This window comes from Microcoleus sp. A2-C3 (assembly GCF_036706065.1).
Lineage (GTDB): Bacteria > Cyanobacteriota > Cyanobacteriia > Cyanobacteriales > Microcoleaceae > Microcoleus.
Genome location: NZ_JAUBVX010000008.1, coordinates 99674 through 145863 on the forward strand (window position 1 = coordinate 99674; position 46190 = coordinate 145863).

Below are 46190 nucleotides of genomic sequence, written 5' to 3' on the forward strand. Positions count from 1 at the left end.
GACTCCAACTCCGACGGCTGCGAGGATTCCGACTGCGCCGACTGTTACCGCGCCTGATTCAATGGTGTCAATTAGTTCGATCGCCCAGACGCCTACTCCCGGACTCTTGCCGATGCCCGGCCAGATGCCGGTATTTCCTGCGATGCTGCCGAGTCCGATACCTGTACCTCCTACACCTTTCGGGTTCTAGGTGTGATTCGCTTTTGTTACCAGGTGCCAGTTGCGAGTGATTTAAACTCGCAACTGAAAACTCACGCACTCAGCCACTCACAACTCACAACTCATAACTATTTAAGGTCTTGCTCAGTCCCGGCCGAGTCATGCTCAGACTTGGCCGGATCATCTTCTAGGGGAGATAATTGTTGGGCGTACCCCAAGAGCGATCGAAGTTTCATACGCTGGATGTAAGGCCAGCCGCCATTGGCTTCAATATTCCTGAGCAGTTTGTAAACTGCTTGGCGGTTGTCGGGAAAAGATGCTTGGAACAAACCGTCCCGAATTTCCTGGTGCGAAGCTTCCAGCGCCCGCAGCAGGGTCAAAAGCAGCACACTGTCTCCCTGACAACTTTCGGCTAAAGTCCGAATCGCCTCAGTCAGCGATTGCAGTTGAGACTGCAACTTTTCTGACTCTAAATTTTTGCCGTTGTCCATACCGCTGCTTCCTTTGAAATCTACAAGGCCTTTGTGCCGGGCCGCTGGTGTCAGCTAATCGAGCTAGTGGCGATCGGCATTCGGGGCCAATAAGCAACGTAACTTAAGTGGGTTGACTTAAGCAATATTAATTTGCAGTCCAAGTCAGGAAAAGAGCACAACCCGTCGTACCATGTGTATTGGGCTGCGATCCGAACATTTTGAGAAATCATCAGTTCTTGCTTATTTTCACTGCACTAGCTCAATTTTTTGAGTAAAAGCCGGTGTCGGTGAAGCGAGCGATCTGGATCTAAATGCTGCTATGGCGCTGGCCTAGCCCGCCGGCGGGCAATTATATTTTGCTCGAATTAGGGCTTTTTCTTAATATAATCCGATGTTGGAGATTGATGTTGGCAATGAAATATCGTGCTTTAATTGTTGCACTTTTAGCATTTTGCATGAGTGCACTGGTTGCTTGTTCTTCGGCTCCTGATACAACGGTGGCGACTACCGAGTTACTCACCTACGACCAGATCAGAGGTACTGGATTGGCAAATAACTGCCCTAGTTTGGCAGAAACTTCTCGTGGCTCGATCCCTATTGAAGCGGGCGCAACCTATAAACTGACTGGTATGTGTTTGCAGCCCACAACTTATTTTGTGAAGGAAGAACCAGCAAACAAACGCCAAGAGGCAGAATTTGTGCCTGGTAAAGTGCTGACTCGGTTCACGTCGAGCATTGACCAAGTTCAAGGTAAGCTTGAGGTTGGTAATGATGGGACTCTGACTTTTACAGAAGAGGATGGCTTGGACTTTCAAGCAATTACGATTCTGTTACCGGGCGGAGAGCAAGTACCTTTCTTGTTCACTATTAAAGAGCTGGTAGCCAGTTCCGAGCCTGGAGTGGTTGCTATCAATACTTCCACCGATTTGCGAGGAGAATTTAACGTTCCTTCTTACCGCAGCGCTAGCTTTTTAGACCCTAAAGCTCGCGGGGTAGCCACGGGCTACGACCATGCTGTAGCGCTTCCGGCTACAGACAATTCCAAACTCAAACGCTCTAATGTGAAGCTGGCTGACACCAGCACCAAGGCGGGCAAAATTTCTTTGCAAGTTGCTAAAGTCAACAGCGCCACTGGCGAAATAGGCGGGATTTTTGAAAGCAGACAGACTTCTGATACTGATTTGGGAGCTAGACCTGCTTTGGATGTGAAAATTCGCGGTTTGTTTTACGCTCGCATTGAGCCTTCTGTGTCGTAAAATTGGCTTTCTGGATCGATCCTCTGCGAGGGCTTCGCCAACGAACTTGAGCAGTTTTTTGCCCTAAAGCTACTGCTCGCCCTTCATTAGCCAACAGTCTTTGGCAAGATAACTTAAGACTGTTGACTAATGACTAAATTTATGATTTAAGGCGTTATGAGTTATAAGATTTTTAATTAATAAGAGTATTGCGTTTAAACAGATTTTAGATTATAATGTGGTGTCAAAAAAGAATGTCCGTAAATTTAATGATTTTGCTAAATATTTTTGGATGAATTCGCCAAATCGCTTAGCAGTAAAAAGATTCAACTGCTGTGTCCGCGATCACGGCTATTCAATGCTAGGATTACACCACATCAAGATATATTTTTTTAGACTAGATTGGAAACTAGATATAAAGCAACATCAGTCCTCTGCTCTACCAACCCTTATGCCACCATGTCTACCACAATCCCCAACGAGCTAAAAAGCGAAAATTTGCAATTGTTGCGCGAGTACCAAGATTCTGGCTCGAATGAAGTCCGCAATCAGTTAGTTCAACTGAATATTGGACTGGTGAGAAAAGAAGTTTACCACTGGATGAACCAGTGCGGTGAAAGCTACGACGATTTGCAGCAAGTTGGGTGTATTGGGTTGATTAGGGCGATCGAGCGATTCGAGCTGTCGAGGGGACACGCTTTTAGTTCCTTTGCAATTCCCTACATTCGGGGCGAAATTCAACACTACTTGCGAGACAAAAGCCCTTCGGTGCGAGTTCCGCGCCACTGGCTGGCCCTGGAACGTAAGTCTGTCGCAGCAATCAAGGATTTGCAGGTGCAGTTCAACCGCAAACCTACGGATGCAGAAGTAGCAGCAGTGCTTGAGGTTTCTGTTGAAGAATGGCGAGAAATTAAGTTGGCCCACCTCAACCGATCGCCTTTGAGTTTGGACGCGCCGGTGCAAGATGAAGATGAGGGGGCGACTTGTCTGGGAGAATTGGTGCCCGATAGCAAGTATCGGAGTTTTCAGTTGGCGCAAGAGGATCAAATTCGGGTACAGCAAGCTTTGGCGATGTTGGAAAAACGGACTCGCGAGATATTGGAGTTTGTTTTTCTCTACGATTTGACGCAGAAAGAAACAGCCGAACGCTTGGGTATCAGCGCGGTGACTGTTTCTCGGCGAGTTAAGAAGGGGCTGGATTTGCTGAAGGAAATTATGACGAAACAGCTTTAGTCAGCAGTCATTAGTCATTAGTCATTAGTCAGCAGTCATTAGTCATTAGTGAGTTGCTACCAATGATCAATGCCCAATCCCTCCGCTTCGCTTCGCCCAATCCCTCCGCTTCGCTTCGCCCAATCCCTCCGCTTCGCTTCGCCCAATCCCTCCGCTTCGCTTCGCCCAATCCCTCCGCTTCGCTTCGCCCAATGACCAATGACTAATGACTAATTTTTAGATGCTGCGGACAAATTTATCGAGCCTTTCTACGGCTTTTTTAATTGTGCCTAAATCGGTGGCGTAAGACAAGCGAATGTGGTCGTCTGCGCCAAAAGCAATGCCGGGAATGACTGCTACTTGCTGCTGTTCTAAGAAAGCATCGGAAAATTCCAGAGAATTCATTCCTGTTTTGCTGATGTTGACAAACATATAGAAAGCGCCGTCTGGTTTGATGCAGCTAATGCCGGGGATAGCATCGAGTAATTCAAATATTACTTCACGCCGATCGGCAAAAGCTAGTCGCATGGTTTCGACAGACTCTTGGCTGCTTTCCAAAGCTGCGATCGCGCCGTACTGTGCAAAAGTACACACGTTTGAGGTACTGTGACCTTGAATGGTGCTGGTGGCTTTAATTATTTCGAGCGGCCCGGCTAAATAGCCAATGCGCCAGCCTGTCATGGAATAACCTTTGGCAAAACCGCTGCTGATCAGGGTGCGATCAAAGATTTCCTTACCCAGGGAACCGATGCTGACGTGTTGCGCGCCGTCATATATGATTTTTTCGTAAATCTCGTCCGAAACGACTAAAATATCTCGATCGACTATCACCTCGGCCAGCGCTTTGATTTCCGCTGGAGTGTAAACCATTCCCGTCGGGTTAGAAGGCGAATTCAGCACAAATAACTTGGTTTTGGGAGTAATCGCTCGATTCAGTTGATCCGGTGTAATTTTATATCCTGTAGAAGCATCTGTCCGTACAATTACGGGCTTACCGCTGGCGAGTTTGACCATTTCTGGGTAGCTCACCCAGTAGGGAGCCGGAATAATTACTTCATCTCCAGGCTCGATCAGAGCCATCATCAGATTGTAAAGCGAATGCTTGCCGCCGTTGGTGACAATGATATTTTCCGGTTGATAGTTAAGATTGTTGTCGTCGCGGAGTTTGCGGGCGATCGCAGCCTTTAACAGCGGTTCCCCAGCCACAGGGCCATACTTAGTCTTCCCCGCATCCAAAGCTTGCTTTGCCGCCGCTTTAATGTGTTCGGGGGTATCAAAGTCGGGTTCTCCCGTACTCAAACTACAGACATCAATCCCTTCTGCCCTCATGGCTTTAGCCTTAGCTGCGATCGCCAAGGTTATGGAAGGAGGAACCTCGCCCACTCGTGCTGCCAACTTGATCATTGGATTTTAGATATTATATTTTTGACTTTAGATCATAGGTTGACAAATGGTGATATTCAACCCTGTTGTTAAGGAATTATGACATTTGTTTACATAGTACGTAAAGCATTAAGCAATTAAAGAATAAAAATTTAAGAAGCTCTTAGTTTGAATTTTAGTTTTAAATTGAAAAATTTGAGGTTATCATTGTACCATTTTTGATGCCTGATTACCCTCAACTCCGATCTGCAAGCTTTATGGATCTCAAATCTCTGATTCGCGACATTCCTGATTTCCCCAAACCGGGAATTATGTTTCGAGACATTACAACCTTGCTCCGCAACCCCCAAGGGCTGAGGTATACCATTGACAGTTTAGCTGAAAAATGCTCTGCAATGTCTGCTGACTATGTGGTGGGCATGGAATCCCGCGGCTTCATCTTTGGCGCGCCTTTGGCTTATAAAATGGGAGTGGGCTTTATTCCTGTCCGCAAACCGGGAAAACTGCCTGGAGAAGTTTATTCTGCTGAGTACGAGTTGGAGTATGGTGTCGATCGACTGGAGATGCACAAAGATGCGATGACAACCGGCAGCCGGGTGCTGATTGTGGACGATTTAATCGCCACTGGCGGAACAGCGGCGGCGACGGCTCAGTTGTTGCAGCAAGCGGGCTGCGAGCTTGTCGGTTTTGCTTTTGTGATCGAATTGCAGGCTTTGGGCGGCAGGCAGAAATTGCCGGATGTGCCGATCGTCACGCTAGTGGAGTATTAGTTATACCAAATCCGGGTTAAATATCCCCTTGATCACTCGGCGGTTGAAACCGCGTCTATACAAACAAAGTCGGCCTACGCCGACTTAAAGAATAAAGGGGGTATGATACTCGGTTTTGATATTTGTTGACTGTTGACTGTTAACTGTTGACTGCTGAATAAAAACTACTGACAAATAATATCCTTGACCTTTGCATCGGAATTATTCATCTATCTCTTCTCTTTCTCTGCGATCTCTGCGTTCTCTGTGGTTAAATCATTCCGATGCAATCGGCATTAATATCATGCACAAATCTAAAATCTAAAATCTAAAAGAGTATGACTTCTATTAAATCTAATCGAAATTGGCGAATGTTAAATTCTCTGTTTGGTGGCGAGACATTTACCTATGTTGTCAAGCGACTGTTGCAAGCACTTTTAACCCTATTTTTAGCATCGGCTCTTTGTTTTGCAATTATCGAGCTTGCACCGGGAAATTACTTAGATACCTTGAGCCAAAATCCCAAGATTTCGCCTGAGACACTCAAGCAACTCGAACAGCAGTTCGGCTTAGATAAACCAGCGATTGTGCAGTACGGGCTGTGGTTGCAACAAATTGTGACGCGGGGAAATTTTGGCACGAGTTTTGTGTATCAGCGATCGGTAGCGTCGCTGCTGTGGGAACGGGTGCCGGCGACGTTGTTGATGGCAGGAGCCTCTTTGATTGTAACTTGGGCGATAGCGCTTCCTTTGGGAATAGTCGCCGCCGTCAATCAGAATAAAACTGTCGATCGAGTTTTGCAAGTAGTCAGCTACACCGCACAGGGATTTCCCAGCTTTATCACAGCCTTGCTGCTGCTATTTTTTGCTCAAAATACTTCCCCTCTTTTCCCCGTCGGAGGAATGACCAGCATCGACCATGCAGACTTACCTTGGTGGGGTCAAATCCTCGATTACTGCTGGCACTTAATCTTGCCAACAGTCGCCCTCAGCGTTACTGGTTTTGCAGGCTTGCAAAGATTGATGCGCGGACAATTATTGGACGTGCTGCGTCAAGATTACATCCGCACCGCCAAGGCAAAAGGTTTACCCGACAATCGAGTAATTTACGTTCACGCTCTGCGGAATGCGATTAATCCGTTGATTACGCTATTGGGTTTTGAGTTTGCTAGTTTGTTGAGCGGTGCGTTTATTGCTGAATTTTTCTTTAATTGGCCTGGTTTGGGAAAGCTGACTTTGGAAGCCGTGACAAATCAAGATTTGTACTTAGTCATGGCAAGTTTGATGATGGGCGCTACCATGTTGATTGTTGGTAATTTGTTGGCGGATTTGTTGCTGAAGGCGATCGATCCTCGGATTAAGCTGGAAGATTTGAAATAGAAGAATTATTCGCACGCGGGGTGAAAAACCCTAGCTTATAACTTGTGTTATAATTTGATAGTACCTCGATTTAACATGATAAATTGCTTTGGATTATAATTTTGATTGGAATCCAGCCAAAGAAAAGCAAAATATTCGCAAACATCAATTAAATTTTCGTTTGGCATCAACTGTTTTCCGCGATCGTTCTCAATTAACAATCTATGATGAAGAACACAGTCAAGATGAAGATAGATGGATTACCATAGGCTTAGATGAAACAGGAATTTTAAGGGTTGTTGTCCATACCTTTGAACAAACCGATCGCACCTCCTGTATAATTCGGATTATTTCAGCCCGCAAAGCTAATTTCACAGAAACCCAACCTTATCAAGAGAGGAAATTATGAAATCAGAGTATGATTTTTCTTCATCAGAGCAAGGCAAGTTTTACCATCCTGATGCTAGGTTTCATTATCCCATTTATCTCGAACCCGATGTCGAGGACTTTGTGACTAAAATTGCCGAGCATAAAAAGATTGAGGTTCAAGCTTTGGTCAATGAATGGCTGAGAAATAACATTAAACTAATTCAAAGTGTTGAGTAGGTGAAAAACCTAATTTTTTTTCTCAAGTGGCTTGGCTGATAGTACCGATCGCGATCGACCGCAAAAGGAGAAATGACATCGATTTGCAAGTAGCAGCAGGCGAAGTCAAAAGTTAACGATATTCTCATGCCCTGTTTGCCCGATGCCCCATTACCCATCTCGGAGTGTTTTGTGTCAGAAAAACAACCAAACGAGCCAATGAGTTTTAGCAGCTTTGCTGACTGGTGCAGGGATATTGACAGCCTTTCAGCAGAGGCAAGGCGCACAGTTAAAGTGTTGTTAAAAAAGGCTGGCACTGATGACCCTGAAGCAGCGGAGCAGATACTTTCAAGCATGACAGAACTGGATCTCCGCAGCAATCGAATTACCGACATCAGCTCTCTCGGTTCGCTCACCAATTTGACAACACTCAATCTGGGCAGAAATAGAATTACCGACATTAGTTCCCTCGGCTCGCTCACCAAAAAACGAGCGAGAAGCCCCTGGCTTTAGACATGGGGAGGAAAGCGGCAGCGACGACCGTCACCTAACATCTGTGTGCTCAATTAATTCTTTCATAGCAGAAGATAGGCTACGACAGATTTTACCCGTGCTGTATATCGAGCTATAGTACGGGTAAAATCATGAATAAAAACAGAATTATAATGTTTATTGTTGATAGAATATAATTCTATTATTCTAGTATACTGTAACAAGGAGGAAAAAGAATATGTTTGGATGTCAACAGAATTTAATCAGCCCAACTAAAGACTTAAAAGCAATTTTAGAATTCCTGTGCAGCGAGTCATCGAAGTTGACTAACTGCGGAATATATTATGCTCATCAAATGTACTTTAAAACAGGCAAAATACCGAGTAGGGCCAAGTTGCACAAAGTGCTTGGAACAGAAAATCATAACTTGCATTACAAAGCATTTTATTCCGATACCGCGCAACAGATTTTAACTACCGTCGCTGAGTCTTTTAAATCCTACATTGGACTACTGAAAAAAATTGGTAAAGGCACTGTAACCCAAAGACCTAGATTGCCAAATTATCGACAAGGCGGTCTAGCTTTAGTGACTTATACAGGTCGCTCTGTCCGGCTTAAGGATGGATTACTGAGATTCCCATTGGGCAGCAAAGTTAAAACTTGGTTCGGCTTGGATGCTTTCTATCTCCCTATGCCTACCAACCTAGACTACAAAGCAATCAGAGAATATAGGATTATACCTCGAAACGGTTCCTTCTATTTAGAGTTGATTTACAAATCGAAAGATGTCCAAGTAGAGGTAGATCAATCCAATGCTTTGATGATAGACCACGGGATGAACAATTGGTTGACTTGTATCAGCAATGTGGGGACTAGCTTGATAATTGACGGACTACATCTGAAGTCCATCAATCAAGGATATAACAAGCGTGTTGCGTTTTTGATGAAAGGGAAAGCGAATGGTTACTGGTCAAAGCGATTGGAGTGTTTAACTGAGAATCGCAATCGCACCATGCGAGATGCTGTCAACAAAGCAGCTCGAAAAGTAATAAATCATTGCTTGCTAAATAAAATTGGCACTGTAGTATTCGGCTGGAATGCTGGAATGAAAAATGGTATTAATTTGGGATCTAAAACTAATCAAAATTTTGTTCAGATTCCAACTGGCAGGCTAAAATCTCGTATTTCTCAGTTATGCGAACAGTATGGGATTCGGTTTATCGAAACGGAAGAATCGTATAGGTCGAAGGCTTCCTTTGTCGATCTTGATTTGCTACCTAAATTCTGCGAAAAACCAGAAGGGTGGCAACCAAGCGGTCAAAGAGTTAAGCGCGGATTGTATCGCACTCTTGAAGGTTTGTTGATTAATGCAGATTGCAATGGGGCAGGCAATATCGGTAGAAAAGTAGCGGCAACTTTGGGGATTTGTCTCAAAGAAGTCAGTAGAGGCACATTGATAACGCCTTTGAAAGTCCCTTTGTGGTCTTAGTCAAGAATCCCCCTGATTCATCAGTGGGGAGTATCAACAATCTGACAACACTGATTCTATACGACAATCAAATTACCACAGTTATTATTTGCAACAGTCTCCGCGACGCTTATCCCCAAATCTTCAACTTGCTCAAACGCTACCATAATAGATTGGGGATAAATCTAGACCAGAAATGGATGTCCCCTGTGGGAGAATTTGCAAGTCCGGGCCTGTGGAACTATGAGCTCTATAGCATGACTATCGAGTCCGAAGCAGACACCACACTGAGTTTGCTAATGTACGAATTGGTTGAAAGCTATGTGCAATCAGAACGAACGAGGGGGAATGTTTTTCCCAATAATTTATTATCCCTTAAATCCCCTAAAACCCCCACGACTTTGTTTAAGGAAATCTATTTAGCGCACTGGTATATCTCTTCATTAGGCGTCAATATTTCCCAAAAGGTACAAGAAATACTTCGCTCCCAAAAGCTGCTTTTCGAGTATTGCGGTTGGATATTTCCCTTTGAAAAAATTTGCGTAGTGTGCGATCGCCCCCGCCACCTGCGCTTTGACAGCCAAAACCGCCTGCACGCGGAAGGAGAACCTGCGATCGAGTTTGCAGATGGATGGAATTTTTACTATTATCACGGTGTCAAATTGCCTGAAGAATACGGCAAAGTCCACCCAAATCAATGGCAATCGCAATGGCTTTTAACAGAAGACAATGCCGAACTGAGGCGAGTGTTAATTCAAGGGATTGGTTACGATCGCATAATTCAAGAGTTGTCAGCAAAACAAATAGATAGTTGGCAGGAATATGCACTATTACAAATAGATAACGCCGATGTGGAGCCGATTTGTTTGTTAAAAATGACTTGTCCGAGTACGGGATTCATTCACGCTTTGAGAGTGCCGCCTAACCTGACATCAGCTAGGGAGGCAATTCGCTGGGTAAATTGGGATATTGATGCAGAGGAATTTTCCGTGCAGACTTGATCTAGTTGCGGCGGCAGTATATAATTAAATCAAGTTTGATTAGCAGTCGCAATGTGTGCTTGCCTGAGTCCTGCGTAAGTCCTGAGCAAGAAGGAAGAAAGAAGAAGCGAAAAAACTGCTTTTTTGGGTTCCCAGGCAAAACTAATTGGTGTCAACTTAATGTGAAACCCCGATTGTGGCATGGGGTTTAAACCCTTGCAGGAAACCTTAACTCCTTTTCAGACGACTGTTCCACTTATTATGCCAATTCCGCATTTATAATCCACTTTATATTGAGCGATGGTTGTCGCCACTACACACAAAAAGCCCGCCTTCGGAGGCTTTAAGATTAAAGTTTAAAAATAATTTTTGACTTTACAGATCCAAAATTAGAGATTCAGCGTATATTACTAATGAACGCAGTACAAAATTTCATAAGTTCGCACCGCTAAAAATTTCAGCTTGCCTGTTTGCAGTTGAGCTGCGATCGCCCTTGGCTACACAGCCAACTATAAAATACGGTTAAGTGAGCGGTATTTAGGAGTGGGTTTATTTGAATCGGGGGGAGGGTTTATGTATCATTTTAGCTGCGTGTAATACTTTTATGGCAACCAACCCCTACAGCCGAAAATAAGAAAAACTATCCTAAAAGTGCGAATTTGTGATGTTTTGACTGAGAATACCACCGCCGTTAGGCAACGGAAGTATCAAAATTAGAGGGTGATTAGAGCATGGCAGAAATAAGAGACAACGCACAAGCAAACTTGCTAGCCGGAACTCCAGAAGATGACCTGATTTTTGGTTTAATGGGCAATGACACCATTGCCGGAAACTCTGGTAATGACAGCATTTATGGAGGAAAGCAAAGCGATTTAATTGAGGGAAACTTAGGTCAAGATTCGATTTTTGGAGATTTAGATAACGACACTATTAACGGCGGAGAAGGTAACGATTTTTTAGTTGGCGGAAAAGGCAGCGATTCCATATCCGGTAACTCCGGGAATGATGTTTTGTCGGGCGATCGAGATACTGATGTCCTCATAGGCGGAGACGGGGCAGACGTATTTGTTTTGAGGCGCTACGCTGAGGCTGAACCTTTCCGTACCAGCGGCGGTGTTAATTTGGGAAACGCGGACGCGATCGCCGATTTTGTACCAGGTACAGATTTAATCGGTTTGGGCGAAGGTGTCAGTTTTAGCGACTTGAATATTTTGGAAGCTGGAAACGATACTGTTATTCAAGACCGGGTGACTGGAGAATTTTTCGCGACTCTCAAAGGGGTGAGACAAAGTTCGATCGGTCCGGCCAATTTCACTAATAATATTAACAGCATTGTTCCCAACCCCCCGCCTCCACCGCGGACAACGGCTTATGCTTTAACTCCTGCTAATCGGATTGTCGGTTTTAGTCTTTCCAATCCGGGAAGTGTGATCTCAGATTTTCCTGTGACTGGATTGCAAGCGGGAGAAAGTTTGCTGGGAATTGATTATCGCCCCGCTAACGGTGTGCTTTACGGTGTGGGTTCTAGCAATCGCTTGTATACTGTCAATCCGATGACTGGGGAAGCAAGTCCAGTGGGTAACGGGCAGTTTGCTGTTCCTCTAACTCCGGGGGCTGCGGGTTTTGATTTCAATCCGACAGTCGATCGCATTCGGTTTGTCAATCAAGCCGGTCAAAACGCCCGCCTCAACCCAGATAACGGGGGAGTTGTCGATTTTGACACGCTGGCGGGGGGAATTCAACTCGACGGGAATTTGGCTTACCGGGCGGGCGATCGCAATTTTGGGTCAAGTCCAGGGGCTGCGGCTGCTGCGTATACTAACAATTTTGCCGGGTCAACTTCGACAACGCTGTTTGCAATTGACAGCGATTTGGATGTTTTGGTGCGACAAGATCCGCCGAATAATGGAGTGTTGAATACGATCGGATCTTTGGGAGTTGATGCTTCTAGCGTTCTCGGCTTTGATATTAGGAGTATTGGCGGCCGCGATGTCGCAGTGGCGGCGCTGGCAGTTGGGGGCATTTCCGGCTTGTACAATATCAATTTAAGTAGCGGTCAAGCTTCCTTTGTCGGTCAAATTGCCGACGGGAGACAGATTAACGGTTTGGCTTTGCCTTTGCCTACAGCTTACGCTTTAACTGTCAGAAATGGCGCCGAAACAATTGTCGGTTTTAATGAGGCGGCACCGCGGGCTATTCTCAGCGACGTGGCAGTTACAGGGTTGCAGCCGGGAGAAAGTTTGCTGGGAATTGATTTTCGCCCCGCTAACGGTTTGCTTTACGGTGTGGGTTCTAGCAATCGCTTGTACGCGATCGATCCCGTGACTGGGGCTGCAAGTCAAGTCGGTAGCGGGCAATTTCCTGTTGGTGTGACTCCGGGGGCTGCGGGTTTTGATTTCAATCCGACGGTGGATCGCATTCGGTTTGTCAATCAAGCTGGTCAAAACGCCCGCCTGAACCCGGATACAGCGGCAGTTGTGGATACTGACACGCTGACGGGGGGAATTCAACTCGACGGGAATTTGGCTTATGCTGCGGGCGATCGCAATTTTGGAAATTCTCCGGGGGTGGCGGCTGCTGCGTATACTAACAATTTGCCTGGGGTAAATTCGACAACTTTGTTTGCCATCGACAGCAATTTAGACGTTTTGGTGCGGCAAGATCCGCCGAATAATGGAGTGTTGAATACGATCGGATCTTTGGGAGTCGATGCTGGTACCGTTATCGGCTTTGATGTCAGGAGTGTGGGCGGTAACGAGAGGGCTTTGGCTGCGATCGAGGTTGGCGGAGTTTCGAGCCTGTACAATATCAATTTGACGACCGGTCAAGCTTCGATTGTAGGTCAAATTGGCGATGGCAGGGGATTTAAAGGCTTAGCACTGACTTTGATTTAAATAGGGGAAGGAAGAAGGAAGAAGGAAGAAGGAAGAAGGAAGAAGGAAGAGAATTCCCGATTCCCAATTCCCGATTCCCGATTCCCAATTCCCAATTCCCAATTTGAGTTAATCTATTATTTTGACAACAAAGATAAGATGTTATCTCAAGTTTTCTACTTGCTCCGCTCTCGTGCTGACGGCAAATATATCAGCGCTTGTCCCAATCCAGATTCGGCGGTGAGTTACCTGCTGATGTTTCGCGAAGACTATGACGCTTTGAGCTATCTGAATGCCCACGCAGCGGATGTTGCCGATCGATTCGGAGTAGAATCGATTTCTGGTTCTCAGGTCAAAAAGCTACTCGAACGTTGGGGATTTAACGGTGTGGGGGTTGTTCAAGACCCGCTGCTGCCGAATATTGAGTTTTTATTGACAAAGAATTGACAATTAACAACATTTGTGATTAACCCGGTTTCTGGAAGGAATCGGGTTTTTTGGTGAAGTTTTTGGGCGATCGCGCGATCGAGCTTGTCAACTTCCGTGCCCCATATCTAGTGCAAATTGTCAAATATATTAACCTTTTACCCTAAATCTGAATCCTGTTGTATATTCGTAGTTTGATATATTCCGACACGTCAGTACACAACCTATGGTTCGAGAATTAGAGCGATCGAGTGCCCGCGAGAAACGCAACCTGTCCGATTTTCCCGAAACAGCACCCGCAGCCAATCCAGTATTTTTTAGGACGTACAGCCGCCGTACCGAGACAGGGCGGGAGACTTGGGCCGAAGTGTGCGATCGAACAGTCAAGGGGCTCCAAAAGCTCGGAAACCTCACCCCCGAAGAAACACAACTGCTGCACCGGATGCAAAACGAGCTCAAAACCCTCGCTTCAGGCCGCTGGCTGTGGGTAGGTGGCAGCAAATGGATCGAACAGCCAGAGAACTTTTCCGGCGCATATAACTGTTCGTCAACAAATATTATCGACTGGCGGGCCTTTGGTTTATTGATGGATTTGGCAATGATGGGCTGCGGCACAGGTGCAGTCTTGGAACCAAAATACATCAACCAACTGCCACCGATCCGCAACCGCTTAACCGTGACAGTCCAAGGTGCGATCGGCTCTACACCCGCTCAATCCCGCCGCCAAGAAACCGAAGTAAAAATAGACGAAAAAACTGCCACAATTTATGTCGGAGATTCCCGCCAAGGTTGGGTAAAATCCTATCAAGCTTTGCTGGAATTATCCACAGATGAAAGATTTGCTGGATCAGTTCAAATCTTCATCGATTTGAGCGACGTTCGCCCGGTTGGAGAACCTTTAAAAGGTTTTGGCGGAGTAGCAAATCCGGTGAAATTGCCCGACCTTTATCAGCGGTGCGCGGCAATTTTGAATAAAGCTCAAGGGCGGCAGTTAAATTCAGTTGAATGCTGCGTATTGATTGACGAAGCTGCGGTCACTATCGTCGCTGGAAATATTAGAAGGAGCGCGGGAATTCGTCAGTTTGATTCTAGTGATCAACTGGGGGCAAATGCTAAAAACAATCTGTGGCAACAAGATGCAAACGGCAACTGGAAAATTGACCCAGATCGAGATGCTTTGAGAATGGCAAATCACTCTCGTGTTTTTCATCATAAACCAACGCGGGAAGAATGTATTGATGCCGTTCGCCAACAGTATTATAGCGGAGAAGGTGCGATTCAGTGGGCGGGCGAAGCTGTAGCTAGAGCTAACGTTGACTTACTTTCAACGCCGAGTCTTAAACTTGAGTTTTTGAAAGCTTACGACGAAGGAAAATCTAAACAGTGGTTGCAAGAACGTCATCCTAATATGACGGATAAAGAACTAGATCATCGGTCAGTTCGTTTGGGTTTAAACCCGTGTGGTAAGTAATTTTGCCTCACGTTAAAAACCTCGCAAAATCGGAGAAGACTGAGATGTTAACTCCGAGGTAAGTAGGGGAATTAAAAATCCTTTACCACCGTAGAGCGTACCAGGTGAACCTTCTTTATTGAAGAACATAATCCTGGCAAGAGTGCGGGGCATCTACAACTAAAGTAGATGAAAAAGTACGCCGAGCTACAGGGAACATGGAATCTGTAGAACTAGAGGATAAAAAGCCTTTAGGGTAACATAACTGGAAATCATCGGCTCTAACTTCCACTGTAATCTTTCTGAGGTTCACCTCAATCAAATTGACCCTTACAATTTCAAAGAACAAGAGGAAGCTTTCACCGCCGCAGCTATATCTGTCGCGGTACTTCTCAATCACAAATTTCTTGAACCGCGCTATCAATACAGCCGCGAATTAGACCCGATCGTCGGTGTATCTTTTACTGGATTGTTCGATTTCTTCGTTCATGCTTTCGGCGTTGAGTGGCTGCGCTGGTGGGTGGAAGGCCGCCCGCAAACTCCGCAAGGAATCGCGTTTAAACAGCGGGAAGAAGAGTATTTGACTGGTTGGCGGGAGATTGTGAATCGGGTAGTTTGGGATTATTGCGATCGCCATTCCTTAAAACGCCCCAATCGCTGCACAACCGTGCAACCATCGGGTACTAAATCTCTGCTGACAGGCGCTTCTCCGGGGTGGCATCCGCCCAAAGCCCAGCGTTTCATTCGCCGAATCACTTTCGGCAAAAACGACCCTGTAGCCCTCGCCTGCATCGACTACGGATACAACGTGATTCCGTCTCAATCTGACAAAGATGAAAACGGCAATTTGCTGAACAATCCCTTCGATGAACGCTGCACGGAATGGCTGGTAGAAATACCTGTTGCGGTAAGTTGGGCTGATTTACCCGGTGCTGATGAAATTGACATTAACAAGTTCTCGGCTGCCGCACAAATGGACTTTTATATGCAGGTACAAAAGTTCTATGTCAGACACAACACTTCGGCCACCATTGAGCTGCGGGAAAATGAAGTTGAAAGTTTGGGTACTCGGATTTACGAAGCGATTCGCGATGATGAAGGCTACATTTCGGCAGCACTTTTGGCTCGGTTTGATGCTCTGGAAACTTTCCCGCGTTTGCCCTTTGAACCGATTGAAAAGGAGACTTACGAGACAATGTTGAAAGACGTTTTAGTGCGTCGTCAAATTGATATTTTCCAGGTGGCACTGAGTCGTTATGACTTGGGTGAAATGATGGATTCGGGGCCTGCGGGCTGCGATTCTGATAAGTGTTTGATGCCTGAGACTAAGTAGATTTAGCTTTGGCTTAAATATGAGAAATCCCCTGGTTTTGGGGATTTCTTTTTTTGAGAATTACCGATCTGATGTTATGTAGCAAGTGTCAGGTTGCTGGGACTCTAGAAGGTCGGGGTTAAATATCACCACGAATTTCGCACCAGGAACCAAGCGACGGAGAATCTCCAGATGACCGTCCGCATCCGATCGAGTGCGAAACTGACCAACTGTCACACGCTGCATTTTGGGCAGCAAACGAACCATAATCCAAGGATAAAGTCGTTCTTTGTAAGGCATAATTAACTTGTCGACCTACGTATGGGAGCCAGAGCCAGTGCTGATAGGTTGGTAGCCGGGATGCACTGGCTTTCTGACGAACGCGATGTTCTCCTCTCATACTACGGACAAATTTGGGTTAAGTCAAGTTAACCATAGAAATTCTGAAATCGGTACAGTGAATGAGTAGTGTGGGTGAAAAACTCAAACAGCGACGGCAATCGCTGTCTTTGACACAGCAGCAAGTTGCCGATCGATTGGGCGTGACTGTAACCACTGTAAAAAATTGGGAAGCGGGCAGACATATTCCAAAGCTGTATCTAGAACAGACGAAAGCATTGTGCGACCTTCTGAAGCTTTCCTTAGATGAACTGGTAGATTAAGTATTTGTAGGGTGCGTCGCTGCGAAATTTTCAAGCCTATCGACAGATTATCGACAGCGACGCACCCTACGGTATTTGTTGCGTGCAATAGCGGTATTGTATAATTGGATTAGCCTTTTTTTAGAGTTTGTAACTAATATCAACATGATCAGAGGTGCAATTCCAGATGATATTCCCACCAATTTACAAGAACAAATACTGCTGCAAGACGCTAAGGCTCAACCTGCCATCATGATTCAAGGTGGCTCCAGGAGACCACTAGGAGATGCTCCCAGATTGGTTGCCCACTATGGCGGTCAGCCTGAAGATTGGTATAAAATGGCTAGTAACCAAACCGCTATTATCGAGGGATATGTCGTTGAAATTCATTGGTATAGAAATACCTCCACACTGCAAAATGTGGAGTACAAAATTAAACGTACATACCCTAAAATAGCACCTAAAAACCAGTGAGGTTAATATATGAAAATTCGCTGCATTGCCAACAAAGGAGCAGACCTGCCGGAAAATTACCTAAATCCACCGCTAGATATCACCAAAGAAACTGAATTTAAATTGATAGTCGGTAAAGAGTATACTGTCTATGGTATCTCCCAATGGCAAGGAAATTTAGGGTACTATATTTGCGATGAGCGCTATACTTATTATCCTATAGAGAATCCAGCCCCGTTATTTGAGATAATTGATGGCAGATATTCTAGATATTGGCAAGTGCAATTAGCAACTAATGGTTTGTTAGAAATTACTTTTGAGCATTGGTTTTCGATACCTTATTTTTATGAAAAACTAACTGACGGAGAAGCAGAAGCAGTTTTGATTTTTGAGAAAATAAGAGAACTCATGGACGCTGAAGCTGCAATTCCTCAACCTGAACCTTTCTCTATTGAAGAATTGCTGGCGTTGTCACCCCGTGAAATAATTGCCTTGACGGGGTGACAACCCTGTGAAGGAAACGCCTGTATCGACTCTAACGGTTTGTTTCCTCAACTATTTCGTAAGGTGCGTCGCTGTAAGATTGTCGATTTTTATGCAAGGGATTGTCGATGGCGACGCACCCTACAATTACTTCCCAGTACGAGTTCTTCAACCGTTCACATAATAATCCCGCGTTCCCTTCGCATTCATCGCTTCTCCCAGTCGATTTAACCCGTACACATAAGCAGCAGTTCTCATGGAAACTGACAATTCCTGAGATTTTTTCCAAATTGCCTCAGTTTCTTCGACCATTTTATGCTGCAACCGCTGGTTCACTTCCTCCAGCGTCCAATAAAGTCCGCTGCGATTTTGCACCCACTCAAAATAACTAACCGTTACGCCACCAGCATTGACTAAAATATCAGGAATTACCTGAATTCCTCTCGCTTCCAAAATCAAATCAGCAGCAGAATCGATCGGCCCGTTAGCTACTTCAAAAATAAACTTAGCCTTAACATCATTAACATTTGCTTCCGTTATTTGATTTTCCAAAGCTGCTGGAACCAGCACGTCTACATCTAAGGCCAAAAGTTGCTCGTTTGTCAATATTTCGTGTTCGACAATATTGCAAACAGAACCTTCGCAGTAAATAGCTTTGATACCTTTGTTCGACTCTTTAAAGCGGCGGAGGCTGGGGATATCCAGCCCTTGTTTGGCATAAATTCCCCCTTGGGAATCGCTGACTGCGACAACTTTGTAACCTGCTTTCCACAGCAATTCTGCTATTTCTGCACCGGCATTACCAAAACCTTGTACTGCTACGGTTGTATCTTGAGGATTTAGTTCAAATTTGGGTAGAATGGTTTCTATTACAAAAAAAGCGCCCATTGCTGTTGCCGTATCTCTGCCCAAACTGCCGCCAATTGTTACCGGTTTACCTGTCACTACCGCTGGACAAAGCTGCCGCTTAATTATATTGTACTGATCCATCATCCAACCCATAATCATGGGATTGGTGTAGACATCCGGTGCGGGAATGTCGATATCTGGGCCGATGAAATCTGCGATCGCATCAACGTAACCCCGGCTCAACCTTTCCAATTCAAATTTGGACAATTCTTTGGGATTGACAGTAATTCCGCCCTTGGCTCCTCCAAAGGGCAAGTTGAGAACCGCACATTTAAATGTCATCCAAAATGCCAAGGATTGCACTTCATCGAGGGATACATTTGGATGGTAGCGTACTCCTCCTTTAGACGGGCCTCTGGTATTGTCGTAGCGTACTCGATAACCTTGGAAAATTCGCAGGGAACCGTCGTCCATCCGCACGGGAATTGATACTATTAAGCTGGATTTGGGATATTTGAGCCGCTCGATCGTATCCTCGGAAAGGGATACATATTTTAAGGCTCTTTCTAGTCGGCGACTGGCATCAGCAAATAATGATTCAGACATAAGATGAAGGAAGAAGGAAGAAGGAAGAGGGAAGAAGGAAGAGGGAAGGCGGAAGAGGAAAGAGGGAAGGCGGAAGAGGGGAGACAGGAGAAGAATTTGCCGGAAAGCTCTTGGTTAGCTGGCGTCTTAAATTTAATTGTTTTGGCTTAGCTGCTGGTTTTTCGATACTTTATAATTTAATCACAATTTCAGTCTAATTCTGCATAAGTGCCTTCTACATAAGCGCTGTCTACTTTGTGTCGATCGACAATCTGGGACTCCCAAGCAGCTATTAAGCAAATACACTTACAATAGAGGGTGATATTTAAGCTCAACTAGCAATTTGAGTTCGATCGCTCAAATCACAGCCAGTCACCAGGGGAATTAAATTCTGAAATAGATCGAGGCTGTAGCAAACGTTATGAACTGAATTATTCTTATGGTTGGACTCCTAGCCGCGCTCTCTGCGTCTGCGGCGGGGGGTATGAGAATTGCCCTGCCCCTGCTGTTAATTGGTTTGTTGCGAATTGACAAACTTTGGTCGGAAATACCTTTATTGTCTGGGCTTCACCCCCAAGTGGTGATATCCATCTTGGTGAGTTGGTCGCTATTAGAGTTATTTGCTTCTAAAACTTTTGTGGGACAGCGGGTGCTGCAAGTTGTGCAAATTATTTTCAGTCCCATTGTAGGAGCAATTATGGGAGTTGCGATCGCTCAGGTAAGTGCGATCGACGAAATTACTGCTCATCCTTGGATGCTGTGGATTATTGGTATTGTCGGAGGTTTGTTGGCTTTGGTTCTGCAACTGGTACAAGCAGGATGGCTTTACCGACTACAAATTTTACCGATTTGGGTGATTTTTCTGCAAGATGTTCTGTGTATTTCCTTGGTTTTGTTTGCTTTTGATGCTCCGAGAGAGGGTGCATTAATTGCTATGCTGCTGCTGTGGCTGGCAATTCGCAGTTCTAAAGAGTGGTACCACTGGTACAGAAGTCAGGGAATACCGGGCGATGGGGGAAATCCCCGCCGCCGCAAGCGCGATCCAGATTAATTTAGTCTCTATACAAAAACCGCCCTCTTGCGGTTTTTAGACGCGCGGGGCGGGTTTTGTATGGAGATTGTTTGTCTGCTGTTGATGTCAAGAATCGCCTGTAACCTTTTGTATTTCTCGTTTGTTGCCTCTTGCCATATCCCCCTAAATTCCCCTTAAGAAGGGAGACTTTGAGAATGCTCCTGTCCCCACCGACCTAAGGGGGGCTAGGGGGGATCTAGACTTAGATACAAACCAGAGATATCAAGGATTTCAGACTCAAGTTAACACCACTGATTGCGGACTGAAACCGGCTCTAAAGATCGATCGCACAACCGATTATTATTTAAAGCAAGCCGATCGAGTGTAACGGGCCTTGACCCGAAATTAACTCGATTACTAATGCGATAAAACCAATCATTGCTACACGACCGTTCCAGACTTCCGCCCCCGTCGTCAAACCCCACTCCCACTGCTCTTGAGGGTACATTTTGACTGTCTTGGAAGGGCGTATCACATCAGAGAATTTAACGCTGGGAGATTCTATAGATTCGATGACTAAATCGGCCAAGGCCTCAATAAACACCGGATGAGTATTTAGGGCTGGGACTCGGTAGAAATTTTCAATCCCCGATTCTTCAGCCAATTCTCGATACTCCATGTCAATTTCTTGCAGAGTCTCGATGTGTTCGGAAACAAAACTAATCGGAACTACCAACAAATCTTGGACTCCACTTTCTGCCAATTCGGTAATGGCGTCTTCGGTGTAAGGCTTGAGCCATTCCACCGGGCCAACCCGACTTTGGTAAGCGAGAGTGTGTTCGTTAGGTCGATTCAAATGTTCCATAATCAGACGAGTGCAATCTTGAATCTCTCGCTGATAGGGGTCTCCAGCCTCTTCTACATAGCTGAGGGGGACGCCGTGGGCGCTGAAAAAGATGTGAACTCGATCGGGATTTGGATTGTGGTCTAATTGTTGGGCGATCAATTCCGACATTGCCTGAATGTAGCCAGGCCGTTGATACCAAGAAGGAATAGCGGTATATTCAATCTCGTTGAGGGCTGGATCTTTGCCCCACATTTCTTCGAGCTGTCGGAAGCTAGAACCGCTGGTGCTGATCGAAAATTGAGGATACAGCGGTAAGATTGTCAAGTGTTCGATGCGATCGCGCTTAATTTTGGCGATCGCCTCTTCGGTAAAAGGATGCCAGTAGCGCATCCCCACATACACTCTGGCATCCTGTCCCTTGGACTGCAAAAGTTCTTGCAGGGAAGCGGCTTGTTCTTCGGTAATTCTGCGCAAAGGAGACCCGCCCCCGATTTGGCGGTAATTTTCCTGGGATTTCTGAAACCGCAGGGTCGAAATCAACCACGCGAGGGGTTTTTGCATCCACGGAAACGGAATGCGAATGATTTCCGGGTCAGCAAACAAGTTGAACAGGAAAGGACGGACATCCTCGATTTGATCTGGCCCGCCCAAGTTTAATAGCAATACTCCCACACGACCCATAGCGGTTACAGTTCTCCCATTGTCTTAGTTCTGTTAATTCTCTTTATCATATATCTTAATAATATCTTAAGTCGATAGCAAGGTATACATAATTTTGACTATGGCAACAATTTTTAGAGATTTAAGTTATCGGTATCAGTGGCTCTACGATGCGATCGCGCGTTTGGCTGCTTTAAGCGTAGGTGGCGAGGCTCGTTTTCGCCAGCTAGCCTTGGAAAATTTGACCCTGGGCGCGGAAACTAAAATTTTAGACCTTTGTTGCGGTAGCGGTCAAACTACGCAGTTTCTGGTGCAATATTCCCAGGATGTCACAGGACTTGACGCTTCGCCATTATCGCTACAACGGGCCAGGAAAAATGTGCCATCAGCCAATTATGTAGAAGCTTTTGCCGAATCGATGCCTTTTGGCGACAATCATTTTGATTTGGTACACAGCAGCGTCGCCATGCACGAAATGCAGCCTGTACAGTTGAGGCAAATTTTTCAAGAAGTATACCGCGTACTCAAGCCGGGTGGTGTATTCACTTTGGTAGATTTTCATCGGCCCACAAATCTGCTATTTTGGCCAGGGTTAGCTGTGTTTTTGTGGTTGTTTGAGACTGAAACTGCTTGGGAGTTGATCGAAACTGACTTGGGGAGTTTGTTGGCCCAAGTGGGATTTCAGCCTGACAATTCCGAAGCAAGTCAACAACCAAAACTTTATGCTGGCGGCAGTATTCAAGTAATTCAAGTTCAAAAGTCAGTTGACAGTGGACAGTTGACAGTGGACAGTTGTCAGTTGTTAGTTGATCGTTGATAGTTGTCAGTTGATATTAGTGAGTGCGTGGGGAGGAAACCGGGTTTCTACGAATTTTGGTTTTAGTAACGATAAATATCGGCAGAAACCCGGTTTTTGAACTCGGCGCGGGTGAGTAAGAAACCGGGTTTCTACGAATTTTTGAGTTTAGTAACGAGAAATATCGCAAGAAACCCGGTTTCTGAGGTCGTGAGTGCACCTTATTCTACTTGTCAACTGTCAACTGTCAACTGTCAACTGTCAACTGTCAACTGTCAACTGTCAACTGTCCACTGTCAACTGTCAACTGTCAACTGTCAACTCTCAACTATCAACTGTCAACTATCAACTGTCAACTGACTAAATAAACTTTTTCGCTTCAGCCAAAGCCGCCTCAAACTTAAGCAATACATCCTTTTCTGTATGAATAACTTTCTCCTGTTCCAGCAGCGGGCGGCCAAAGCGAAAAATGCCATCCTGTTCTACGTGGTCTACATAAGGTAGCGTTTCTGGATGGGGCAAAAATTTGCGGCCGATGGTGTAAGGTGTGTGGAAAGAAAAGCTAAAATCGGGAAACTTGTCGCTCTTGATTTCGAGATAGTAAAGCGAGTAATAATCTTTGGTTTCGGAGTACACGCATTCGCGGCATCTATTTACCTGTTTGCGGTTTTGATTGAAAAACTCCCACTTGTCCCAATAGTAGTCATCTTTCATCATATCCTGGTGGTCTTCGCACAGTTCCAGATATAATTTGTCAGCACCGGGAGGACGATAGAAGTAAAGCATCGCATAGGGCATTTCAATCAGTGACTTGACTGCTTGATTTTTGCGCTCGTACCATTCTTGCTGGCGAGTTTCGTCGTAGATTTCGTTAGATTTAATTGCTTTAAAGCTGTTTAGCTGATGTTCTTTTGCCCACCGCGATGCCCAAACAGTCCAGTAAGCTAACTGGAAAGTTGCTGAAATTTCCGCCGAACCTTGTTCTTTCCAGTCGGCAATAATTTTTTCCCATGCTACACTAAAAGCTAATCGCGATTGTTCGTTTTGGGCGGAATTTTCTGTATTGATTGGGTCGGCTTTTGGGAGATTATTTTGAATCAGCCCTTTGGGTTCTTTGCGCCAGTTACCTATGTCGGTTGGTGTGAGATTTAAGATGATTCTTCTGTCGTGAACGGGATATTCTAAATGAATTCCAGATTTGCGGAAAGAGCGGTATTCTAAGATCGGGAGCTTGCCTTGCTCGATCCACTGCTGGCGTTCTGCTGCCGAACACTTGAGCATTGCTTCTAATTCTACCGGATCGACGGCTAATTCACTTTTGAAGGTCTCCCAAAATCTTTCTTGTTCGGCTGCATTTGCTTCCAGCACTGATACAATTGTGCTGACGATGCGATCTGTTTGGTCTTGGCAATTGTCGGGAAGTCCTAAGAAGTCGAGGAGTTGGGCTTTGAGTATTCGTCTGGCAGAGATTAGCTCGGCTAACATGAGAAGCTCCAGTAGAGTCATGACTTGCGCCCTTGAATTGGCAAGATTTACGCAAGTCTTATCTATCTTAATGGATTCTCTTGAGTTGTCGGCAAGGGAAATGCCGATCGCCCGCCAGATACCCCATTTCTAAGCAAAAATACTCAAATCCAGGTTGCAAGGTCGATTCACGCGCGGGATAGCTACGCTTCACGACGGGGTGGCGAAACCGGCTAAAATCGATAATTGCGATCGCGCACCCACAAACTCACAGGCACAGCATGGCCTGTTTTGTCAACCTTCACTTCTACGACAAAAGACTGCCGCTGGTTCCTTTGAGCTTCGCTAATCTCCTGATTGACTTTTTCCCTTTCGCTCTCTGGCATATAATAAGTTTCTAAGCCGTATTCCATCCGCCAACTGTTATATTTGCCCTTAATTGCGATTTGGTTGGCGGGCAAATTGGTGGGATTTTCTAGACTGACGCGGACGGGTTTCCAAGCTTGGGGGCGGCCGGGATTAGTCGCCGCTTTTGGGGCTTCTAAGATTACATAAAAACTGATTTGTGGCTTGACATTGTGCGTTTTTTCTGCACAAACAACTCCGGGCGGACAATGTACTTTTTCCGCAGGTAAATCTTTCCAGCCGGGGAGTTTTTCGAGATTTGTGCGATCGGAAATATCATAGCTTAAAACTTGGTAATATCCGCGCAAAAAGTCGTAAGGGTCTACTGGTACAGTTTGTAGGACAACAGTTTTGCCAGTAACAAAAGTGTAAACTGCGGTGGCGGGTACTGCGGCAATTAGTCCAATTTGCAGGAGCAAAGGAACCCACAGCCGCCACGCGGGAAGGCGTTTTGCTTCCGGGGGAAGCTGAAACACATTTGGTGTATCTGGATTTTCAACTAATAAGTCAATGTTGTTTATGTTCATATTAGGTATGGGTTATATTGTTTACGGTTGTTTCGGAATGATTAAACCACAGAGAACGCAGAGGGCGCCGAGGAAGAGAGGAGAGAGATGAATATTTTCTATTCATCGTTGATTTTTGCGAAGTGGCGCTCGAACCACAAACCCGCAGCAATTACTCCAATTCCGCACAAAACAAATACAAAAGATTTCAGCAACAATTCTGTGTTATATTCAAAGACTCGGCTGATAATTTGCAGGGTGATTAATACCATGCCTCCCCAAAAAGTCTGGCGGTTTCCTAATGCTAAACCTTCTCGGATTAAGCCAACTGCGAGTAAAAATGATAAAACATTGAACAGAAAAGTTGCTACTTGAGGAATGGGAGTAAAACTGAGGTGAAAAAGCGGTATTAAGGCGCTGGCGAGGATTAAAATGCCGATCGCACCTGCCGTAAAATCCCCTCCTTTTTGTTTCGGACGGCGGAACTCAGAACGTCCCAAATGCAGCCACTCAAACACCGCTAAAGCACCCAAAACAGCCACATTTGCTAACAAAACCCAATCAGGCCCGGTTTGCCTAGGAGTCGGCGAATCTTGCCAAAGCCCGTAGAAAGAAAGAAGATAAAACAAACCGGCGAGAAACAGCAGTGCTAAACTGCGCGCGGTAGGTTGAAACAGTCTGCTGTGTACCTTCGGCCACATCGCATCGTCATATCCCCACAGCAAAGCGGGCGGTAGGGCGCAAAAAATCGCTGCACCCCAGCCGACATCTGCTCCTTGGGCAATTGAAACTTGTAATGAGAAAATTATCGCGATCGCACCTATGGCAAAAATAGCACGCGATCGACACCAATAAGCCAGCGGCACAAACATTATACTGGCTGCGATCGGCATTTGTCGCACCAAAACTTCCAGCCAAGAAAACTCGACTTTGGAAGACCAATCTAACACGGCAAGCCAATAGCCCAAACCGATTAAAAGTGCGGACAAAACACCCAAAGAAGTCAACCGCAAACTGTAAGCCATTCCGAGCACGCCGATTCCCCAAGCCAGGAAAAGTCCGTAGGAAGAACCGCCAATGTGGAACATTTGCGCCATCAATGCCATATTTGCTCCTAAAATCAGAGCTCCTAACAGCAACAATCCTTCACCTAGGAGTTTGTTTCGCCCTTTTGTTGCGGGCATATTTGGATTTGAGCTTTGGCTTCGGGATGGGGGAATTCGCCACAGATAGAAACCTGCTGCATTGACTGCTACGAAAAGACTTAGCAGCAGCGCAACTCTCACTTCTCGCGACCAAACTTGCCAGTTTGCGGCTACAAAGGTGATGACTCCTATACCGAGGAGAATGCCGCCGAGACTGATCAGAATGCTGAGGAAACGGTTGCGGGAGGCGGTTTCGAGTGTGTTGAATTGGTAGCGATCGGCAAGTTGTTGGTACAATGAAGTATCGATGAGTCCTTCTGCTTGCCAGAGTTTAGCTTGTTCTCGTAACTCGCGCCGAAATTTATCTGAAATCATTTTTAATATTCCAGAGGATTTGAACTCAATACGGTTCAGTTAAGCCCGATCCCCCCTAGCCAAGGGCGGGCACGGGGGCACCGCCCCTACTAAGGGGGGGGATAAGAACTTACTCAAAGTCCCCCTTCTTAAGGGGGATTTAGGGGGATCTCCGAGGAATAAACAGTTTTAACTGAACCGTATTTGATTTTAACTGTGATTGTTTTTAATATGTCACTTGTGGGGCGATTGTCGATGGAGGCTGGGACACCTGCTGAACTTGCACAGCAGATTTGATTGAGATCGTTGGGCAGTTGAAACCGTTTCTACATAAACAAACTCCCAGCAGAAAGGGACGAAGAAATTAAGGAATGTAACTTTATGGTACAAGCTCAATCTAAAAAATTAACTTTTGATGAGTACCTTAATTACTCAAATGAGACGGATCTACGCTATGAGTTAATTGATGGGGAGTTAATCGCTTTGCCACCTGAATCTGAACCTAATAATTTCATTGCTAACTATCTATTTTTCTATCTGGCTAGCAGCGGGCTAGTGCCACTTAGACTGATTAAAACGCATAATTGCGAGGTTCAAGTTGCCGTTTTGCGATCTGGAGATGCGGCCAACCGCTACCCGGATTTGATAATTCTGGAACCTGAACACATTCCGCTGACAGCAACCAGGCTAACTATCACTTTCGATATGTTGCCTCCTCGGTTTGTTGTGGAGGTAGTCAGTCCGGGTAGACTGGGCAGGGATCGGGATTACGATCCTCTTCGAGGGCTTCGCCAACGCAAACGAGCTCAGTACGCAGCGCGGGGCATTGCAGAGTATTGGGCGATCGATCCAATTGAACAAGTTGTGACGGTTTTGCGGCTTGAGGATGGGCAATATGTTGAGGTTGGGGTGTTTCGGGATGGGGAGGCGATCGTATCTCCGATGTTTCCACAGCTAAGTTTGACTGTTCAACAGATTTTCAGTGGAGAGGTTTAAGGGCGGATCAATAGCTAATTGGTTAGCATTCATCTAACCACCTACCGATTAGTGAAAATCTCCACCCTCAACCTGATTAAGGCCATGTTTCAATCCCTGATAGGGATTTAGGTTGATTGCAACCTGTAAGTTTCGCTAACAGTCACACCCTTTTTAGATAGTGACGTGAGAATATCACCAACCTTACTTTGCTAAATAAATCTAGGCGGGGAAAATTCTATTTCCCAGCCTACCTAAAGGCTGCAACCCTTACACATCAGAAAACGCCCATATCCTGAGCCAACATTTGGAGAAGGGGCAGATCTCGCTCGATTGCAGATTCAATTTTATTACGTTATAATCTAAGAGTCAGCCAACCACTTGTAAAAATATAGCTTTTGCTGTTTTCTACAAAGTAAGAACGGCTGTATCAAACCAGCAATTATACTCTCTCAAAATACAAGAATAAGCTTAGCCGGCGTTCCTCAAGGAGCGCCTTTTTTTTTGGCTTGTTTCCAAACGAAAGGAGAGTGTGTTGCACAATCAAACTAGAAGAATTAAACCATGAACAAAAGTCTGTACTTAATCTCTACTATTACTCTAACTGCTGCGTTGAACTTCTTGCCCGCTTCTTCAAGCAGTATTCAGCTAGAAAAGGCAGCACTGAGTATAACTCTAGTTGAATATGTGAAAAAACTCCTAGATAAAGAGGATTAATCGTAGATAGGCGAGGGATTCCCATCTACAGCTTACAATGTTGTAACTTCATTAGGATTCGCTCATTTCCTGATTTAGAGCCTCAAATAAAGATAGGCGGGGATAGTCAATTTTCCCCGCCTAGGACGTGGAAGCACTGCCGTTACGTCAAGATATGTCTTTTTGTGTGACGTAGGAAAGGGTAAAGATTGCAGAGGCGACCCCATGTATTTGCTCGTATCTGCAATCTCTAAACATTCTACCTAGCGGTCTAATCTTCGTAATGGGCAGTTGCTCGATCCCTGTCACTCCACCAAAGAATTGCAACAGTCTACTGCATCACTATTTTAAGAGACGTTTTTTGGCAGCGGGTAGAATCAAGTGGCGATTGCACTTGCATCAGTCTCTACCATTACATCATGAACAAATTTGCGTTTTAACACGTAGCGAATACACTCAAGACCAGATTCGTCGTAGATTTCGAGTTTTACTAAATAGTCATAACCAAAATCTATGTACACTGGGCATTGAGCATCCAGCCATGTTTTACGAGGACGCACCCAATCGTATTGGTGATGACCTTCATAGGATTGATCGACTTGATCCTGGATCTCGCGAATACTATGGACCCAACCAGATCGAACTTCAGCCTTGGTTATAGTGGGGTTCTCTTTTTGCGCTTCCGATAGCCGAAAGAAGTACCCACGATTAGCATCATCCTTGAATGGAGGATAATTACGGCGCTTGGAGGAGTGTTCTCTTTTGTCCCAAATCAAATCTTTGGCAATTTCGGAGTTGGGGGTTGGCAATTTGTGGTAAATGCCGAAGTTCTCGTGGAAGCCAGAGCCGTCAACTACCCATACGAGGTTCTGATAAAATTGTTCACGCGAAGTCCTTTCAGCATCAGTTATTGATGAATGCTGTACTTCAATCACAATTCCAGTCGGTGTTTTTATATCCGCTCTGTGTATTTCCCCATCAGGGGCAATGTGAGAAACTTCGCGACATTCTATCGGGAAAAGATTTTTCCAGTCTCGGTGCCAGGGAGTTTCATTTTCCCACCAAGGATCACAGTTCCTTGGTCGATAATGTGCCCAATGATGCAGGATTCTTGGACCACACTTCGCAATCATTTCAGAACCGCAAATTGGACATAACCCCCGAGTACCGGGGGAAGCTTCAACACGATCATTGTTAACAAGAGCCAGTTGCATAAAGCTGATACTGTATTTCTTTTACCCTAACATAGGCGTAATCCTTTTGAATTCTAGGCGCGGACTTCATATTTCCCAGCCTAAGACGTGAAAGCAGCGCCACTAAATCAGGATAGAGTAATTTTCTAATTTAGAGCTTCAAACGTCTACTACTGGATATCTGTGCAAACTTATCGCAACTACGATACAACTATATGTAAATAGAATTTATGAGTTGACAGACAATCTTATGTTCAAAAATCTTGTGATTGGTCTAATATTCAGTGCTGGAGTTTTTATACCTTCTTTTTCTGATGAAAGCATCGCTACCCCATTGCTCCAAGTTCAAAACCCCTTGCCATATCCGGCGGCTGACAAAAATGGAGACTACCAAATTGTTAACGGAAATAGTGGAGTAATGCCTTTTGTTTGGGAAGTCGTAGATCCTGAAGGTTTGAATGTTCGGTGTCAAAATAGGACTAATCAAACTAACCTAATAGATATGATAGATTTACCTGTTGATAGCATTATGCCAACTGGTGAAAGATTTGAAGCTGTAGGAATTTTTCTTGACAGACGGGGAAAACCTTGGATATGGATAGGTAGTCATTCTATGAGTAGCACTCGCTGCTGGGTCAGAGCTAATAAAAGTTATGTCACACCATTCCAAAGAATTAATCGTAATATCCAATAGCCTTTATCGCTAATAAAACATTAGACAAAATCCGCTGCATTATAATTGTGGTGGGTTTAATTTTAATTAACAAGTATGTTCTTATGTATGTTAAAAGTATTGAAATTAAGCATAAATAAACCCACTAATTGCCAGCTTGCCAGTGCCAGCCGTGCAACCGTGCCAGCCGTGAGAGTCGATCGCCCCGTTGCCTCGGAGTCATCAGATCGCCCTGTTGAATCTGGCAATTTGAAGGGGTAACGACAGACTAAAAAAATTACCCCCTCAAAAAAACACCTATCCCTAGGCGCAAATTTTATCCATCAACCCGATTCAAATTCCAGTCATAAGGCAAAAAAACGATCGCCCATCCATCACCCACAGCCGCCTCCGGCCCCAAATAACCGCCCACATACTCAGCCACCGAACCCGCCGCCTTTACAAAATCCTCCTCGTACCACTTAAAAATCTTGCTCAAATAAAGCGTCTTTTTCTCGGCATCATATCGCACCTTATTAGGATTGTGAATAAAACGGCTCGCATCCGCTTCTAGTTGAGTCCGTACCGACTCCGGGAAATAAGCCCCCCGGCGCAGCAGCGGGCACCCGACTGAAGCGCAAACTAATGCAAAATGGATGCGCGGTTCCGCAAATTCCGGCCGCAAAATTGCGTGTTCGATTTGATTGAGACTGTACTTTTTGCCGCCAATAATCGAATTTGAACGAGTGAAAAAATCCAAAAAACTCAGCCAGTTGGGAATTCCCAAAACTTTGGGACGGATCGACGCGATCGGATATACTTCCAGAACTTGAGAAATTGCGATCGCATTGTACGCATTCAGCCACAACGCCAGTCGCGCATCCGCATCTGTACAATCCGCCAAATCCACATCAGCCAAACTTTCCAGCCACGCCCTCAAAACCTCCGCCCCCTCAGCTTTCCAGCCTTTGTAATTGACGCGACCAAAATCGTCAACGTAGCGTTGTAGCAACTCGTCCCAAGTCGAAAAGTCGATCGAATTTATCATTCATTAAGAAGAAGGAATAAGGAATAAGGAATAAGGAGGTAAAAGACATACACAGCAAGCTTTTTAGCTATCCGTATTTCACGTTTAATTAGATGGATTTACTTACTGTCCACATTTTCAAGCCAATATTGCTTTAGCTTCTGCTTCTATTTATTCTACACTGATTTTATTTTAACTCTTGTGGGGTGGGCTTCTAGCCCGCCCAAAAGTTAAATTTAAATACAGTACAGCTTATTTAATACTACCGTCAATCCAAGTAGCCCCTTTCACTTGAGCATTATCCAAATTCGCCCCCGTCAAATCTGCCCCGATTAAATTAGCTTCAGTCAAATCAGCGCCTGCTAAATTAGCTTGCCGCAAAGAAGCCCCGCCGAGGGCAGCCCTGCTCAAATTTGCCCCGGATAAATTAGCTTCGCGAAGATTTGCACCTCTCAAATCTGCCCCTTGCAAATTGGCATTTGCTAAACTCGCTTGCAGCAGGGGAATGCTTCTCAAATCGCATCCCGGACATTGGTTAGTTTGCAACAACTGGTTGATTTGCTGGGGGTTCGCTGCAATCACCACTGTAGCCAACCCGAATATCAGTCCAAATGAAACTGCTCCTAAAGTTACAGATTTCATGGTCTTTACCTTCTACAATTAGAAAAGATTCTTAATTGAAACTTCAACGGGGATCGGGTTTTTCCGGCACAACACCAATCCCACTTTCAGATGCAAATTTGTAATTTTCGTTACCTACCAAACCAACTATGAGCGATCGCACCAACTTTTTTGATAAACTGTTAGCGGCTGTTGAAGGTAATCAAAGTCTGCTTTATTTAGCCCTCGACCCCGACCCAGAAACCTTGCCCCCGCTGGTTTCGATGACGGCTGAGGAAACTCAAAGTTTTGTCACTGATTTGTTGAAAAGGCTCAAAAGTGCGATCGACCAAACAGCCGATTTAATTTGTGCCTGCAAAATCACCCTCGGTTTTTATCAATCTCTCGGCATTCCCGGCCTGGAATTGCTGCAACAAATTTTAACAATTATTCCTCCTCACATTCCAGTAATTTTAGATGCCAAACACTGCGATTTAAACACCAGTACAGTATTTGCCCAAACCGTATTTGAAGATTGGCAAGTTGACGCTGTGACTTTAAGTCCCTATGCCGGATTCGATCAAGTAGCGCCATTTTTATTATATCCCGGCAAAACAGTTTTTGTCCTGTGCGCCACTGCCAATCCCTCCGCCGCCATTTTCCAAGAATACCCAACACCAGAAAACCCTTTCTACTTGCAATTAGTCCGCATTTCTAAAACTTGGGGAACTCCTGAAAAAGTTGGTTTAGAAGTAGGAGTAATGCCGGATATGTTGGCCCGCATCCGCAAAACTGCTCCAGAACGGTTAATTTTAGTCGAAGGAGACATCGCCGAAGAAAATGATATCACAGAAGAAAACGACCTCACACAACTGCTGGCGGCCGGTTTAAGCAAGAATGGTGAAGGTTTATTGCTGCCAGTCCCCCCAAGTTTATTGGCGGGGAAAGATGCGCGCCAAGAAATTGAGAAATTACGGGATAATATCAATAAAGAGAGGCTGCGCGCGATCGCAGGAAGTCCCACTTGCGAATTGTGGTTGCCCGATGTTTGCTTTTTGCAACCGGAACCTAACCGCGATTTAATCTTGCAACTTTATGACATCGGCTGCGTAGTTTTTGGCGACCACGTACAAGCATCGGGCGCCGTATTTCCATATTACATCGACTTACGCAAAATCATTTCTATTCCGCAAATTTTCCATCAGATTGTCAGCGCTTATGCAGACATTCTCAAGGATTTAAAATTCGATCGCATTGCGGGAATTCCCTACGGTTCTTTACCCACAGCAACCGGTTTAGCATTGCGGATGGAACGCCCGATGATTTTCCCGCGCAAGGAAGTGAAAAATTACGGCGCGGGTAAGTTAATTGAGGGGCATTTTCAAGCTGGAGAAACTATTGTCGTAGTCGATGATATTTTGATTAGCGGTAAGAGTGTGATGGAAGGTGCGGGCAAGTTAAAATCTGCGGGATTGAATGTGGAAGATATTGTGGTTTTGATTGACCATGAACAGGGTGTCAAAGATAAATTACAAGCTAATGGTTATCGTGCACATTCTGTGCTAGCACTTTCGGAAATAGCTCAAATTTTGTATCAAGCAAATCGCATTGATAGCGAGCAATTTAATATGTTGACAGCGGAAGGTTAAACCCCAATTCCTGTAGGGGCGGGTTCATCGATATCTATGAAACCCACAAACAATCTCATAAACCCGCCCTTCTTCGCTGATTTACATCAACATTTTATCCAATTAATTAATGGTACATTTTTATTTTTGATGGGTGGGGGCGGGTTTACGAAATGATGGATTTTCGGCATATATGGTTGGTGAACCCGCCCCTACGAGCCAATTAGATCAACTTTGCAAAACTTCAATTAAAGCATCGCCCATCGCTCGACAACCGACCATTTTCATGCCTTCCGACATAATATCGCCAGTGCGATAACCTAGATCCAAAACTTCGATAACTGCTTGCTCAATTTTATCAGCAGCTTCTGGCTGATTTAAGCCGTAGCGCAGCATCATGGCGGCGCTTAAAACTTGGGCGATGGGATTAGCTTTATCTTGTCCGGCGATATCCGGTGCCGAACCGTGCACGGGCTCGAAAACTCCTGGCCCATTTGCTCCCAAACTAGCAGAAGGCAGCATTCCAATACTACCAGTTAGCATCGCCGCCGCATCGGAAAGAATGTCGCCGAATAAATTGCCGGTGACAATCGTATCGAACTGTTTCGGCCAGCGAATTAACTGCATGGCTGCGTTGTCAACGTAGAGGTGAGAAAGTTCAACATCAGGGTATTCTGAAGAAAGGGCAATTATGCGATCGCGCCACAGTTGCGAAACGTCCAAAACATTCGCCTTATCCACGGAACACAGCCTTTTCCCGCGCTTCCTGGCAGTCTCAAAAGCCACGCGCCCGATGCGGTCAATTTCAGAGTCGGTGTAAGCCATCGTGTTGACACCGCGCTTTTCGCCTGTTTCCGTCTCAAAAATACCTTTGGGTTTGCCGAAATAAATGCCGCCTGTGAGTTCACGGATTACCATAATATCCACGCCTTCGACAACTTCCCGTTTCAAACTAGAAGCATCAACTAATTGGGGTAAAATAGTCGCAGGACGCAAATTTGCGAACAATCCCAATCCGGCGCGCAGTCCTAATAATCCCGTTTCCGGGCGTTGTTCGCGGGGCAAATTGTCCCACTTGTAACCGCCGATGGCTGCTAATAATATGGCATCGCTGTTGCGGCATTTTTCCAGAGTTTCTTCTGGTAGCGGATTGCCTGTGGCATCAATAGCAGCGCCGCCCATTAAAGCTGTTTGAAATTCAAAGCCGATGTCCAATTGTGTGCCGACAAGTTTCAGGACATCTACCGCCACAGCGATAATTTCAGGGCCGATGCCGTCTCCTGGTAAAAGAGTGATGCGATAGTTTTGAGTCATATCGATTTAGAAGTTTTGATTTGAGATCTGAGATTGAGAGTTAATGAGAATTCTTTGGCAATGCAAGACATTCTCACAAGGCTATAATCATATCAGGATAAGCAACCTCAGAATTCATTATGACATTCCCGACTTACCCGCCTGCTCAAGCTGAACCGCCTCTCGACCCGCGGCAGAGTTTGCCAACAATGTATGATTTACCTAGCGAAGACCCAAAGGAGCCCGGTTTGCCTGATACATTTCATTTAGATCAGCCGCAACTCTTGGAATTCACGTTTTTGCCGCCTGGATGGGATGCCGAGCAAGTATTTACAGCCAGTGACTTAAATTTATATTACGATGCAACAGAGCCGCGCTGGCATAAACGCCCGGATTGGTTTGCTGCGGTGGGTGTGCCCAGGCTTTATCAAGGGCGCGATATGCGGTTGAGTTATGTAGTTTGGCAAGAACGGGTAAATCCGTTTGTGGTGGTGGAATTGCTATCGCCGGGAACTGAGGATGAAGATTTGGGGCGAACTGTTCAGCAAGCTGGGGAACCGCCGACTAAGTGGCAAGTTTATGAACAAATTTTGCGGATTCCTTACTATTTTGTGTTCAGTCGCTATACGGATGAATTGCGAGCTTTTCATCTTGTAGGTGGTCACTATGAACCTGCACAATTAATGGATGGACGCTTATTTATTCCTGAGTTGCAGTTGAGTTTAGGTTGGTGGCAAGGTACTTATAAGAGTATGAATCGTTTGTGGTTGCGGTGGTTTACGGCGGAAGGAAGGTTGATTTTGAGTCCGGGTGAAAGGGCGACGGCGGCGGAACGGCAACTGATAGAATATCAACAGCAACTGATAGCATCTCAACAGCAAGTTCTAGCATCTCAACAGCGAGAGGAAAGACTGGCGGCGCGGTTGCGGGAATTAGGTATCGATCCTGAACAGTTGGTTTGATAAGCTCGATCGCACTTTGACCTCAAAAACCCGGTTTATTCCCATATTTCTCGTTAATAAACCCAAAACTCGTAGAAACCGGGTTTCTCACCCCCATAGGTAATTCTTGCTTGAGTATTTCAAAAGCCCGTTAGCGAAGCCCTCGAAGAGGATCGCTAATCTGCGCCACAAGATTGAAATAAGATAACAAAAGTTCGATCGCACGCACGTACAAAAAATCGGCAAGGAGTCTCGGAGTGACAGAGGGCGAAGGCACACCAACATCAGCACAGATTGACCATCGGGACTACTCATGGCCCTTTTGGCCCATCGTCCCAATCTATCCATACAGCAGGCGGCGCACCATCCGCAAGGAAATAGTCAAGGACACAATCTGGACTTTTGACCAACTACAAGGCATTTTCTATGTAATTGTCCCGATTCGGATGACAGTAATTAAACTAGAATCCCAAGGCCTTCTCGTCTACGCCCCCGTGGCACCGACTCCTGAGTGCATCCGCTTAGTAAACGAGTTAGTTGCAGAGCACGGCGAAGTTAAGTATATCTTGCTGACAACGGTTTCGGGCATCGAGCACAAGGTATTTGTCGGCCCCTTTGCGAGGTGTTTTCCCCAAGCCCAGGTGTTTGTCGCCCCGCAGCAGTGGAGTTTCCCCGTGAATTTGCCGCTGAGTTGGCTGGGTTTGCCCGCCAAACGCACGTCTGTACTGCCTTCTGACAGCAGCAACACGCCGTTAGCAGATGAATTTGACTGGGCAATCCTGGGCCCGATCGACCTCGGTTTAGGTTTCTTTGCGGAAGTTGCCTTATTTCACAGGCGATCGCGCACACTGATGTTAACAGATTCCGTCGTTTCCATTCCCGAAAACCCGCCCGCGATCGTCCAATTAGACTCCTACCCGCTGCTATTTCACGCCAAAGACTGCGCCTCCGACGTGGTGGCAGATACCCACGAAAATCGGTGCAAAGGATGGCAGAGAATCGCCTTATTTGCCATGTATTTTCGCCCCAGCGTGCTGGAAGTGCCGCCGTGGTCAGGAGTGTTAGCCAGCGCCCTCAAAGCGCCAGAACGCTCTAAGAAAGCTTATTTCGGGTTGTATCCGTTCAAGTGGAAAACAGATTGGGTGCGATCGTTCGAGGCTTTGCGAGGTGGAGGGCGGTTGTTGGTAGCGCCAGTGTTGCAGACTTTGATTCTCAACCGCGCGCCGAGGAAAACTCTCGATTGGGTGGATCGAGTCGCGAGTTGGGACTTTGACAGGATTGTACCTTGTCACTTCGATAGTGCGATCGACTGCAAGCCGCGCGAATTTCGGCAAGCATTCTCGTTTCTGGAAAAACACTCGCCTGTTAATGCTTTACCGGAAGATGATTTTAAATTGCTGAGGGAGATTGATGCAGGTTTGAATAAAACTGGTTTGGTTCCGCCTGCAAAAGAGCAGGTTTAATCTGAAATTTTGGATAATTCGGAATAAATTATAACGCAGGCTTTCTTGCCTGTGCAACTAAAAAATCAGGTATTGTGGAATCAACCGGACAGCCCGTTCCGGCTAGAAGCCCACCGCAAAAATTAAACCCTTAACCATGACTTGAGGTTTCTTCAATTATTTCGTCGTCCATCGCGGCCAGGATTTACCATAAAGAATTGGTTTAAAGCCGGAACCCTGATCGGGGAGAAATTAAAATCAGACTATTCATTACTCCAATCCTCTTCCTTCTAGGTAGAGGTCGCCCTCAAGCTGTCAACTGTCAACTGTCAACTGTCAACTGTCAAACGATATCAAAGTGCGACACGCAGCGGACTTACAAAAATGCCTCCAGCAGCTAGAAACTGCCGCTAAAATCGAATCTTTCCCCCTAGCCGATCAAGATATTTCCGATAAGTTTCAAATTCCCCAAAAACTCTACGGGAGCGAAGCAGAAGTTGCGATCGCAGTTATTTCCGAGTTAGAAATGATTATTGATCGGCAACCGGACGTTCCCGAATCTGGTACTACCGAGGCGCAAAGCGGTCATAAATATTTTCCTCATACAGGTTGTTAGTATCACAAGAAATCGAGCTGTTTGTGGCATTTGCCATTACCGCTTCTAACCTAAGAGAGAGCGGATTTTTACATCTACACTGCCATCATAGTTAGAAAGCAAAACCTAAAACTACCATGCCGCAATACTTCGGAAAACTCCAAACCACAGAACAGCCTTGGTCAACGATCGACTCCGTACAATCGATCAATAAAATTGATGATCGCACAATTCACTTCAACTGCGGCGAAACTTCCCTAAATATCAGCATCCTCGCACCGAATTTAGTCCGAGTGCGAATGTCCCCGATGGGCGAATTCAACAATCGATCGCACTCAGTAACTCTTCCTGACGAAGAGTGGGAAATTGTACCGTTTGAAGTGCGAGAAACCGACGAAAAAATCGAAATAGAAACATCACAAATATTAATTTCTGTCAAGCGCGATCGCCCAAGAGTCGAATGCTTTGACAAATCGGGAAAACCCTTTGCTAGCGACTGCGATCGCGCGATGGGATGGCGCGCGGGTGCAACCGCAGGCTGGAAACGCATCGAAGCAGAGGAGCACTTCTACGGTTTTGGCCAACGCACCGGCTTTCTCGACAAACTCTCGGAAGTCAAGACAAACTGGACAACCGACGCCCTCGACTACAATTCGCAGACAGATGAAATGTACCAGGCGATCGCATTTTACATCGCCCTAAATCCCGATCGCGCCTACGGCATTTTCTTCAACACCACATTCTGGAGTCAATTCGACATCGGCGCGGAAAAACCGGGTGTTTTGCGGATGGAAACCAGAGGCCCGGAGCTCGACTACTACATCATCTACGGCCCCGAACCCGCCCAAATTTTAGCCACCTACACGCAGTTAACCGGGCGGATGCCAATGCCGCCAAAATGGGCGTTAGGATACCACCAATGCCGCTGGAGCTACGAATCCGAGGACATTGTGCGGGAGTTGGCGAGGGAATTTCGCGATCGGGCGATTCCCTGCGATGTGATCCACCTCGACATCGACTATATGCGCGGCTACCGCGTTTTTACCTGGAGCCCTGAACGTTTTCCCGATCCCGCGAAACTGATCGCAGACTTGCAAGCAGCCGGTTTTAAGGTGGTGACGATTGTCGATCCCGGTGTCAAATACGAACCGGAAGCAAATTATGAAATATTCGATCGCGGTGTGGAAAACGACTATTTCGTCCGCACCGCCGAAGGAAAGCTTTTCCACGGTTACGTTTGGCCGGATAAATCGGTGTTTCCAGACTTCATGAAACCGGAGGTGCGCGAATGGTGGGGCGAGTTGCACAAAACCCTGACAGACATTGGAATTGCGGGGATTTGGAACGACATGAACGAACCTGCGATCGCGGAACGGCCTTTTGGTGACGGCGGCGAACACATTTGGTTTCCCTTGGATGCGCCGCAGGGCCCGGAGGGCGATCGCGCGACTCACGCCGAAACGCACAATTTGTACGGTTTGATGATGGCGAAAGCTTGTGCGGATGGGTTGCGAAAAGTCCGAAAGGGCGATCGATCTTTTGTGCTAACGCGATCGGGATTTGCGGGGGTACAGCGTTACTCTTCCGTGTGGATGGGCGACAATCAATCGCAGTGGGAGCACTTAGAAATGTCCTTACCGATGCTTTGCAACATGGGACTTTCCGGCGTGGCGTTTGTGGGTTGCGACATCGGCGGTTTTGCGGGGAATGCAACCGCCGAAATGTTCGCGCGGTGGATGCAGGTGGGGATGCTGTATCCCTTGATGCGCGGTCATTCTGCCATGAGTACGGCGCAGCACGAACCGTGGGTTTTTGGCGATCGCACTGAGCAGATTTGCCGCGAATATATCAATTTGCGCTATCAGTTGTTGCCCTACATTTACACCTTGTTTTGGGAAGCTGCGACGGCGGGAACGCCGATTTTGCGACCGCTACTGTATCACTTTCCGCGCGATCGGGCAACTTATCACCTTTACGATCAAGTATTGCTTGGCCCGTCGCTGATGGCTGCACCCGTTTACCGGCCTGGAGTTGAGCATCGCGCCGTATATTTGCCGGAGGGGACTTGGTTTGATTGGTGGACTGGGGAATGCTATCACGGCCCGACTCACATTTTGGCTGATGCACCTTTGGAAAGAATGCCGCTTTATGTGCGGGGCGGGGGGATAATTGCGCTCGCGCCCCTGCGTCAATTTGTGAGCGAAGAGGCGATCGATTCCTTAAAAATGCGAATTTGGCCGGGAACTGGTGAATGGACGCTTTATGAGGATGACGGACACAGTTTTGAGCATGAACAAGGTGTCTGGGCTACGACTAATTACAAAGTGTATTTGGAAGGGGATAAAATCATCGTTGAAATTGCCGCGCGGGAGGGGGAGTTTGCTATTTTAGAGCGCGAAGTTACGGTAGAAGTTGTTGGGATTGGGGAACAGCGATTTACCGATGATGGTACGGTGCGGCGCTTGATATTTGGATGATTTTCGCTCGCATGGTTTATGCTAGAGTGGGATTTATTCAGGGCGATCGCTCGTTTTGGTAGGATTTGAGATGGAAAGGGCGATCGCATCATCGGGTATAATTTGATAGGTCAAGGGCGATCGTCTCCTTAAAATCTGGTGAGCCTGTGATTCCTGTGTGGTTAGATTATATACATAAACAGATAGAATAAAGGACTAGAGATGGCATCAGAGAATGATCAAAAATCGTCAATAGTAAAGGCATCACCTACAAAAAGCTTTTTTGTAGATATGCTTACTCGTGATATTGAGCTAGAAGATGCTATTCTTGATCTTTTAGATAATTGTATTGATGGGATACAACGAACTATTAAAAATTCTCCTCCTTCCGACAATCCTTATGAAAAATTTTGGGCAAAATTAAATTTTTCAAGTGAAAGCTTCACAATAAAGGATAATTGCGGCGGTATACCAAGAGATGTAGCCCAGGATTATGCTTTTAGGATGGGAAGACCTAATAATAATGTCGATAATGATCTTTATACGATTGGGACTTATGGGATTGGGATGAAAAGATCTATTTTCAAAATGGGAAGAGCAAGTGAAGTAATATCAAAAACCGAAAAAGATTCTTTTAAAGTTACTATTTATCCTGACTGGTTAACGGATGATATGAATTGGGATTTACCCTTTGAATTAATTGAACCAGATTTAAACGAAAATGGGACATTAATCAAAATAACTGACTTACATCCGAGCATTATCAATGCTTTTTCATCACCGCAATCTATCTTACATAATTCTCTAGTAAGCAAAATTTCTCATTATTACAGCTATATAATTCACAAAGGTTTCACCGTTTCGATCAACGAAGTAAAAGTAACTCCGGAGCCTTTGAAACTTCTATGGGATGGCGCAAATCAGATAGATGGGCAAAATATTGCACCATATCTTTATGAAATGGAGAAAGATGGAGTTGAGATTAAACTAGCAATTGGGTTTTATAGACCTACAGCTAGTGAGGAAGAAGTAGATGAAGAAATGGCAGGTAATAGGAGGACTAGCGAAACAGCAGGTTGGACTATTGTTTGCAATGACCGTGTGGTACTGTATTGTGACAAGACTCGTTTAACAGGTTGGGGAGAAGAGAAAGTTCCTAGCTACCATCCTCAATTTATTGCAATTTCAGGAGTTGTATACTTTCGCAGTCCAGATGCAAGAAAGTTGCCCATTACGACCACTAAAAGGGGTATAGACGCTTCTTCTGATATCTACCTATATGTCAAAGATTTTATGCGTGAAGGGCTTAAGACCTTTACTTCATATACTAACAAGTGGAAAGGAAATCATGTTGAAGAAAAGCAGAGAGCAGAAAAAGCTCAACTTGTTGCTCCAAGTGAGCTGTTTGCAAGGATTCCAGATGACAAGTGGACTAAGGTTAAAAATAAAACGTCTAAATCTGAAAGAAAGTATCTTCCTTCTTTACCTGTGCCAGAGCCTCAGAATGGCGAAGTAAGCAAAAAAATTATAAGATTTTCTAGACCTGTAAAGGAGATAAACATAGTTGCTGAGTATTTGTTTGAAGGCTCAGCTTGTGAACCTTCAGATGTGGGAAATGAATGCTTTGAAAAAGTTTTAAGAGAGGCTATGCAATGAGTGGTGGATCAATTCCTTATCATTTAAGGGCTAACAAGGCGATCGATCGATATGCGTTTCTAGAATTACTTTCAAAAATAGATAGATCCTCTAGTATTTCTCAGTATAAATACATAGGCTTCGGCGGACATTCTCTGGAAGATTTCAAATACATACATTCGAGATTCGGACTAGGCAATATGCTCTCAATCGAAGAAGATGCAGATGTCTATAATCGACAAAAATTTAACCAGCCGCATAATTGTATTGATTGCCTTCTACAATCCAGCAGTCAATTTATAGATGAATTTCAGAGAACACAAGAAACTATTATTTGGCTAGATTACATGAAACCCAAGGAATTGCGAAAGCAAATAGAGGAATTTCAGGCTACTATTAGCAAGCTGGAGCTACTTGATATTATCAAAATTACTGTAAATTCTCATGCAGCATCCTACCTGCCATTAAAGCAAAGTATGAAGCCTTCGGATCTACCAAAAGAAAGAATAAGCCACCTAAAAGCAGTGTTAGGAGAAATTTTTCCTGCCGCCGAAGTCAAAGAAAATATGATGACAGAAAAGAGTTTCCCAGAGGCGCTACACCTAGTATTAAAGTATGCTGCTAATTTAGCAATGCTGGGGCAAAATGATATATATTTTCAACCTCTAACCGCTTTTTCGTATGATGACGGACAACAAATGCTTACAGTTACAGGAATCATACTTGAGCGAAATGAAAAGCAAGGTTTCTTTGCTAAAACAAATATAGACAAATGGGAACTTAGTAACATTGATTGGAAACCACCGCGACGAATTAACGTACCAGACTTAACAATTAAAGAACGATTGCACATTGATTCCCGCTTGCCAAACTCTGAAGCAAAGACTATACAGGATGAGTTAGGTTTTTTATTTGACTCAAAAAAAAGCGTATCGCTTGAGATGCTAGAGACTTATGTTCTATTTTATCGTCAATCACCCTACTTTTCAAGGATAGTTTTTTAGTACAATTAAATTCACAAGACTTTTTAAATTGCATTATCTCAGTCTTATATTTTCAAATATTGCGCCCTGTCAAGGCTGGGCAAACAGTTAATAACTACTATTATAATATACCGTCCGGGGATGAGTAGACCCGACACTAACCCACAAACTATGCAGCCCATCCAAATTACCACATTCCAAGCTTTGCGGCGCAGCCTGGGCCTAATAATCAAAGCCGCACCAATAGAACTCCGCAACTTAATAATACTCAACATCATTCGCGGTGCTGCTCCATCTGGCGTGCTATTTTTAAATAAATTAATCATTGATGAAGTCTCTCGGTTGCTGTCGCGAACCCAAACAGCACAGCCCTTAACTTTGATGCTGGATCATCCAATATTGCTGTGGAGTGTTGCCGGAGTCTTAACTCTCAAATTAGTCAGCGATTCCATCGAAACCATGAGTTCCTTTACTGTAACATCTTTGCGCGATCGCCTTCAAGGCGCAGTTGAAGGAAAAGTTCTCGAAAAAGTCGCCAACTTCGACGATATCGCCCTGTTTGAAAACCCGGAACTATTAAATATTGTAGAACTTGCAAAAACCGGAGTATCCAAAATACAGCAACTAGCATTCAGCATCAGCATGACAATCACGGGAATTTTTATTTTCATTCCATCTGTCAGCCTTGCTGCTGCTATAGCTTGGTGGGTGCCAGTGTTGATGTTAATTGCATCAATTCCCTCAATTTACATCGAAAGAAAATATACCAGAATCATCTGGAGAGTTCAAAAAAAGCAAGCTAAAATTAGTCGCGAAATGAACTTGTCAGCCCTAGTATTAACTGGGGAAGAATACGCTAAAGAATTGCGTTTATTTGGGTTGCAGGAACTTTGGCTCAAACGCTGGCAAAGTCAGTTCGTGCAGTTTTTTAGTGAAATGCAGGCAATCCGAAAAAAAGCATCAATTATTGTACTATTATGGTCGATATTTAGTAGGGTGGGAGTAGCTTTGCCCTTTGTTTATGTAGTAATGGGAGCTTTGGAAGGACGCTATACTTTGGGAGATTTAGCGCTATATTCTGGTTTGATTGTCCAAGTAGAAAACAGTTTAGAATTATTGATTAATAGTTACACTAATTTGTACGATATTAGCCTCGGTGTCAGTCCTGTTTTTCAACTGTTGGATCTGAAGCCAGAATTGCAGTCTCCGCGGGTAAATGTAGCATCTCGCTTGCCAAACTTGCCGGATAGCAGCCAAGATGTTGAGGTGAGAAAAGATAAAATTGGCATCGAGATTAAGGATTTATCTTTTTGCTATCCCGGTAGCACTAAAAACACAGTTACAGATATCAACTTAACGGTTAATCCGGGGGAAATGCTAGTGCTTGTCGGTGAAAATGGCGCGGGTAAAACGACTCTCGGCAAACTCCTCGGCCGCCTGTACGACCCGACAAGTGGTACGATCGCCTGGAACGGTCAAGATTTGCGATCGTACTCTCTAGCATACGTGCGATCGCGCATCGCAGTAGTCATGCAAGATTACGCCCGTTTCCCCTCGACTGTGCGAGAAAACGTCGGTTTCGGCGACTTGCTTTCGCTGTCGGATGACACCGCCATTAACGCAGCCATTTTTGAATCAGGAATCGCAGCCAAAGTCAACAGTTTAGAGCAAGGTTTAGAAACGCCCTTGGGGAAACAATTAGAAGACGGTATCGACTTATCCGGGGGACAGTGGCAAAGAATTGCGATCGCCCGCGCCCTCATGCGGCTTTCTACAGCCGAAGTCCTAATTTTTGACGAACCAACCGCCGCCCTCGATCCGAAGACAGAACACGAAATTTACAGCATATTCCGGCAAATCGCCGTCGGGAAAACAACGATTGTGATCAGCCACAGATTGGGATTGGCCAAAATTGCCGATCGCATCGCCGTGATGGAAAATGGTAAAATAGCCGAAATCGGAACCCACGACGAATTGATCGCATCAAACGGAATTTACTGCTCGATGTTCACCCGTCAAGCTAGCAGCTACATTTAGAATTAAACAAGGTGAATCCGCCGCTACCTAGAAAATCTTTTTCTTACCAGCAGCAGGATACCCAATATCAACAAGCCGAATGTTAAACCGAAAGCCAAACTCCCGATAATCGTGGCGGTGAAGGGATGAAGCGGGAGGGACAAATTGGGTTGCCATTTAATGGGTGTATCCTTGATTAGGGGATAGGCGGCTGAAAAGATTTGTCCGCCACCGATCGCAGTTCCGACAAAAAAGATGATATTCTCAAGTTGGCGATCGCTATTTTTATCGCTTTTTGCCTGTTCCGCGTCCAATTCCACCTGTTCGATTGCCACCATGCTGCTGATTCTGGAAATTGTCTGCTGGAACAAATCTTGATTGGCAATCAGGTAGTTTAAATATTTTTGGATTTGAATTTGATATTTGCGATCGGATAAATCTTGAAACTTATGCAAAAACTGCAAATCATCGCCAGCAATGGACAATGGTTTAATTTTAGCATAATTTTGGGCATAATTTTCGGCATTAATATCAATCGTAATACTGAATTCTCGCAAATGTCGCAATTCCTGAGCATATTCAAAGACTAGACTGCTGATTGCAGCCAACAAATTCTTTAAATCCGTGAGTTTAATTTCTCGATTTGCTTCCGCTTCAATTTTAGTAAATTCTGGCAGTAACTTTTCTAACTTGCTCGATATTTGTTGTCCAATGCCATAACTTTCCCTAGCCTGATTGTATACAAACAAGACTTTACTGCGAGCACACAGTAAATTGATCAAATAATAGTTAAAATTTGATGTTAGCGACTTCAAAGTATCGGGATGCTGTTGCAACCAGACTAAAATATGACACTGTTTGGCATAATTCTCATATTCAAAAACCGGGCTACCAAACAACTTTCCTTCGACAGTTAACTTCAATTCCGGTGCGATTCCCTCTCCGACAAAGGCCCGCACGCATTCCTCAGCCAGCGCGCGAAAACCATCATTATCATAGAACCCAACAGGTTCTGCATACAGCAATAATGTTTGTCCGATGGATGCTTGAATTTGATTCGGCAGCAGGCAACCTTGGGGATTAAATTCCTTTAAATCTGCTACTTGAATGGTAGCATTATTATAGTAAAAAGTCAAATCTGCGGCGTAGGTATCGTGAATTCGTTTTGCGTCAATCGAGCCGTATAGTTTGAGATTATCGGACAAAGTAAGCGGCTGAAATCTTAAAATTTTGCCATTGAGTAGCAGTTTTTGGTCGCTCAAATTCCCATCTTCGCCCGCTGGATGATACTGTCCGTCTTTGTAGCATATTAGCTGTTCTCGGATGAATTTGAGTTCAGGGAAATTGAATTTGTCGCCGACATTATCTGCTAGGGTTTGCCAGATATCTTCGGCATTTTTCGCTGGTTTTTGGTAGCCTTCGTCTCCGTCATTTCGCAGGTGAAAAGGATAGAGAGTGATGCTGGGATTTTTGATTTGCGTTGGTTCGTTCATAATCAAACCTTGTGGAATATAAGACATATTGCGAAAAATATTTGGCGAAAGGCCTCGGCGATTGAAATCGCGGCAATAAATGCCCCGGCGATTGAAATCGCGGCTACACAGACAAAACCTGCCTCCGCAGGTTGCAATAAATGCCCCGGCGATTGAAATCGCGGCTACACAGACAAAACCTGCCTCCGCAGGTTGCAATAAATGCCCCGG

The 46190-nt window shown here is 45.2% G+C and carries 44 protein-coding genes and 1 pseudogene; 31 read left to right on the forward strand and 14 right to left on the reverse strand.

The genetic code is table 11. The annotated features are described in order from the left end of the window. A pseudogene (locus QUB66_RS06955) lies at nt 1–190 on the forward strand (calcium-binding protein); the annotation flags it as partial. A 97-nt stretch (nt 191–287) separates the two neighbouring features. Here QUB66_RS06955 and QUB66_RS06960 read toward each other — a convergent pair. Further along, nucleotides 288–650 carry a hypothetical protein gene (locus tag QUB66_RS06960; RefSeq protein ID WP_265236978.1) on the reverse strand — a complete coding sequence of 121 codons (363 nt, stop codon included), beginning with the start codon at nt 648–650 and terminating at the stop codon, nt 288–290. Nucleotides 651–1045: 395 nt separating this feature from the next. Here QUB66_RS06960 and QUB66_RS06965 point away from each other — a divergent pair, with 395 nt between their 5' ends. Then, nucleotides 1046–1888, forward strand: a complete 843-nt coding sequence (locus tag QUB66_RS06965; protein ID WP_265236980.1) for a photosystem II manganese-stabilizing polypeptide — start codon at nt 1046–1048, stop codon at nt 1886–1888. A gap of 438 nt (nt 1889–2326) precedes the next feature. After that, the gene (locus QUB66_RS06970) at nt 2327–3100 is read left to right on the forward strand and encodes an RNA polymerase sigma factor SigF (protein WP_265237065.1); all 774 of its coding nucleotides are present in this window, start codon (nt 2327–2329) and stop codon (nt 3098–3100) included. Nucleotides 3101–3316: 216 nt separating this feature from the next. Here QUB66_RS06970 and QUB66_RS06975 read toward each other — a convergent pair whose 3' ends face one another. Beyond that, nucleotides 3317–4483, reverse strand: coding sequence for a pyridoxal phosphate-dependent aminotransferase (locus QUB66_RS06975; protein ID WP_321161625.1), 1167 nt, complete (start codon nt 4481–4483; stop codon nt 3317–3319). Between the two features lie 236 nt (nt 4484–4719). On the opposite strand from QUB66_RS06975, the gene QUB66_RS06980 reads away from it, so the two are divergent. The 11 genes from QUB66_RS06980 to nrdJ (QUB66_RS07030) all read left to right on the forward strand — a co-directional run bounded on the left by QUB66_RS06980 (nt 4720) and on the right by nrdJ (QUB66_RS07030) (nt 16176). Beyond that, a complete protein-coding gene (locus QUB66_RS06980) occupies nt 4720–5232 on the forward strand; it encodes an adenine phosphoribosyltransferase (RefSeq protein ID WP_265236982.1) in 513 nt (170 codons plus the stop codon). Between the two features lie 317 nt (nt 5233–5549). Next, nucleotides 5550–6590 carry an ABC transporter permease gene (locus QUB66_RS06985; protein ID WP_333002858.1) on the forward strand — a complete coding sequence of 347 codons (1041 nt, stop codon included), beginning with the start codon at nt 5550–5552 and terminating at the stop codon, nt 6588–6590. Between the two features lie 88 nt (nt 6591–6678). Then, nucleotides 6679–6978, forward strand: coding sequence for a BrnT family toxin (locus QUB66_RS06990; RefSeq protein ID WP_332967013.1), 300 nt, complete (start codon nt 6679–6681; stop codon nt 6976–6978). Beyond that, entirely contained in the window at nt 6975–7175 is a 201-nt protein-coding gene (locus tag QUB66_RS06995) for a hypothetical protein (RefSeq protein ID WP_332967015.1), read from the forward strand. Before QUB66_RS06990 ends, QUB66_RS06995 begins: the two co-directional genes overlap by 4 nt. 171 nt (nt 7176–7346) lie before the next feature. After that, nucleotides 7347–7667: a leucine-rich repeat domain-containing protein gene (locus QUB66_RS07000; protein WP_265236987.1), complete on the forward strand. Its 321-nt coding sequence runs from the start codon at nt 7347–7349 to the stop codon at nt 7665–7667. A gap of 217 nt (nt 7668–7884) precedes the next feature. After that, nucleotides 7885–9135: an RNA-guided endonuclease InsQ/TnpB family protein gene (locus QUB66_RS07005; protein WP_332967017.1), complete on the forward strand. Its 1251-nt coding sequence runs from the start codon at nt 7885–7887 to the stop codon at nt 9133–9135. Then, nucleotides 9126–10115, forward strand: a complete 990-nt coding sequence (locus QUB66_RS07010) for a DUF6745 domain-containing protein (RefSeq protein ID WP_332967018.1) — start codon at nt 9126–9128, stop codon at nt 10113–10115. Before QUB66_RS07005 ends, QUB66_RS07010 begins: the two co-directional genes overlap by 10 nt. 710 nt (nt 10116–10825) lie before the next feature. Continuing rightward, complete coding sequence (locus QUB66_RS07015; protein ID WP_332967020.1) at nt 10826–12988, forward strand: DUF4394 domain-containing protein; 2163 nt, start codon at nt 10826–10828, stop codon at nt 12986–12988. Between the two features lie 138 nt (nt 12989–13126). After that, complete coding sequence (locus QUB66_RS07020) at nt 13127–13414, forward strand: hypothetical protein (protein ID WP_265236994.1); 288 nt, start codon at nt 13127–13129, stop codon at nt 13412–13414. Between the two features lie 205 nt (nt 13415–13619). After that, entirely contained in the window at nt 13620–14864 is a 1245-nt protein-coding gene (gene nrdJ / locus QUB66_RS07025; RefSeq protein WP_332967021.1) for a ribonucleoside-triphosphate reductase, adenosylcobalamin-dependent, read from the forward strand. Between the two features lie 301 nt (nt 14865–15165). Further along, nucleotides 15166–16176, forward strand: coding sequence for a ribonucleoside-triphosphate reductase, adenosylcobalamin-dependent (nrdJ, locus tag QUB66_RS07030; protein ID WP_375339813.1), 1011 nt, complete (start codon nt 15166–15168; stop codon nt 16174–16176). A 60-nt stretch (nt 16177–16236) separates the two neighbouring features. Here the strand turns inward: nrdJ (QUB66_RS07030) and QUB66_RS07035 are convergent, their stop codons facing one another. Beyond that, nucleotides 16237–16455 (reverse strand): hypothetical protein, encoded by a 219-nt coding sequence (locus QUB66_RS07035; protein WP_265236996.1) that lies wholly within the window; start codon nt 16453–16455, stop codon nt 16237–16239. 161 nt (nt 16456–16616) lie between these two features. On the opposite strand from QUB66_RS07035, the gene QUB66_RS07040 reads away from it, so the two are divergent. The 3 genes from QUB66_RS07040 to QUB66_RS07050 all read left to right on the forward strand — a co-directional run bounded on the left by QUB66_RS07040 (nt 16617) and on the right by QUB66_RS07050 (nt 17753). Continuing rightward, nucleotides 16617–16817, forward strand: coding sequence for a helix-turn-helix transcriptional regulator (locus QUB66_RS07040; RefSeq protein ID WP_265236998.1), 201 nt, complete (start codon nt 16617–16619; stop codon nt 16815–16817). Between the two features lie 96 nt (nt 16818–16913). Further along, nucleotides 16914–17270, forward strand: coding sequence for a hypothetical protein (locus QUB66_RS07045; protein ID WP_265237000.1), 357 nt, complete (start codon nt 16914–16916; stop codon nt 17268–17270). Nucleotides 17271–17279: 9 nt separating this feature from the next. Next, nucleotides 17280–17753: a hypothetical protein gene (locus QUB66_RS07050; RefSeq protein WP_265237002.1), complete on the forward strand. Its 474-nt coding sequence runs from the start codon at nt 17280–17282 to the stop codon at nt 17751–17753. Nucleotides 17754–17900: 147 nt separating this feature from the next. Here the strand turns inward: QUB66_RS07050 and QUB66_RS07055 are convergent, their stop codons facing one another. Then, nucleotides 17901–19187 (reverse strand): Glu/Leu/Phe/Val family dehydrogenase, encoded by a 1287-nt coding sequence (locus tag QUB66_RS07055; protein ID WP_332967023.1) that lies wholly within the window; start codon nt 19185–19187, stop codon nt 17901–17903. 3 nt (nt 19188–19190) lie between these two features. On the opposite strand from QUB66_RS07055, the gene QUB66_RS07060 reads away from it, so the two are divergent. Continuing rightward, a complete protein-coding gene (locus QUB66_RS07060; RefSeq protein ID WP_265237006.1) occupies nt 19191–19337 on the forward strand; it encodes a hypothetical protein in 147 nt (48 codons plus the stop codon). A gap of 38 nt (nt 19338–19375) precedes the next feature. Here the strand turns inward: QUB66_RS07060 and QUB66_RS07065 are convergent, their stop codons facing one another. Beyond that, nucleotides 19376–19501, reverse strand: a complete 126-nt coding sequence (locus QUB66_RS07065; RefSeq protein WP_265237008.1) for a hypothetical protein — start codon at nt 19499–19501, stop codon at nt 19376–19378. 104 nt (nt 19502–19605) lie between these two features. Between QUB66_RS07065 and QUB66_RS07070 the strand changes: the two genes are divergently transcribed. After that, nucleotides 19606–20217, forward strand: a complete 612-nt coding sequence (locus QUB66_RS07070) for a DUF4126 domain-containing protein (RefSeq protein ID WP_265237010.1) — start codon at nt 19606–19608, stop codon at nt 20215–20217. A 325-nt stretch (nt 20218–20542) separates the two neighbouring features. Here the strand turns inward: QUB66_RS07070 and hemH are convergent, their stop codons facing one another. Continuing rightward, nucleotides 20543–21706, reverse strand: coding sequence for a ferrochelatase (hemH, locus tag QUB66_RS07075; RefSeq protein WP_265237011.1), 1164 nt, complete (start codon nt 21704–21706; stop codon nt 20543–20545). Between the two features lie 100 nt (nt 21707–21806). Between hemH and QUB66_RS07080 the strand changes: the two genes are divergently transcribed. Continuing rightward, entirely contained in the window at nt 21807–22502 is a 696-nt protein-coding gene (locus tag QUB66_RS07080) for a class I SAM-dependent methyltransferase (protein ID WP_265237012.1), read from the forward strand. 339 nt (nt 22503–22841) lie between these two features. Here QUB66_RS07080 and QUB66_RS07085 read toward each other — a convergent pair whose 3' ends face one another. The 3 genes from QUB66_RS07085 to QUB66_RS07095 all read right to left on the reverse strand — a co-directional run bounded on the left by QUB66_RS07085 (nt 22842) and on the right by QUB66_RS07095 (nt 26376). Continuing rightward, nucleotides 22842–23966, reverse strand: a complete 1125-nt coding sequence (locus tag QUB66_RS07085; RefSeq protein WP_332967024.1) for a hypothetical protein — start codon at nt 23964–23966, stop codon at nt 22842–22844. A 212-nt stretch (nt 23967–24178) separates the two neighbouring features. Next, nucleotides 24179–24877 (reverse strand): GDYXXLXY domain-containing protein, encoded by a 699-nt coding sequence (locus tag QUB66_RS07090; protein WP_332967025.1) that lies wholly within the window; start codon nt 24875–24877, stop codon nt 24179–24181. Between the two features lie 98 nt (nt 24878–24975). After that, nucleotides 24976–26376, reverse strand: coding sequence for a DUF2157 domain-containing protein (locus QUB66_RS07095; RefSeq protein ID WP_332967026.1), 1401 nt, complete (start codon nt 26374–26376; stop codon nt 24976–24978). Between the two features lie 360 nt (nt 26377–26736). Here QUB66_RS07095 and QUB66_RS07100 point away from each other — a divergent pair, with 360 nt between their 5' ends. Both QUB66_RS07100 and QUB66_RS07105 read left to right on the forward strand, forming a co-directional pair. Beyond that, nucleotides 26737–27351, forward strand: a complete 615-nt coding sequence (locus QUB66_RS07100; protein ID WP_332967028.1) for a Uma2 family endonuclease — start codon at nt 26737–26739, stop codon at nt 27349–27351. A 543-nt stretch (nt 27352–27894) separates the two neighbouring features. Continuing rightward, on the forward strand, nt 27895–28047 hold the full coding sequence (locus QUB66_RS07105) for a hypothetical protein (RefSeq protein ID WP_265237021.1): 153 nt from the start codon (nt 27895–27897) through the stop codon (nt 28045–28047). Between the two features lie 356 nt (nt 28048–28403). Here QUB66_RS07105 and QUB66_RS07110 read toward each other — a convergent pair whose 3' ends face one another. Then, entirely contained in the window at nt 28404–29240 is an 837-nt protein-coding gene (locus QUB66_RS07110) for a competence protein CoiA (RefSeq protein ID WP_265237023.1), read from the reverse strand. Nucleotides 29241–29454: 214 nt separating this feature from the next. Between QUB66_RS07110 and QUB66_RS07115 the strand changes: the two genes are divergently transcribed. Continuing rightward, entirely contained in the window at nt 29455–29913 is a 459-nt protein-coding gene (locus QUB66_RS07115) for a hypothetical protein (protein ID WP_265237025.1), read from the forward strand. A 295-nt stretch (nt 29914–30208) separates the two neighbouring features. Here QUB66_RS07115 and QUB66_RS07120 read toward each other — a convergent pair whose 3' ends face one another. Both QUB66_RS07120 and QUB66_RS07125 read right to left on the reverse strand, forming a co-directional pair. Further along, nucleotides 30209–30919, reverse strand: coding sequence for a DUF547 domain-containing protein (locus QUB66_RS07120; RefSeq protein WP_265237026.1), 711 nt, complete (start codon nt 30917–30919; stop codon nt 30209–30211). A 231-nt stretch (nt 30920–31150) separates the two neighbouring features. Continuing rightward, a complete protein-coding gene (locus tag QUB66_RS07125) occupies nt 31151–31540 on the reverse strand; it encodes a pentapeptide repeat-containing protein (protein ID WP_265237028.1) in 390 nt (129 codons plus the stop codon). A gap of 128 nt (nt 31541–31668) precedes the next feature. On the opposite strand from QUB66_RS07125, the gene QUB66_RS07130 reads away from it, so the two are divergent. Next, nucleotides 31669–33147, forward strand: a complete 1479-nt coding sequence (locus QUB66_RS07130; protein WP_265237030.1) for a bifunctional orotidine-5'-phosphate decarboxylase/orotate phosphoribosyltransferase — start codon at nt 31669–31671, stop codon at nt 33145–33147. A gap of 207 nt (nt 33148–33354) precedes the next feature. Here the strand turns inward: QUB66_RS07130 and leuB are convergent, their stop codons facing one another. Further along, complete coding sequence (leuB, locus tag QUB66_RS07135) at nt 33355–34440, reverse strand: 3-isopropylmalate dehydrogenase (RefSeq protein WP_265237031.1); 1086 nt, start codon at nt 34438–34440, stop codon at nt 33355–33357. 119 nt (nt 34441–34559) lie between these two features. Here leuB and QUB66_RS07140 point away from each other — a divergent pair, with 119 nt between their 5' ends. The 7 genes from QUB66_RS07140 to QUB66_RS07170 all read left to right on the forward strand — a co-directional run bounded on the left by QUB66_RS07140 (nt 34560) and on the right by QUB66_RS07170 (nt 44508). Then, on the forward strand, nt 34560–35381 hold the full coding sequence (locus tag QUB66_RS07140; protein WP_265237033.1) for a Uma2 family endonuclease: 822 nt from the start codon (nt 34560–34562) through the stop codon (nt 35379–35381). Between the two features lie 236 nt (nt 35382–35617). Continuing rightward, the gene (locus tag QUB66_RS07145; protein WP_332967032.1) at nt 35618–36823 is read left to right on the forward strand and encodes a DUF4336 domain-containing protein; all 1206 of its coding nucleotides are present in this window, start codon (nt 35618–35620) and stop codon (nt 36821–36823) included. A 337-nt stretch (nt 36824–37160) separates the two neighbouring features. Further along, complete coding sequence (locus tag QUB66_RS07150) at nt 37161–37418, forward strand: hypothetical protein (protein ID WP_332967034.1); 258 nt, start codon at nt 37161–37163, stop codon at nt 37416–37418. 116 nt (nt 37419–37534) lie between these two features. Beyond that, entirely contained in the window at nt 37535–39874 is a 2340-nt protein-coding gene (locus QUB66_RS07155) for a glycoside hydrolase family 31 protein (protein ID WP_332967036.1), read from the forward strand. A gap of 201 nt (nt 39875–40075) precedes the next feature. Next, on the forward strand, nt 40076–41509 hold the full coding sequence (locus QUB66_RS07160) for an ATP-binding protein (RefSeq protein WP_332967038.1): 1434 nt from the start codon (nt 40076–40078) through the stop codon (nt 41507–41509). Continuing rightward, the gene (locus QUB66_RS07165) at nt 41506–42492 is read left to right on the forward strand and encodes an O-methyltransferase (RefSeq protein ID WP_332967040.1); all 987 of its coding nucleotides are present in this window, start codon (nt 41506–41508) and stop codon (nt 42490–42492) included. The genes QUB66_RS07160 and QUB66_RS07165 overlap by 4 nt, the downstream gene beginning before the upstream one ends. A 150-nt stretch (nt 42493–42642) precedes the next feature. Further along, on the forward strand, nt 42643–44508 hold the full coding sequence (locus QUB66_RS07170; RefSeq protein WP_332967043.1) for an ABC transporter ATP-binding protein: 1866 nt from the start codon (nt 42643–42645) through the stop codon (nt 44506–44508). Nucleotides 44509–44531: 23 nt separating this feature from the next. Here QUB66_RS07170 and QUB66_RS07175 read toward each other — a convergent pair. Continuing rightward, the coding region (locus QUB66_RS07175) for a hypothetical protein (RefSeq protein WP_332967044.1) at nt 44532–46190 on the reverse strand (1659 nt) is incomplete at its 5' end.

Excerpts from the sequence above, each read along its gene's own strand:
- QUB66_RS06960 (WP_265236978.1), bottom strand. The coding sequence starts at position 650 with ATGGACAACGGCAAAAATTTAGAGTCAGAAAAGTTGCAGTCTCAACTG.
- QUB66_RS06965 (WP_265236980.1), top strand. The coding sequence starts at position 1,046 with ATGAAATATCGTGCTTTAATTGTTGCACTTTTAGCATTTTGCATGAGT.
- QUB66_RS06970 (WP_265237065.1), top strand. The coding sequence starts at position 2,327 with ATGTCTACCACAATCCCCAACGAGCTAAAAAGCGAAAATTTGCAATTG.
- QUB66_RS06975 (WP_321161625.1), bottom strand. The coding sequence starts at position 4,483 with ATGATCAAGTTGGCAGCACGAGTGGGCGAGGTTCCTCCTTCCATAACC.
- QUB66_RS06980 (WP_265236982.1), top strand. The coding sequence starts at position 4,720 with ATGGATCTCAAATCTCTGATTCGCGACATTCCTGATTTCCCCAAACCG.
- QUB66_RS06985 (WP_333002858.1), top strand. The coding sequence starts at position 5,550 with ATGACTTCTATTAAATCTAATCGAAATTGGCGAATGTTAAATTCTCTG.
- QUB66_RS06995 (WP_332967015.1), top strand. The coding sequence starts at position 6,975 with ATGAAATCAGAGTATGATTTTTCTTCATCAGAGCAAGGCAAGTTTTAC.
- QUB66_RS07005 (WP_332967017.1), top strand. The coding sequence starts at position 7,885 with ATGTTTGGATGTCAACAGAATTTAATCAGCCCAACTAAAGACTTAAAA.
- QUB66_RS07015 (WP_332967020.1), top strand. The coding sequence starts at position 10,826 with ATGGCAGAAATAAGAGACAACGCACAAGCAAACTTGCTAGCCGGAACT.
- QUB66_RS07020 (WP_265236994.1), top strand. The coding sequence starts at position 13,127 with ATGTTATCTCAAGTTTTCTACTTGCTCCGCTCTCGTGCTGACGGCAAA.
- nrdJ (WP_332967021.1), top strand. The coding sequence starts at position 13,620 with ATGGTTCGAGAATTAGAGCGATCGAGTGCCCGCGAGAAACGCAACCTG.
- QUB66_RS07035 (WP_265236996.1), bottom strand. The coding sequence starts at position 16,455 with ATGCCTTACAAAGAACGACTTTATCCTTGGATTATGGTTCGTTTGCTG.
- QUB66_RS07040 (WP_265236998.1), top strand. The coding sequence starts at position 16,617 with ATGAGTAGTGTGGGTGAAAAACTCAAACAGCGACGGCAATCGCTGTCT.
- QUB66_RS07050 (WP_265237002.1), top strand. The coding sequence starts at position 17,280 with ATGAAAATTCGCTGCATTGCCAACAAAGGAGCAGACCTGCCGGAAAAT.
- QUB66_RS07055 (WP_332967023.1), bottom strand. The coding sequence starts at position 19,187 with ATGTCTGAATCATTATTTGCTGATGCCAGTCGCCGACTAGAAAGAGCC.
- QUB66_RS07060 (WP_265237006.1), top strand. The coding sequence starts at position 19,191 with ATGAAGGAAGAAGGAAGAAGGAAGAGGGAAGAAGGAAGAGGGAAGGCG.
- QUB66_RS07070 (WP_265237010.1), top strand. The coding sequence starts at position 19,606 with ATGGTTGGACTCCTAGCCGCGCTCTCTGCGTCTGCGGCGGGGGGTATG.
- hemH (WP_265237011.1), bottom strand. The coding sequence starts at position 21,706 with ATGGGTCGTGTGGGAGTATTGCTATTAAACTTGGGCGGGCCAGATCAA.
- QUB66_RS07080 (WP_265237012.1), top strand. The coding sequence starts at position 21,807 with ATGGCAACAATTTTTAGAGATTTAAGTTATCGGTATCAGTGGCTCTAC.
- QUB66_RS07085 (WP_332967024.1), bottom strand. The coding sequence starts at position 23,966 with ATGTTAGCCGAGCTAATCTCTGCCAGACGAATACTCAAAGCCCAACTC.
- QUB66_RS07090 (WP_332967025.1), bottom strand. The coding sequence starts at position 24,877 with ATGAACATAAACAACATTGACTTATTAGTTGAAAATCCAGATACACCA.
- QUB66_RS07095 (WP_332967026.1), bottom strand. The coding sequence starts at position 26,376 with ATGATTTCAGATAAATTTCGGCGCGAGTTACGAGAACAAGCTAAACTC.
- QUB66_RS07100 (WP_332967028.1), top strand. The coding sequence starts at position 26,737 with ATGGTACAAGCTCAATCTAAAAAATTAACTTTTGATGAGTACCTTAAT.
- QUB66_RS07105 (WP_265237021.1), top strand. The coding sequence starts at position 27,895 with ATGAACAAAAGTCTGTACTTAATCTCTACTATTACTCTAACTGCTGCG.
- QUB66_RS07110 (WP_265237023.1), bottom strand. The coding sequence starts at position 29,240 with ATGCAACTGGCTCTTGTTAACAATGATCGTGTTGAAGCTTCCCCCGGT.
- QUB66_RS07120 (WP_265237026.1), bottom strand. The coding sequence starts at position 30,919 with ATGATAAATTCGATCGACTTTTCGACTTGGGACGAGTTGCTACAACGC.
- QUB66_RS07125 (WP_265237028.1), bottom strand. The coding sequence starts at position 31,540 with ATGAAATCTGTAACTTTAGGAGCAGTTTCATTTGGACTGATATTCGGG.
- QUB66_RS07130 (WP_265237030.1), top strand. The coding sequence starts at position 31,669 with ATGAGCGATCGCACCAACTTTTTTGATAAACTGTTAGCGGCTGTTGAA.
- leuB (WP_265237031.1), bottom strand. The coding sequence starts at position 34,440 with ATGACTCAAAACTATCGCATCACTCTTTTACCAGGAGACGGCATCGGC.
- QUB66_RS07140 (WP_265237033.1), top strand. The coding sequence starts at position 34,560 with ATGACATTCCCGACTTACCCGCCTGCTCAAGCTGAACCGCCTCTCGAC.
- QUB66_RS07155 (WP_332967036.1), top strand. The coding sequence starts at position 37,535 with ATGCCGCAATACTTCGGAAAACTCCAAACCACAGAACAGCCTTGGTCA.
- QUB66_RS07160 (WP_332967038.1), top strand. The coding sequence starts at position 40,076 with ATGGCATCAGAGAATGATCAAAAATCGTCAATAGTAAAGGCATCACCT.
- QUB66_RS07165 (WP_332967040.1), top strand. The coding sequence starts at position 41,506 with ATGAGTGGTGGATCAATTCCTTATCATTTAAGGGCTAACAAGGCGATC.
- QUB66_RS07170 (WP_332967043.1), top strand. The coding sequence starts at position 42,643 with ATGCAGCCCATCCAAATTACCACATTCCAAGCTTTGCGGCGCAGCCTG.